46 protein-coding genes, 1 tRNA gene and 2 rRNA genes (2 of these 49 cut by a window edge) are annotated in these 57,671 nt (G+C 44.0%); 19 read left to right on the top strand and 30 right to left on the bottom strand.

The features are described 5' to 3' along the window. A protein-coding gene (locus tag ACSLBF_RS01510) for a site-2 protease family protein (RefSeq protein ID WP_440054863.1) crosses the window boundary here: on the bottom strand, positions 1 to 500 show its beginning. It extends 511 nt beyond the left edge of the window; 500 of the gene's 1,011 nt are visible here — the first part of the coding sequence; its start codon is at positions 498 to 500; its stop codon lies beyond the left edge, outside the window. A gap of 231 nt (positions 501 to 731) precedes the next feature. On the opposite strand from ACSLBF_RS01510, the gene ACSLBF_RS01505 reads away from it, so the two are divergent. Then, a complete protein-coding gene (locus ACSLBF_RS01505) occupies positions 732 to 1,940 on the top strand; it encodes an EAL domain-containing response regulator (protein WP_440054862.1) in 1,209 nt (402 codons plus the stop codon). On the opposite strand, the gene ACSLBF_RS01500 is transcribed toward ACSLBF_RS01505, so the two are convergent. Continuing rightward, the gene (locus tag ACSLBF_RS01500; RefSeq protein ID WP_440054861.1) at positions 1,924 to 3,024 is read right to left on the bottom strand and encodes a CNNM domain-containing protein; all 1,101 of its coding nucleotides are present in this window, start codon (positions 3,022 to 3,024) and stop codon (positions 1,924 to 1,926) included. The two genes, ACSLBF_RS01505 and ACSLBF_RS01500, sit on opposite strands and share 17 nt — an antisense overlap. Positions 3,025 to 3,145: 121 nt before the next feature. Here ACSLBF_RS01500 and ACSLBF_RS01495 point away from each other — a divergent pair, with 121 nt between their 5' ends. Both ACSLBF_RS01495 and ACSLBF_RS01490 read left to right on the top strand, forming a co-directional pair. Then, positions 3,146 to 5,599, top strand: coding sequence for an alpha/beta hydrolase family protein (locus ACSLBF_RS01495; RefSeq protein WP_440054860.1), 2,454 nt, complete (start codon positions 3,146 to 3,148; stop codon positions 5,597 to 5,599). Positions 5,600 to 5,815: 216 nt separating this feature from the next. Continuing rightward, positions 5,816 to 6,514, top strand: coding sequence for a response regulator transcription factor (locus ACSLBF_RS01490; protein WP_440054859.1), 699 nt, complete (start codon positions 5,816 to 5,818; stop codon positions 6,512 to 6,514). A gap of 4 nt (positions 6,515 to 6,518) precedes the next feature. Here the strand turns inward: ACSLBF_RS01490 and ACSLBF_RS01485 are convergent, their stop codons facing one another. The 17 genes from ACSLBF_RS01485 to deoC form a co-directional block, all read right to left on the bottom strand. Continuing rightward, on the bottom strand, positions 6,519 to 8,033 hold the full coding sequence (locus ACSLBF_RS01485; RefSeq protein ID WP_440054858.1) for a YifB family Mg chelatase-like AAA ATPase: 1,515 nt from the start codon (positions 8,031 to 8,033) through the stop codon (positions 6,519 to 6,521). Positions 8,034 to 8,058: 25 nt separating this feature from the next. Continuing rightward, positions 8,059 to 8,667 carry a trimeric intracellular cation channel family protein gene (locus ACSLBF_RS01480; RefSeq protein ID WP_440054857.1) on the bottom strand — a complete coding sequence of 203 codons (609 nt, stop codon included), beginning with the start codon at positions 8,665 to 8,667 and terminating at the stop codon, positions 8,059 to 8,061. A 525-nt stretch (positions 8,668 to 9,192) separates the two neighbouring features. Further along, positions 9,193 to 10,377: an elongation factor Tu gene (gene tuf / locus ACSLBF_RS01475; RefSeq protein ID WP_440054759.1), complete on the bottom strand. Its 1,185-nt coding sequence runs from the start codon at positions 10,375 to 10,377 to the stop codon at positions 9,193 to 9,195. A 57-nt stretch (positions 10,378 to 10,434) separates the two neighbouring features. Beyond that, entirely contained in the window at positions 10,435 to 12,549 is a 2,115-nt protein-coding gene (gene fusA / locus ACSLBF_RS01470; RefSeq protein WP_440054856.1) for an elongation factor G, read from the bottom strand. Positions 12,550 to 12,576: 27 nt separating this feature from the next. Further along, on the bottom strand, positions 12,577 to 13,047 hold the full coding sequence (gene rpsG, locus ACSLBF_RS01465) for a 30S ribosomal protein S7 (protein ID WP_099031881.1): 471 nt from the start codon (positions 13,045 to 13,047) through the stop codon (positions 12,577 to 12,579). A 100-nt stretch (positions 13,048 to 13,147) separates the two neighbouring features. Next, positions 13,148 to 13,522, bottom strand: a complete 375-nt coding sequence (gene rpsL / locus ACSLBF_RS01460) for a 30S ribosomal protein S12 (RefSeq protein ID WP_010387308.1) — start codon at positions 13,520 to 13,522, stop codon at positions 13,148 to 13,150. Positions 13,523 to 13,904: 382 nt separating this feature from the next. Next, positions 13,905 to 18,086 carry a DNA-directed RNA polymerase subunit beta' gene (gene rpoC, locus ACSLBF_RS01455; protein WP_440054855.1) on the bottom strand — a complete coding sequence of 1,394 codons (4,182 nt, stop codon included), beginning with the start codon at positions 18,084 to 18,086 and terminating at the stop codon, positions 13,905 to 13,907. 110 nt (positions 18,087 to 18,196) lie between these two features. Next, the gene (gene rpoB / locus ACSLBF_RS01450) at positions 18,197 to 22,222 is read right to left on the bottom strand and encodes a DNA-directed RNA polymerase subunit beta (protein ID WP_440054854.1); all 4,026 of its coding nucleotides are present in this window, start codon (positions 22,220 to 22,222) and stop codon (positions 18,197 to 18,199) included. A 274-nt stretch (positions 22,223 to 22,496) separates the two neighbouring features. Beyond that, positions 22,497 to 22,859, bottom strand: coding sequence for a 50S ribosomal protein L7/L12 (gene rplL / locus ACSLBF_RS01445; RefSeq protein ID WP_010376226.1), 363 nt, complete (start codon positions 22,857 to 22,859; stop codon positions 22,497 to 22,499). A gap of 71 nt (positions 22,860 to 22,930) precedes the next feature. Next, positions 22,931 to 23,425: a 50S ribosomal protein L10 gene (gene rplJ, locus ACSLBF_RS01440; RefSeq protein ID WP_440054853.1), complete on the bottom strand. Its 495-nt coding sequence runs from the start codon at positions 23,423 to 23,425 to the stop codon at positions 22,931 to 22,933. 334 nt (positions 23,426 to 23,759) lie between these two features. After that, positions 23,760 to 24,464: a 50S ribosomal protein L1 gene (gene rplA / locus ACSLBF_RS01435; protein ID WP_440054852.1), complete on the bottom strand. Its 705-nt coding sequence runs from the start codon at positions 24,462 to 24,464 to the stop codon at positions 23,760 to 23,762. Positions 24,465 to 24,470: 6 nt separating this feature from the next. Further along, a complete protein-coding gene (gene rplK, locus ACSLBF_RS01430) occupies positions 24,471 to 24,899 on the bottom strand; it encodes a 50S ribosomal protein L11 (protein ID WP_440054851.1) in 429 nt (142 codons plus the stop codon). Positions 24,900 to 25,066: 167 nt separating this feature from the next. After that, on the bottom strand, positions 25,067 to 25,624 hold the full coding sequence (gene nusG, locus ACSLBF_RS01425) for a transcription termination/antitermination protein NusG (protein ID WP_440054850.1): 558 nt from the start codon (positions 25,622 to 25,624) through the stop codon (positions 25,067 to 25,069). A 4-nt stretch (positions 25,625 to 25,628) separates the two neighbouring features. Then, positions 25,629 to 26,006 (bottom strand): preprotein translocase subunit SecE, encoded by a 378-nt coding sequence (gene secE, locus ACSLBF_RS01420; protein WP_440054849.1) that lies wholly within the window; start codon positions 26,004 to 26,006, stop codon positions 25,629 to 25,631. A gap of 127 nt (positions 26,007 to 26,133) precedes the next feature. Next, positions 26,134 to 26,210 (bottom strand) — tRNA-Trp (locus tag ACSLBF_RS01415). Positions 26,211 to 26,315: 105 nt separating this feature from the next. Continuing rightward, positions 26,316 to 26,825 (bottom strand): hypothetical protein, encoded by a 510-nt coding sequence (locus ACSLBF_RS01410; protein WP_440054848.1) that lies wholly within the window; start codon positions 26,823 to 26,825, stop codon positions 26,316 to 26,318. Then, positions 26,803 to 27,549 (bottom strand): deoxyribose-phosphate aldolase, encoded by a 747-nt coding sequence (gene deoC, locus ACSLBF_RS01405; protein ID WP_440054847.1) that lies wholly within the window; start codon positions 27,547 to 27,549, stop codon positions 26,803 to 26,805. The genes ACSLBF_RS01410 and deoC overlap by 23 nt, the downstream gene beginning before the upstream one ends. A gap of 344 nt (positions 27,550 to 27,893) precedes the next feature. On the opposite strand from deoC, the gene cysG reads away from it, so the two are divergent. Genes cysG through cysQ form a run of 6 tightly spaced genes read left to right on the top strand, consistent with a single transcriptional unit; the run spans position 27,894 to position 34,805 of the window. Further along, a complete protein-coding gene (cysG, locus tag ACSLBF_RS01400) occupies positions 27,894 to 29,315 on the top strand; it encodes a siroheme synthase CysG (RefSeq protein ID WP_440056180.1) in 1,422 nt (473 codons plus the stop codon). A gap of 34 nt (positions 29,316 to 29,349) precedes the next feature. Continuing rightward, positions 29,350 to 30,249, top strand: a complete 900-nt coding sequence (gene cysD, locus ACSLBF_RS01395) for a sulfate adenylyltransferase subunit CysD (RefSeq protein ID WP_440054846.1) — start codon at positions 29,350 to 29,352, stop codon at positions 30,247 to 30,249. After that, complete coding sequence (cysN, locus tag ACSLBF_RS01390) at positions 30,249 to 31,664, top strand: sulfate adenylyltransferase subunit CysN (protein WP_440054845.1); 1,416 nt, start codon at positions 30,249 to 30,251, stop codon at positions 31,662 to 31,664. Before cysD ends, cysN begins: the two co-directional genes overlap by 1 nt. A 33-nt stretch (positions 31,665 to 31,697) precedes the next feature. Continuing rightward, complete coding sequence (locus tag ACSLBF_RS01385; protein WP_440056179.1) at positions 31,698 to 33,422, top strand: SLC13 family permease; 1,725 nt, start codon at positions 31,698 to 31,700, stop codon at positions 33,420 to 33,422. A gap of 12 nt (positions 33,423 to 33,434) precedes the next feature. Next, the gene (cysC, locus tag ACSLBF_RS01380; RefSeq protein WP_440054844.1) at positions 33,435 to 34,031 is read left to right on the top strand and encodes an adenylyl-sulfate kinase; all 597 of its coding nucleotides are present in this window, start codon (positions 33,435 to 33,437) and stop codon (positions 34,029 to 34,031) included. 3 nt (positions 34,032 to 34,034) lie between these two features. After that, entirely contained in the window at positions 34,035 to 34,805 is a 771-nt protein-coding gene (gene cysQ / locus ACSLBF_RS01375; RefSeq protein ID WP_440054843.1) for a 3'(2'),5'-bisphosphate nucleotidase CysQ, read from the top strand. Here cysQ and ACSLBF_RS01370 read toward each other — a convergent pair. Together ACSLBF_RS01370 and ACSLBF_RS01365 are read right to left on the bottom strand one after the other, a co-directional pair. Further along, entirely contained in the window at positions 34,802 to 35,623 is an 822-nt protein-coding gene (locus ACSLBF_RS01370; protein ID WP_440054842.1) for an arylamine N-acetyltransferase family protein, read from the bottom strand. The genes cysQ and ACSLBF_RS01370 overlap by 4 nt on opposite strands. An 85-nt stretch (positions 35,624 to 35,708) precedes the next feature. Continuing rightward, positions 35,709 to 36,371, bottom strand: a complete 663-nt coding sequence (locus ACSLBF_RS01365) for a hypothetical protein (RefSeq protein ID WP_440054841.1) — start codon at positions 36,369 to 36,371, stop codon at positions 35,709 to 35,711. 174 nt (positions 36,372 to 36,545) lie between these two features. On the opposite strand from ACSLBF_RS01365, the gene ACSLBF_RS01360 reads away from it, so the two are divergent. The 4 genes from ACSLBF_RS01360 (at position 36,546) to ACSLBF_RS01345 (ending at position 41,589) form a co-directional block, all read left to right on the top strand. Next, on the top strand, positions 36,546 to 36,914 hold the full coding sequence (locus ACSLBF_RS01360) for an RNA-binding S4 domain-containing protein (protein ID WP_440054840.1): 369 nt from the start codon (positions 36,546 to 36,548) through the stop codon (positions 36,912 to 36,914). 185 nt (positions 36,915 to 37,099) lie between these two features. Continuing rightward, positions 37,100 to 39,835: an aconitate hydratase AcnA gene (gene acnA, locus ACSLBF_RS01355; RefSeq protein WP_440054839.1), complete on the top strand. Its 2,736-nt coding sequence runs from the start codon at positions 37,100 to 37,102 to the stop codon at positions 39,833 to 39,835. Between the two features lie 171 nt (positions 39,836 to 40,006). Further along, the gene (locus tag ACSLBF_RS01350) at positions 40,007 to 40,459 is read left to right on the top strand and encodes a PaaI family thioesterase (RefSeq protein WP_440054838.1); all 453 of its coding nucleotides are present in this window, start codon (positions 40,007 to 40,009) and stop codon (positions 40,457 to 40,459) included. Between the two features lie 29 nt (positions 40,460 to 40,488). Next, positions 40,489 to 41,589 carry an NAD(P)/FAD-dependent oxidoreductase gene (locus ACSLBF_RS01345; protein WP_440054837.1) on the top strand — a complete coding sequence of 367 codons (1,101 nt, stop codon included), beginning with the start codon at positions 40,489 to 40,491 and terminating at the stop codon, positions 41,587 to 41,589. Between the two features lie 4 nt (positions 41,590 to 41,593). On the opposite strand, the gene ACSLBF_RS01340 is transcribed toward ACSLBF_RS01345, so the two are convergent. From ACSLBF_RS01340 to ACSLBF_RS01320, 5 genes are all read right to left on the bottom strand, one after another. Then, positions 41,594 to 42,112 (bottom strand): DUF4124 domain-containing protein, encoded by a 519-nt coding sequence (locus ACSLBF_RS01340; RefSeq protein WP_440054836.1) that lies wholly within the window; start codon positions 42,110 to 42,112, stop codon positions 41,594 to 41,596. A 4-nt stretch (positions 42,113 to 42,116) separates the two neighbouring features. Next, positions 42,117 to 42,893, bottom strand: coding sequence for a substrate-binding periplasmic protein (locus ACSLBF_RS01335; protein WP_440054835.1), 777 nt, complete (start codon positions 42,891 to 42,893; stop codon positions 42,117 to 42,119). A gap of 66 nt (positions 42,894 to 42,959) precedes the next feature. After that, the gene (locus ACSLBF_RS01330; RefSeq protein ID WP_440054834.1) at positions 42,960 to 43,700 is read right to left on the bottom strand and encodes a phosphoadenylyl-sulfate reductase; all 741 of its coding nucleotides are present in this window, start codon (positions 43,698 to 43,700) and stop codon (positions 42,960 to 42,962) included. A gap of 38 nt (positions 43,701 to 43,738) precedes the next feature. Next, on the bottom strand, positions 43,739 to 45,460 hold the full coding sequence (gene cysI, locus ACSLBF_RS01325) for an assimilatory sulfite reductase (NADPH) hemoprotein subunit (RefSeq protein ID WP_440054833.1): 1,722 nt from the start codon (positions 45,458 to 45,460) through the stop codon (positions 43,739 to 43,741). 59 nt (positions 45,461 to 45,519) lie between these two features. Next, positions 45,520 to 47,337, bottom strand: a complete 1,818-nt coding sequence (locus ACSLBF_RS01320) for an assimilatory sulfite reductase (NADPH) flavoprotein subunit (protein ID WP_440056178.1) — start codon at positions 47,335 to 47,337, stop codon at positions 45,520 to 45,522. A gap of 297 nt (positions 47,338 to 47,634) precedes the next feature. On the opposite strand from ACSLBF_RS01320, the gene ACSLBF_RS01315 reads away from it, so the two are divergent. Then, entirely contained in the window at positions 47,635 to 49,248 is a 1,614-nt protein-coding gene (locus tag ACSLBF_RS01315) for an endonuclease (protein ID WP_440054832.1), read from the top strand. Positions 49,249 to 49,331: 83 nt separating this feature from the next. Here the strand turns inward: ACSLBF_RS01315 and ACSLBF_RS01310 are convergent, their stop codons facing one another. Further along, positions 49,332 to 49,718: a hypothetical protein gene (locus ACSLBF_RS01310; protein ID WP_440054831.1), complete on the bottom strand. Its 387-nt coding sequence runs from the start codon at positions 49,716 to 49,718 to the stop codon at positions 49,332 to 49,334. 123 nt (positions 49,719 to 49,841) lie between these two features. Here ACSLBF_RS01310 and ACSLBF_RS01305 point away from each other — a divergent pair, with 123 nt between their 5' ends. From ACSLBF_RS01305 to ACSLBF_RS01295, 3 genes are all read left to right on the top strand, one after another. Continuing rightward, positions 49,842 to 50,546: a hypothetical protein gene (locus ACSLBF_RS01305; protein WP_440054830.1), complete on the top strand. Its 705-nt coding sequence runs from the start codon at positions 49,842 to 49,844 to the stop codon at positions 50,544 to 50,546. Between the two features lie 97 nt (positions 50,547 to 50,643). Continuing rightward, the gene (locus tag ACSLBF_RS01300; protein WP_440054829.1) at positions 50,644 to 52,257 is read left to right on the top strand and encodes a S41 family peptidase; all 1,614 of its coding nucleotides are present in this window, start codon (positions 50,644 to 50,646) and stop codon (positions 52,255 to 52,257) included. Positions 52,258 to 52,277: 20 nt separating this feature from the next. Continuing rightward, the gene (locus ACSLBF_RS01295) at positions 52,278 to 52,658 is read left to right on the top strand and encodes a hypothetical protein (protein WP_440054828.1); all 381 of its coding nucleotides are present in this window, start codon (positions 52,278 to 52,280) and stop codon (positions 52,656 to 52,658) included. Here the strand turns inward: ACSLBF_RS01295 and ACSLBF_RS01290 are convergent. Then, positions 52,633 to 53,517 (bottom strand): LysR family transcriptional regulator, encoded by an 885-nt coding sequence (locus ACSLBF_RS01290; RefSeq protein ID WP_440054827.1) that lies wholly within the window; start codon positions 53,515 to 53,517, stop codon positions 52,633 to 52,635. The genes ACSLBF_RS01295 and ACSLBF_RS01290 overlap by 26 nt on opposite strands. A gap of 110 nt (positions 53,518 to 53,627) precedes the next feature. On the opposite strand from ACSLBF_RS01290, the gene ACSLBF_RS01285 reads away from it, so the two are divergent. Continuing rightward, positions 53,628 to 54,194, top strand: a complete 567-nt coding sequence (locus ACSLBF_RS01285) for an NADPH-dependent FMN reductase (RefSeq protein ID WP_440054826.1) — start codon at positions 53,628 to 53,630, stop codon at positions 54,192 to 54,194. 78 nt (positions 54,195 to 54,272) lie between these two features. After that, complete coding sequence (locus ACSLBF_RS01280; RefSeq protein ID WP_440054825.1) at positions 54,273 to 54,953, top strand: 4'-phosphopantetheinyl transferase family protein; 681 nt, start codon at positions 54,273 to 54,275, stop codon at positions 54,951 to 54,953. A 166-nt stretch (positions 54,954 to 55,119) separates the two neighbouring features. Here ACSLBF_RS01280 and rrf read toward each other — a convergent pair. Both rrf and ACSLBF_RS01270 read right to left on the bottom strand, forming a co-directional pair. Further along, positions 55,120 to 55,234: ribosomal RNA gene (gene rrf / locus ACSLBF_RS01275) — 5S ribosomal RNA — on the bottom strand. Between the two features lie 116 nt (positions 55,235 to 55,350). Continuing rightward, positions 55,351 to 57,671 (bottom strand): 23S ribosomal RNA (locus ACSLBF_RS01270); it runs 655 nt beyond the window's last position.

Raw genomic sequence — 57,671 nt, 5'->3', positions numbered from 1 at the left:
TCGTCACTCATAGCGAGTCCACCCACAAACGGAATAAGATAGATACCTTTAGTTTTGATCCGAAAATATTGCATGGCCCGAACATGCCCGTATTCATGGACCACCAGACAGGTGACTAACATCAAGGCAAACTGCCAGGAAAACAACCACGCATATCCAGCAACCGAAGCCCCAGCCAATACGGCCTTGATAACTTTGGTGCTTTTAAACAATTTAAACGCCAGTGCGGCAATACCTAATAGACTTTTTCTTTCTTGCGGCTCTGAAATAGGCGTATTCACCCATTGAGTTGGAGAATCATTGATCTGTATTCCAAGCTGCCCTTGAGGCAATTCTGAAACATAAAAGTTTAAACGATTCCCATCAATGTCAACCGAACTAGTACCACCTTCCTCAGTGACAGGAACAGATTGCTGTCCAATGTAGACTTGAATAATATGCTGCTGATTAAAAAGAACTGACACTAACTTATCAAACAGTTTAAGCTCTATTTTTTGCATAACCTTGACTCAGTGATTATTTTTCCTATCATCATAACATCGTTTTTGGGACCAAAGTTCACCCCAACTACAAATTCCCGAGTTTGTTGCTCGTCAAAAAATAAATAGCTATAAATTTGCTTTCGCAGCGAGCACATACATAATTTACTATCAGATTTTTCTCTCAAACATAAGCATTTTGGACGACATAGGCTAAGCTTATGTTATTGGCCGATAGTTCGGGGACAGTGTATGTCATTTACAAAACGTAGGGTCATGATTGTTGATGACTCCCAAGCCATCTTGGTTGTTATGCAAGCAATCATGAGTGAGCTGGATATCGAAAGCGTGACAACTTGTCGTAGCGCAGCCCAAGCCGTTGAGAAAATACGCCAAACCCCACACCAGTACGATATCGTTTTTACCGATCTAAACATGCCTGAGATGGACGGCATGGAGTTTATTCGTCAACTTGGATTATTAAAGTATTCAGGTGGCATCGTCATTATTTCTGAAATGGACGAAAAAGTTATCGATTTAGCCTCTAATCTTGCTAAGCAGTCTAGTGCTCATTTAATTGGCAACATATCTAAGCCTGTTCAACTTATCGATGTTGAACGCATGCTAAAGAAAACCGATACCTACACTTTACATAACAGAAATCGTGTGGAGTACATCACTGAGGATGAACTCTTGCATGCAATAAGTTATAACGAGATCACACCTTTTTACCAGCCTAAGGTTCATCGTGGTGATAAAAAGGTTAAAAGTATTGAAGTGTTAGCCAGGATCGTATCGAAAAAAGATGGCAAGATTATATTACCGGAACGTTTTATTCCCGTCGCAGAAGAATTAGATCTGATCAACCTAATCACATTCCAATTGTTTGAAAAAGCCACGGATGAATTTAGTGTCATAAAAAGCGAATTACACTACCCATTGAAACTTGCATTCAATTTGTCTCCTGTCCAACTTGGGGATTTAAGCTGCCCCGACAAACTTGCGCTGATTTTGGAAATCAACCGCTTGAAACCTAGCGATATTATTTTGGAGCTAACTGAAAACCAGCCAATTGATAAACCAGTACAGCTTGAGACACTTAACCGACTGAGGATCAGAGGATTTGATATTTCACTAGATGACTTCGGTACTGGATTTACCAATTTACGTCAGTTAAAAGCCTTACCGTTTACTGAAATAAAAATTGATAGGTCGTTAATCACGCACATAGAGTCCGATCGCTTTGCTCAGGTCATCATTGACGGGCTGATCGATATCGCACAGAACCAAAACATCGACATTGTCGCAGAAGGCATTGAGCGAATAGAAGAGTTGCAGTACTTAGAACGATACAAACACAGTCTGCTCATGCAAGGCTTTTTAATTAGCAAACCAAAAGCCTTAGCAGAATTAGTACGTTGGCTACATTCTTGGCAAAGAATGATTAACTCGAACTCTTAGTTTGTTCTGTTGGTTCTTGGACTGCCTCGTCCTCTTTGTGCTCGATTAAGTTATCATGATTATCGATACGCTCACGCCACTTTCTTTTCGCCGCGGCTTGCATATCGCTGGTTTGTTCTCGTTCGTCAACAATATCCATGCCCATCAACGATTCAAGTAAGTCTTCTAAGGTTACGATCCCTTGAATGTCGCCATACTCATCCACAACCAGTGCGATGTGAATGCGTTGTGCAAGCAGGGCCTTAAATAGTTCTGGAGCGGCGAGTGTTTCAGGTACCGTGTAAAGTGCTTTAGAGAGCTTACCAATTTTATAGTCTTCACCAAGCCGGTGATAGGCCAGCATGATGTCATTTTTATGCACAAACCCAATGATGTCATCGTTATTTTTATCAAAAACTAAGACTCTCGAAAAAGCAACTGAACCATGCTCAGAAAGATACTCATGCACGGTCATATCCTTATGTACTTTAAACAAAACCGTTCTTGGAGTCATGATATGCTCAAGCTTCGCGTGCCGAAAACGCAATAGGCTGCGGATCGTTTCCGACTCCTCTTGCCCTAATGCTCCGGCTTCCGAACCTATCTCTGCCATCGCTTCAATCTCTTGCCGGATGTAATGCGCTTCTTCTTCCTTTTTTCCGATTAGCCGCGTTAATCGGTCGGATAGCCACACAAAAGGTCTCAGCACACGCACCAACCAAACTAAGATATTACTAACGATAGGTGTTAAGGCGCGCCAATAAGTAGCCCCCAGCGTTTTAGGAATAATTTCAGACAACACCAATACCAACAATGTCATTACCGCAGACGCGATTCCCACTGCAGCATCAGAAAACACTACAGCTGCTTGAGCACCTACGCCTGCTGCACCTGCGGTATGTGCTACTGTGTTTAAAGTTAAAATCGCAGCTAAAGGTTGATCAATACTGTCTTTTAAAGACTGTACACGAGTTCCTAATTTTTCATTTTGCTGTTTTAAAATCCCGATGTAGCTCGGCGTAATACTCAATAGTACCGCCTCCATAACCGAGCAAATAAAAGACACGGTGATCGCTAAAAACATGTAGATAAGTAACAAAAGCAAAAAACTCTCCTCTTTCAGCTCAGAACCATTAGGCCGAGCTAAATCTATCGCATCAGTGCTGGTATTTAGTTTTGGTATGATATATTGAAACCCAATAAATACCTACAATAGGCGCAAACGAATGAAGCTAAAAACAGCTGCAACCATACTATTTTCGGCCATATCAGCACAAGCTATGGCCGGTTCACTCGATGAGTCTCAAATTCAATTTATTGGGCCATTTTCGGCAGAAACAACGGTAAAACCTAATGATACGGCGCACAGAGAAAAGATTATTAATAATCTTCTGCCAACGCTGTCAAAAAACACCAAACAAATCAAAGTATTTACCAATGAAATAAAGTGGCGTTCACTTGAATCTATAGATCAACTCACGATGCCTGGACTTCAAGCCCTGAAGTTCAACTTTAGCACCAACCGCTTCACTTCAGGAAAGCTAAAATTAAATGGTGTTGAAAAGGCAAGTATTTTCCTCAACGGAATAGCTATCGGAAATGATAATGAAGTCAAAATAGATGTGCCAATGGGTGATCATCAAATCATCATAGTTGCAGAGCAAGTCAACGACTGGGGCAAGGTCGATCTTGATTTCGAAGGTAATAGTAGCCATGACACTATTACGCTCACCGACAAAGATACCAAAGCGCTTTCAGCAAAGCAGCTTTTTGATGCTCCAACTATCAGCGCTATCTCACAAGCACCCAATGGTAAATACTATATCACCACCAAACGCCACTATAGCGATGCGCAGGGCAACTCAGCAATTACCGAAACAACTCTGCAAAATCAAGATGGAGAGATACTTTACCGATTCAGTGGATTAAGTGCTTCCTCTTTCGCTTGGCGAGATGACAGCAAACAACTGGCATTTTTTGAAAATGAACAACTGATTACATTAGATTTAAAAACCTTCTCTCGTAATGTGTCTGTGCATCACGTTGCCGGCGCGAGCAATGTAAAATATTTTGATGATCAAACTCTGATTTTCGAATGGAGCAATGACGGCAAGAAAGAAGGTGACTTAACTAAACATTATCAAGGTCTTGAAGATCGTTGGTCATACGCACGAACACAATCTCAAGTGTTCTTAGCTGATCTAGAAAGTGGCTTACTTCAAGCAGTTACCGTTGGAAACGTTAGCCATAGCTTAGTAGATTTCAATCGCGAGCAAAACAAAGTACTCGTTACAAAAGCGATTTCTGACTACTCCGCACCTCCGCATATGTTAACCGAGCTAGTCGAAATCGACCTAAAAACCAGAGAAGCAAGATCTATCGGCAAGTATAGAACCTTAAATTCAGTAAAGTATGCTAGCAAAGGATTTTATGTTACCGCTGGCCCTGATTTTGCAAATGGTATAGGTCGAAACCTTCCTGATGGCATGTTAGCTAATAACTATGATGGACAATTATTCTGGATGAATAGTGAAGGTAAAAGCGTCAAAGCACTGAGCAAAGAGTTTGCCCCATCAATTGGAACATTCACCGTACTTGATAACGATGATGTTGTGTTTATCGCTGGCGCTGAAGACAAACGTCATTTGTTCAGCTACGACCAAAGCAAAAATAAGATGGTAACGCTAAATTCTGGCTTAGACGTGATTGATCAGTTTGTCGTATCAAAAGAGAAAAATGCAGAAGTCTTGTTTACTGGCACAACCGCATCAACCCCACAGCAGCTAAAGCGTATGTCAATCTCAGATAAAAAAGCTGAAATACTTTGGGACTCAAAAGAAATTGCTTACCAAAATAGCGAAGTTGCAAAATTAGAAGAATTTAACTTCACCAATGATCAAGGTGTGGAGATTAAAGGTCGTGTTTACTTGCCGCATAATTTAGACAAAGCAAAGCAATATCCTGCATTGGTTTATTATTACGGTGGAACTTCACCTGTTTCTCGCGCCTTTACAGGCCGTTACCCATTCAACCTATGGGCAGCAAAAGGTTATGTTGTGTACGTATTACAACCGACCGGGGCAACAGGATTTGGTCAAAAGTTTTCTGCGGAGCACGTCAATGCTTGGGGTGAGCATACCGCCAATGACATTATCAAAGGTACCAAGGCATTTGTTGAAGCATACCCATTTGTTGATGAAAAGCGCCTTGGTAACCTAGGAGCTTCTTACGGTGGCTTTATGACCATGCTATTAACAACCAAAACAGATCTGTTTAGCGCTTCGATTTCTCATGCAGGTATTTCCAATATTACTTCATATTGGGGACAAGGTTGGTGGGGCTATCTATACTCAGGAGAAGCTTCAAAAGGTAGCTTCCCTTGGAATAACCCTAACCTTTACTCTCAGCACAGCCCTGTATTTAATGCAGATAAGGTGAAAACTCCCTTGCTACTTATCCATGGCGACGCTGACACCAACGTCCCACCAGGAGAAAGCCACAATATGTATACTGCATTGAAATTACTTGGTCAGGATGTTGAGCTGGTTGAATATAAAGGCGCTGATCACCAAATCTTTGCTAGGGACAAGCGATTTCATTGGTGGAACACAATGCTGGCATACTTTGATAAACACCTGAAAGATGAGCCACAGTGGTGGGAACATCTATACGGCAAATAATTATATCGATAGGCGGTGATTTCCACCGCTACCCGATTAGCGGTACAAGAAACCAAAAAATTCAGATTATTCAGCTTTTTCATGCAAACTAACTTGCCAATAAATGCTGCGCGGGTTAGTTTCATGAGGTAATTTGTAAGAAGTCTTGTCATCCGCTTCTCAGCTAGGATCTGACAATGCTAAAATGAACGAACCCACAAAGTTAATAGTGCCAGCATGAGTATAAAAGTTTTACTAGTTGAAGACGATGAACTCCTCGCCAAAAGGCTAATCAGTCACTTTGATGAGACTGAATTTGAAATCCTTGTTGATAATACCGGTGCAGAAGCACTTAATATGATCAACGAACACGCCCAACAACCATTTTCTCTCGCTATTATCGATGTAGTGTTACCTGCAATTGACGGCTTGCAGCTGGCAAAAGAAATAAATGCGTTTTCAGATCTTGGCGTTATCGTATTATCTAGTCGGGACTCTCAAGCTGATAGGATAGCCGGATTGGCTCAAGGCGCTGATGACTACGTGTGTAAGCCTGTAGACATGCTTGAGCTTGAATTGCGTATGAGAGCTTTATACAAACGCTTAGCTGGAAGTAAAGAAGATGACCAGTCTGAGGAGTTTATCGAATACGCTGACTTTAAGTTACATCCAGACAATCGAACCTTAATAAATCCACAAGGTGAGGAATCGAGACTTACTGAAGCAGAGCACAAGGTGCTAATTTGCCTAATATCTAATGCTGGTAAAGCGACTTCTCGAGAGCGAATTTCTGAAGATATAGGGCAGCCAGACTGGAGTCCGAGTGATAGAACAGTGGATGTACTAATTGGCCGTTTACGTAAAAAGCTGGGTGATGAGAAAGAACAAAAACGCATTGTGACTGTGCGCGGCAAAGGGTACATGCTATCAACCTAATTGGTTACTGTGAGAGCTGCGACAAAAGACGCTCTAAAGCTCTATAACCTAGCGCCTCTTTAAGGTGCTCTAATTCTATATTACCTTGTTCCTGTAAGTCCGCAATTGTACGTGAAACTTTAATAATCCTATGATAAGAACGCGGTGAAAGCTTCAGCTTATCCGCCGCTTTAGTCAGAAACTGCTGCTCACGTGTATGTAGCTTGCAATACTTTTCTAGTTCTTTCACACTCAGCTGGTCGTTTATTTTACCTTGGCGAACGACTGCTCTTTGGTAAGCTAATTCAACCCTAGCTCTAATTGTCTCACTGCTTTCACACTGGGCGGAGCTCTCAAGCTGTTCAGACTTCAACCTGGGCAACTCAATTTGTAAGTCTATGCGGTCTAAAAAGGGGCCTGATATTTTAGCAAGATAGCGTAACACTTGCTCTGGCGATGCTCTTTTATCAGTGTAACACCCTGTCGGACTTGGGTTCATAGCCGCTATTAACTGAAACCTCGCAGGGAAATCTACTTGTCTCGCTGCTCTGGAAATGGTCACCACCCCGGTCTCTAACGGTTCACGTAAAGAATCTAAAACTTTGCGTTCGAACTCCGTCAACTCGTCGAGAAAGAGTACCCCATTATGGGCCATAGAAATTTCTCCTGGTTTTGGATTAGAGGAACCACCTACTAAAGCCACCGCTGAACAGGTGTGATGAGGAGAGCGAAAAGGCCTCACTTTCCAATTAGACATATTGATCTGCTTTCCAACAAGAGAATAAATAGATGCGGTCTGTAATGCTTCATTCTCAGTCATCTTTGGCATAATCGTTGGCATCCGCTTAGCAAGCATCGACTTGCCTGTGCCAGGAGGACCCAGAAACAACACGTTGTGCCCTCCAGCTGCCGCAATCTCAAGTACCCGTTTCGCACTCTCTTGGCCTTTTACATCGGACATATCGATCTGCTCAATCAACTCTTTCTCGCTGCTTTTAGTGTGATAATTGATATTGAGCGGCAGAGGCACTTGCCCCTGTAAATCTAACCATAATTGCTTAAGATCTTTCACCGCTTTACGTTCACTACTGTTCGATAAACTTGCAACAAGATCATTTGCTTCAGGTACATAACTAAGTCTGCCGATATCCCCGGCTGCGATCACTGAGGGCAGGATTGCCGTTACTTCACGTAACTCACCGTTTAACGCCAGTTCGCCGAAAAATTCATGCTGATGAATTCGTGGACAATCAAGTTGACCAGATGCTACTAAAATACCAACAGCTATAGCGAGGTCGTATCTACCACCATCTTTGGGCAAATCTGCAGGTGCTAAATTTATTGTGATCCGTTGTTCGGGGAACAAGAAACTCGAATTAACCAGCGCACTTCGCACTCTTTCTTTTGCTTCTTTAACGGAGGTTTCCGGGAGGCCGACAATATTGAATGCTGGTAAGCCATTGCTCAAATGCACTTCGACAATCACTTCTGGTGCGCTAACGCCAACCTGCGCTCGGGTATAAACTTGTGCTAAAGACATCCATGTCTCCAAAATGAATTGAATGCTAATACTTAAATACGTGCAAAATAAGGCCAAACCTCATTGCCATTAACCTTAACAATAAAGTGGCAGCCATCGACAACCACATTACATATTCTGTCGGTAATCCTAAGTGACTTGCTTGAGTATAGACAATACCACCAAAGATACAGGTAATTGCATACAATTCACCTTTAAGTAACAGCGGAATTTCCCTTGCAAGCACATCTCGGATCAAGCCACCAAAACACCCTGTGAGCACGCCCATTATAACTGCGGTCGTATCTGGCATGCCTAAGCTTACAGCCTTTTGAACTCCCATAACCGCGAAAAAAGCCAAGCCAAATGCGTCTGCTACCTGAAGCAGCTGATTGGAAATATCTTTATGCGTATTAAGCCACCAAATGCTTAATGCCACGGCTATCAAAATGCAATAAATGTAACTTGTATCATGCAACCAAAAAACCGGCTGGTCTAACACGATATCGCGTAAAGTTCCCCCACCTATTCCGGTCGCGGTGGCTAACACAACCACTCCAAATCCATCCATTTGCTTACGATGAGCAAGTAAAGTTCCAGAAATAGCAAATACCATTACGCCCAATAAATCAAACCAATGATACAGTTCAGACATAACCAACCTAAATTAAATCAAAGAGACTGATCTTAGCTAAGAAATAAGCTAAACAAAAGGGTTAATAAACGTTCCCAGCTCGGCTTTTTAGGCTATTGAATGATTTACTGTTGCTGATCCGCGATCAGAGCCACAAGCCTCTACATAGCTTGTAAAGAGCATCACTTTCAGGTTTTTTCCTTTGCGGCAGGTATCAAAAAAGGCCACTCTCTTTAATCCGAGAACGACCTTTTCACTTTGTTACGTCGGATGGCGCTTCGCTTATCTGACCTGCCGCTTCTACATTACTGTAAAGAGCGCCACCTTCACCATACGCTAGACACAAAAAACCCGAGACTAAGCTCGGGTTTGAGTGCGAAGGGCTAACGACAATGAGCGAAGCGAAGGCGTTTCCTTTGCGCAAGGTGAAATCAGCCAATCTAACAACCGCTATGGGACTCACTGCTAAGGGGTCCGCCCAAAATCACGGGCATTAAAAAAGGCCACCGAAGTGACCTTTTTTACAGTGTTACTGCAATCTGTAGATTATTCTACGATAGTTGCTACAACACCAGCACCTACTGTACGGCCACCTTCACGGATAGCGAAACGTAGACCTTCGTCCATCGCGATTGGGCAGATTAGCTCTACTGTCATCTTGATGTTGTCACCAGGCATTACCATTTCTACGCCGTCTGGTAGCTGGATGTCACCAGTTACGTCTGTTGTACGGAAGTAGAACTGTGGACGGTAACCTTTGAAGAATGGCGTGTGACGACCACCTTCATCTTTCGAAAGTACGTATACTTCTGAAGTGAACTTCGTGTGAGGTGTGATTGAACCAGGCTTCGCTAGTACTTGACCACGCTCAACTTCGTCACGCTTAGTACCACGTAGAAGTGCACCGATGTTCTCACCCGCACGACCTTCGTCTAGAAGCTTACGGAACATCTCAACACCTGTACAAGTTGTCTTCGTAGTTTCTTTGATACCTACGATTTCAACTTCGTCGTTCACGTTGATGATACCAGCTTCAACACGGCCAGTTACAACTGTACCACGACCCTGGATTGAGAATACGTCTTCGATAGGCATGATGAATGGCTTATCGATGTCACGCTCTGGCTCTGGGATGTAAGTATCTAGTGCTTCTGCAAGCTCGATGATTTTCGCTTCCCACTGCTCTTCGCCTTCTAGTGCTTTAAGCGCAGAACCTTGGATTAGTGGTAGGTCATCACCTGGGAAATCGTACTCAGAAAGTAGTTCACGTACTTCCATCTCTACTAGCTCTAGAAGCTCTTCGTCGTCAACCATGTCACATTTGTTCATGAATACGATGATGTAAGGTACACCAACCTGACGAGAAAGTAGGATGTGCTCACGTGTTTGAGGCATAGGACCGTCAGTAGCAGCAACTACTAGGATCGCGCCGTCCATCTGTGCAGCACCTGTGATCATGTTTTTAACATAGTCAGCGTGTCCTGGACAGTCTACGTGTGCGTAGTGACGAGTTGGTGTGTCATACTCAACGTGTGAAGTTGAGATTGTGATACCACGCTCACGCTCTTCTGGAGCGTTGTCGATTGATGCGAAATCTTTAGCTTGACCACCGTATGCTTTTGCTAAAACATTAGTGATTGCTGCAGTTAGGGTAGTTTTACCGTGGTCAACGTGGCCGATTGTACCTACGTTTACGTGCGGTTTTACGCGTTCAAACTTTTCTTTTGCCATTTTAAAATTTCCTATAAAGAAATTAAAGTCCAGCCCTAAGACCGGACCGAACTAAAATTACTTAACAGCGCGAGCTGCAATTATTGCCTCTGCTACGTTTTTCGCCGCTTCAGCATACTTCAAGAATTCCATTGAGTATGATGCACGACCTTGTGTAGCAGAGCGTAAGTCTGTTGCATAGCCAAACATTTCAGAAAGCGGAACCTGAGCATTAATCTGCTTCAGCCCACCAAATGCTTCTTCCATGCCTTCGATTATGCCTCGACGACGGTTCAAGTCGCCTACTACATCACCCATGTTTGCTTCAGGAGTGATTACTTCTACTTTCATAACAGGCTCAAGAAGAACAGGGTTTGCTTCTAGCGCCCCTTTTCTAAAGCCCATTGAACCGGCGATCTTAAATGCCATTTCGTTTGAGTCGACATCGTGGAACGAGCCATCAAACAACGTAGCTTTAACACCCAATAGCGGATAACCAGCAAGTACGCCTTGCTTCATCTGCTCTTGAATACCTTTATCAACCGCAGGGATATATTCTTTAGGAACAACACCACCGACGATCGCGTTAACGAACTCGTAGATTGGTGCGTCGTCGTCAGACACATCCATAGGTTCAATTTTCAACCAAACGTGACCATATTGACCACGGCCACCAGATTGACGAACGAACTTACCTTCAGCTTCAACTGAGCCTCGGATAGTTTCGCGGTATGCTACCTGCGGTTTACCAACATTACATTCAACGTTGAACTCGCGCTTCATACGGTCAACAATGATATCTAGGTGAAGTTCACCCATACCAGAGATGATCGTCTGACCCGACTCTTCATCCGTTTCAACACGGAAAGAAGGATCTTCTGCAGCAAGTTTACCAAGGGCTATACCCATCTTCTCTTGGTCAGCTACTGTCTTAGGTTCTACTGCGACAGAGATTACAGGCTCAGGGAACTCCATACGCTCTAGCGTAATTGGAGCATCTTGAGCACAGAGTGTGTCACCAGTAGTCACATCTTTAAGGCCGATAGCCGCTGCGATGTCACCTGCGTGTACTTCTTTAATCTCTTCACGCGAGTTAGAGTGCATTTGAACAATACGTCCAAAACGCTCTTTTTTACCTTTGACAGGATTGAGTACCGAGTCACCTTGGCTAACTTTACCAGAGTAAACACGGAAGAAAGTAAGTGTACCGACGAAAGGATCTGTAGCGATCTTAAATGCAAGCGCCGCAAACGGTGCATTATCATCGGCAGCACGCGTATCCTCAGAGTCATCTTCTAGCACCCCTTGGATAGCTTTTACTTCAGTAGGCGAAGGCATGTATTCAATCACGGCATCAAGCACTGCTTGAACGCCTTTATTTTTAAATGCACTACCTGTCGTCATTGGCACAATTTCATTGGCCAATGTGCGTTGGCGAATCGCAGATTTAATTTCTGCTTCGCTCAACTCACCTTCTTCAAGATATTTGTCCATTAGCTCTTCAGAAGCTTCTGCGGCACTTTCAACTAAGTGAGAGCGCCATTCTTCAGCTAGCTCCTGAAGTTCTGCAGGGACCTCTTCATAGGTGAAAGTCATTCCCTGGTCTTCAGCATTCCAGTTAATGGCTTTCATCTTGATAAGGTCTATAACACCTTTAAATTCATCTTCAGCACCGATTGGTAACTGAATAGGCACAGGTGTAGCACCAAGACGTTTTTTAACTTGGTCAACAACTGACAAAAAGTCCGCACCAGTGCGATCCATTTTGTTTACGAAGATCAAACGAGGAACTTCGTATTTGTTAGCTTGACGCCAAACCGTCTCAGTTTGCGGTTGTACACCTGATGAAGCACATAACACAACAACAGCACCATCTAGTACACGTAAAGAACGTTCTACTTCAATGGTAAAATCTACGTGCCCTGGAGTATCGATGATGTTTATACGATGCTCATCAAACTGAGCATCCATCCCTTTCCAGAAACACGTTGTTGCAGCAGAAGTGATCGTGATACCACGCTCTTGCTCCTGCTCCATCCAGTCCATAGTTGCGGCACCGTCGTGAACTTCACCGATCTTATGAGAAAGACCTGTGTAAAATAGTACACGCTCAGTGGTTGTTGTTTTTCCCGCATCTACGTGAGCACAAATTCCGATGTTACGGTAGCGCTCAATAGGAGTTGTCCGTGCCATAATATCCTCTTAAAGGGTGTTAGCAGATTACCAACGGTAGTGAGCGAATGCTTTGTTCGCTTCAGCCATACGGTGAACGTCTTCACGTTTCTTAACCGCAGTGCCTTTGTTTTCAGCAGCGTCGATCATCTCTTGAGCAAGACGAAGGCCCATTGATTTCTCGCCACGCTTACGTGCAGCTTCAACCAACCAACGCATACCTAATGCGTTACGACGAACTGGACGTACTTCAACTGGTACTTGGTACGTTGAACCACCAACACGGCGAGATTTAACCTCTACCTGTGGGCGAACGTTATCAAGTGCAGCTTCAAAGATTTCAAGGTGCGACTTGCCTGATTTTTCAGCAGCCACGTCTAGCGCACCATATACGATTTTTTCAGCAGTAGATTTCTTGCCGTCAAGCATTACTACGTTAACGAATTTAGCAAGAAGCTCTGATCCGAACTTCGGATCTGGAAGAATTTTACGTTGACCTATTACGCGTCTTCTAGGCATTTTCTCTCTCCGGTATCTTCAGGTCCGCAAACAACGCGGATTCCCAAAACAAATATATAAAATTAAAACTTAAGTGCTTGGCCTTACTAACGGAGAACCATTAGCCCTTAGGACGTTTTGCACCGTACTTAGAACGACCTTGTTTACGATCGTTAACACCCGCACAGTCAAGCGCACCACGTACAGTGTGGAAACGCACACCTGGTAAGTCTTTAACACGACCACCACGGATAAGGATTACACTGTGCTCTTGAAGGTTGTGGCCTTCACCGCCAATGTAAGAAGTTACTTCGAAACCGTTTGTTAAACGAACACGCGCTACTTTACGTAGTGCAGAGTTTGGTTTCTTAGGTGTAGTTGTATATACACGAGTACATACTCCACGCTTTTGTGGACAAGCTTTAAGAGCAGCAGAGTTGCTCTTTGTAACCTTGCTACGACGTGGCTTACGCACTAGCTGGTTAATAGTTGCCATTAAATAGCTCCTGAATTAATAAATTACTACTGAAAAAATTAAAATCTTACCCTTTTTATAGGTTCAAAGATTTGAACGAATAAATGGGTGGCGGAATTTTAATGACCAAAGTTTAACCTGTCAACCAAAAGTCACCTAAATAGCGTTTTATTCGGTGTTTTCACGTCCAGTTGGCTCAAAACTCAGGACTGGCAAAAACCATTCTTGAAATTTCCCCAACTAGTATACAGTTGATTGTTAAGGTTTTATTGCAGTTAGAAAGTTGATATATGCTGATTTACGTTAGGGCGCTGTATATTATACAGGTAGAGCTAAATAAAAAACCGCCAAAACGTCATGCCTTGGCGGTTTTACATAGATTATTGCACTAGATAGCGAGATATTACTCTTCGCCACCTAGTAGGTCTGCGTTTAGTGCATCTGTTAGTGCTTGAGTTGCCTCTTCCGCACTTACTGTTTGCTCTTCAACAGGCAATTCACCTTGCTTACGACGGTTGATGCGATCTTGGTGATAAGCAAAACCAGTACCCGCAGGGATCAAACGACCCACGATTACGTTTTCTTTCAGACCACGAAGCTCATCACTCTTACCGTTTACAGCCGCTTCAGTTAGAACACGTGTTGTTTCTTGGAACGATGCTGCTGAGATAAATGACTCAGTCGCAAGAGACGCTTTAGTAATACCCATCAGCTGAATTTCAAACTTAGCTGGGATCTTACCTTGCATTTCTAGCTCACGGTTTGAGATGTTCACTCGTGCAACTTCCGCTTGCTCACCAGCTAGGAACTCACTGTCACCACCATCAAGAATGATACACTTACGTAGCATTTGACGAACGATAGTCTCAATGTGCTTATCGTTAATCTTTACACCCTGTAAGCGGTAAACTTCCTGAACTTCATTGGTAATGTAGTTAGAAACGTCTGTTACACCACGTAAACGAAGGATATCGTGTGGAGACTCTGGACCATCAGCGATAACTTCACCTTTAGCCACTTGCTCACCTTCGAACACGTTAAGCTGACGCCATTTCGGGATCATCTCTTCGTATGCATCACCTTGTTCAGGTGTGATAACCAAGCGTTTCTTACCTTTGGTTTCTTTACCAAAGCTAACTGTACCTGTGATCTCTGCAAGAATTGCTGGATCTTTTGGCTTACGCGCTTCGAATAGATCTGCTACGCGCGGTAGACCACCCGTGATATCACGAGTCTTCGAACCTTCTTGCGGAATACGCGCAAGTACAGAACCAGGTAGTACTTTTGCTCCATCAGTTACTTCAATTGTAGTAAATGAAGGTAGGCGAATTTCCTGCAGACCACGCTCTTCGTTTTCGATGATTAGCTTAGGCTCTTTCGCATTAACCTTAGCTAGGTCTTTAACAACCACACGTGTTAGACCAGTTAGGTCATCCGTCTGTGCTTCTGTATTCGAATCATCAATATCACTGAACGACACTTTAGATTCGTGTTCAATGATGATTGGGTGACTATGCGGATCCCACGTTGCAACAATGTCGTTACCTTTAACTTCTGCACCGTCTTGAACTGTTAATACGGCACCGTAAGGTACTTTATAACGTTCTTTTTCACGACCGTGCTCGTCGATCACTGTAATTTCAGTAGAACGAGAAGTGATTACGATTTTGCCTTCAGAGTTCAATACAAACTTGGCGTTGTGTAGCTTCATGCTACCGTTAGTTTTAACTTGAACGCTATTTTCTGCTGATGCTCTTGATGCCGCACCACCGATGTGGAACGTACGCATCGTAAGCTGTGTACCCGGCTCACCGATTGACTGTGCCGCGATAACACCAACTGCTTCACCAGGGTTGATGATATGGCCACGAGCAAGGTCACGACCATAACAGTGTGCACACACACCGAAATCGTTTTGACAGGTGATTACTGAACGTACTTTTACTTCGTCCACTGAGTGTTCTTCAAGAAGGTCACACAGTTTCTCATCAAGCATTACGTTACGCTCAACTAGCACTTCATTGGTATTTGGAATAACAACGTCTTCAGCAACAACACGACCTAATACACGCTCGCGTAATGGCTCAACAACATCACCACCTTCAATTAGTGGCTTCATGACTAGGCCTTCTTCAGTACCACAGTCAGATTCGTTGATCACTAAGTCTTGTGCAACGTCTACTAGACGACGAGTTAGGTAACCCGAGTTTGCTGTCTTAAGTGCCGTATCCGCTAGACCCTTACGAGCACCGTGCGTTGAGATAAAGTACTGTAGTACGTTTAGACCTTCACGGAAGTTCGCAGTGATCGGTGTTTCGATGATTGAGCCATCTGGACGTGCCATTAGACCACGCATACCAGCTAGCTGACGGATCTGAGCGGCACTACCACGAGCACCAGAGTCGGCCATCATAAACACTGAATTAAATGACGGTTGCTCTTCTTCGTTACCTTCAGCGTTGGTAACCGTTTCTTTCGAAAGGTTCGCCATCATCTCACGAGATAGGTTTTCGTTAACACGAGACCAGATATCGATAACTTTGTTGTACTTTTCACCCGCAGTTACAAGACCTGACTGGAACTGTTGGTTGATCTCAGCAACTTCCGCTTCCGCACGCTCGATGATTTCACCTTTAGTTGGTGGGATTTCCAGATCGTTAATACCGATAGAAACACCTGATTTCATCGCGTAATGGAAACCGGTATACATCACTTGGTCAGCAAACACGACGGTGTCTTTCAGACCTAGACGACGATAACACTCGTTAAGTAAGCCTGAAATTTGCTTTTTGCCCAATGGTCTGTTGATAAGCTCAAACGGTAAGCCTTCAGGTGTATTTAATGAAAGAATCGCACGACCAACCGTGGTATCAACTAGGTTAGTTACTGTTGAGCGCTCACGCGTCTCTTCGTCAATAACCACTTCTGTGATACGTACTTTAACGCGAGCATGAAGTTCTGCAGCACCTACACGGTAAGCTTTCTCAGCTTCTTTAGCATCTTTAAATACAGTACCCTCGCCTTTGCCGTTGATACGGTCACGAGTCATGTAGTAAAGACCAAGTACAACGTCCTGTGAAGGTACGATGATTGGTTCGCCGTTAGCTGGTGCAAGGATGTTGTTGGTTGACATCATCAGCGCACGCGCTTCAAGCTGTGCTTCCAATGTTAACGGTACGTGTACCGCCATTTGGTCACCATCGAAGTCGGCGTTGTATGCCGCACACACCAATGGGTGTAGGTGAATCGCTTTACCTTCGATAAGTACAGGTTCAAATGCTTGGATACCAAGACGGTGAAGTGTTGGTGCACGGTTCAGAAGAACTGGGTGCTCACGGATAACTTCGTCTAGTACGTCCCAAACCTCTGGCACTTCACGCTCAACCATCTTTTTCGCAGCTTTGATGGTTGTTGCCATACCACGGCGCTCAAGCTTACCGTAGATAAATGGCTTGAATAGCTCAAGTGCCATCTTCTTAGGAAGACCACACTGGTGCAGTTTAAGCGTAGGACCAACGGTAATTACAGAACGGCCTGAGTAGTCAACACGCTTACCTAGAAGGTTTTGACGGAAACGACCTTGCTTACCTTTGATCATGTCTGCAAGCGACTTAAGTGGACGCTTGTTAGAACCAGTGATTGCACGACCACGACGACCGTTATCAAGTAGCGCATCTACCGCTTCTTGTAACATACGCTTTTCGTTACGTACGATGATGTCTGGTGCAGCTAAGTCTAGTAGACGCTTCAAACGGTTATTACGGTTAATAACACGACGGTATAAGTCGTTCAGATCAGACGTCGCAAAACGGCCACCATCTAGTGGTACTAGAGGACGTAGATCAGGTGGAAGAACCGGAAGCACACTCATGATCATCCACTCAGGATTGTTACCTGATTGGTGGAAAGATTCCATTAGCTTAAGACGCTTAGTGATCTTTTTACGCTTAGTTTCAGAGTTGATCGTAGGTAGCTCTTCACGCATTTCTGCGATTAACTGAGCAAGATCTAGGTCACGAAGTAGTTCAAGTACAGCTTCTGCACCCATCTTCGCTTCAAACTCGTCACCGTGCTCTTCAAGTGCATCTAAGTAGTCTTCTTCAGAAAGCAGTTGACCACGCTCAAGCGTTGTCATACCAGGTTCTGTTACTACAAATGATTCAAAGTAAAGTACACGTTCAATATCACGTAACGTCATGTCTAGCATCAAGCCAATACGAGACGGTAGTGATTTTAAGAACCAAATATGTGCAACTGGGCTAGCCAGTTCGATGTGACCCATACGGTCACGACGTACTTTTGTCAGTGTAACTTCAACGCCACACTTCTCACAGATAACACCACGGTGCTTCAAGCGCTTGTATTTACCACACAAACACTCGTAATCTTTTACTGGGCCGAAAATACGGGCACAGAATAAGCCATCACGCTCAGGCTTGAAAGTACGATAGTTGATTGTCTCAGGTTTCTTTACCTCACCGTAAGACCATGAACGCACCATGTCTGGTGAAGCAAGACCAATGCGAATTGCATCGAATTCTTCGGTCTTATTTTGTTGCTTCAGAAACTTAAGTAAGTCTTTCACCTTAGCTCTCCTGTCGGAGGTTAATCTTGAGGGCAAGCTTTGCTCGCCCCTACATTCTTTTCAGTCCGGTTGCTGGGTAAGCAACGCCGCAGCAAACTGCGGCGGTCGGATTAACTTTCTTCCAACTCGATGTTGATACCTAGCGAGCGGATTTCTTTCAACAATACGTTGAACGACTCTGGCATACCCGGTTCCATCTTGTGGTTACCGTCAACGATGTTCTTATACATCTTGGTACGACCGTTTACGTCATCCGACTTCACTGTCAACATTTCTTGAAGTGTGTAGGCAGCACCGTATGCTTCTAGTGCCCATACCTCCATCTCACCGAAACGCTGACCACCGAACTGTGCCTTACCACCCAGCGGCTGCTGAGTAACTAGGCTATAAGAACCAGTTGAACGCGCGTGCATCTTGTCATCAACCAAGTGGTTAAGTTTCAACATGTACATGTAACCAACCGTTACTTTACGTTCAAATGCATCACCAGTACGACCATCATAAAGCGTGATCTGACCGCTTGATGGATAACCACCTAGCTCTAGAAGCTCTTTGATTTCGCTTTCTTTCGCGCCGTCAAACGCAGGTGTTGCAATGGGTAGACCCCCTTTCAGGTTTTCAGCTAGGCGACGAATTTCGTCGTCAGAGAAGCTTGCAATGTCTACTTTCTGGCGGCAGTCTCCTACCTCGTAAGCTTTCTTGATGAAATCACGCATTTCGTGAAGTTCACGCTGCTCTTTCATCATTTCTTCAATACGCTCACCAATACCACGTGCAGCAAGACCCATGTGAGTTTCTAGGATCTGACCGATGTTCATACGCGAAGGTACACCCAACGGGTTCAATACGATGTCAACAGTACGACCTTTGTCATCGTAAGGCATATCTTCAACAGGCACGATAGTAGAGATTACACCCTTGTTACCGTGACGACCCGCCATCTTATCACCAGGCTGGATACGACGTTTAACCGCTAGGTATACTTTTACAATCTTAAGTACGCCAGGTGCTAGGTCGTCACCTTGAGTGATCTTACGACGTTTGTTTTCAAACTTTTTGTCGTATTCAGCTTTAAGCTCATCGTATTGTGCAGCAAGTTGCTCAAGCTCAGCTTGGTGCTCTTCATCAGCAAGGCTTTGTGTAAGTAGCTTTTCAGCGTTAAGGCCGGCTAGCTTGTCTTCACTTACGCCCGCTTTAATAAGCAAGTTACGAGCGTGAGCTACGATACCGCCTTCAAGGATTCTAAACTCTTCATTGAAGTCTTTCTTCGCTTCACGAAGCTGCATATCTTCAACTTCAAGTGCACGCTTGTCTTTTTCAACACCATCACGCGTAAATACTTGAACATCGATAACGGTACCAGAAACTGAATTTGGAACACGTAACGAGCTGTCTTTAACATCTGATGCTTTTTCACCGAAAATAGCGCGCAATAGCTTTTCTTCAGGCGTTAGCTGAGTTTCACCTTTAGGTGTTACTTTACCTACAAGGATGTCACCGCCTTTAACTTCAGCACCGATGTATACAACGCCTGATTCATCCAGTTTACCTAGAGCAGATTCACCAACGTTTGGAATATCCGCAGTAATTTCTTCTGGACCAAGCTTAGTATCACGAGCGATACACTGAAGCTCTTGGATGTGGATAGTCGTTAGACGATCTTCTTGTACAACTCGTTCTGAAAGTAGGATTGAATCCTCAAAGTTGTAACCATTCCAAGGCATAAACGCAACGCGTAAGTTCTGACCAAGAGCGAGATCACCCAAGTCCGTTGATGGACCATCAGCAAGTACGTCACCACGGACTACTGGTTCACCAACCATACAAGTTGGTTTTTGGTTGATACAAGTATTTTGGTTTGAACGTGTGTACTTCGTTAAGTTATAGATGTCGATACCCGCTTCACCAGGGATACGTTCTTCTTCATTAACGTTAACAACGATTCGGCTCGCATCAGCATACTTAACTACACCGCCACGCTTAGCTACGATTGTTACACCCGAGTCTTTTGCAAGTGTACGCTCGATACCTGTACCAACTAGCGGCTTATCTGCGCGTAGTGTAGGTACTGCTTGACGTTGCATGTTCGATCCCATTAGTGCACGGTTAGCATCGTCGTGCTCTAGGAATGGAATTAGCGCTGCTGCCACAGAGATAACCTGCTGTGGTGATACATCCATATATTGAATGCTGTCGCTTAGCATAAAGGTTGATTCGCCTTTATAACGACATGGAATTAGTTCTTCAGCAAATTGGTTGTCATCAGTTAACGTAGTGTTCGCCTGTGCGATAACGAACTGACCTTCTTCAATAGCTGAAAGGTAATCAACATCGTCTGTTACCACACCATCAACAACTTTACGATATGGTGTTTCTAAGAAACCATAGTCGTTAGTACGTGCATAGGTAGACAATGAGTTAATAAGACCGATGTTTGGACCTTCAGGTGTTTCGATTGGACAAACTCGACCATAGTGTGTTACGTGTACGTCACGTACTTCGAAGCCCGCACGCTCACGCGTTAGACCACCCGGACCTAATGCAGAAATACGACGCTTATGCGTTACTTCTGACAGCGGGTTGTTCTGGTCCATAAACTGAGACAGCTGTGAAGAACCAAAGAATTCTTTAACTGCAGCAGAAATAGGCTTAGCGTTGATCAAATCCTGTGGCATTACGTTGTCTAGATCACCAAGACTTAGACGCTCACGTACAGCACGTTCAACACGTACTAAACCGACACGGAATTGGTTTTCAGCCATTTCACCTACTGAACGAATACGACGGTTACCTAGGTGATCGATATCATCAACATCACCTTTACCGTTACGGATATCGATCAATACTTTCATTACTGAAACGATATCTTCTTTACTTAGCGTACCCGGACCTTCGTCTGAATCATAGCCAACACGGCTATTGAACTTCATACGACCAACAGTTGACAGGTCATAGCGTTCTTCAGAGAAGAATAGGTTATCAAATAATGCTTCTGCCGCTTCTTTTGTTGGTGGCTCACCAGGACGCATCATGCGGTAGATTTCTACCAATGCTTCTAAGCGGTTACTTGTAGAGTCAATACGTACAGTTTCTGACATGTACGCACCACTATCAACTTCGTTGATATACAAGGTATCGATCTTAGTGTGACCCGCTTTAACAAGCTCAGCCATCAATTCTAGTGAAAGCTCAGTGTTTGCTTCAGCAATGATTTCGCCTGTAGATGCATCTATGTAATCTTTAGCCACAACACGACCGATGATGTACTCATGTGGTACCTCAAGCGTATCGATGCCTTGCTTTTCGATGCTCTTAATATGACGAGCAGTAATACGGCGACCTTGCTCAACTAATACCTCACCACTTGCATCTTTAATATCAAATGCAGCAGTTTCACCACGTAAACGTGACGGTACTAATTGCATCAACACTTTGCCATCTTTCACTTCAAATGAAGTAGTTTCGAAGAATAGTGCAAGAATCTCTTCAGTTGAGAACTCTAACGCACGCAAAATGATTGACGCAGGTAATTTACGACGACGGTCAATACGTACGTAAAGGTTATCTTTAACGTCGAATTCAAAGTCTAGCCATGAACCACGGTAAGGGATCACTCGGGCGTTATACAATACTTTACCTGATGAGTGAGATTTACCACGGTCGTTATCAAAGAATACACCAGGTGAACGGTGTAGCTGAGAAACGATAACACGCTCAGTACCATTGATTACAAAAGTACCGGTGTCTGTCATGAGCGGAATTTCGCCCATGTAAACTTCTTGCTCTTTTATGTCTTTTACTGTGCCTGGCGCATCTTTGTCCATAAGCACAAGACGTAGTTTTACGCGAAGTGGAGCAGAATAAGTCACACCGCGAATTTGACATTCTTTTACGTCAAACACTGGTTCGCCAATACGATAACTTACGTATTGAAGCTCAGAATTACCCGAGTAACTCTTGATAGGGAATACAGAGCGGAAAGCAGCTTCCAACCCGGTATCGCCATCAGCGTCAGGCATAATGAACTTATCGAACGATTCCAACTGCATTTGCAGTAGGAAAGGTATATCCAAAACCTGTGGACGTTTACCAAAATCCTTACGGATACGTTTCTTTTCAGAATAAGAGTAAGCCATGGGGTTCCTCAGCTTGCTGATCTTTGACCCAACCTGTTCATCAATAGGAACAGACTTCACTGGCATCTAAGCCATGATAACAACATTTAGATTGTTACTCTAAATGCCATTTCTATTTTCAACAAAATCAAATTAACCTATTGAAAATAAAAGTGAAATTTAGAGATTTTAAGCGCAATAGGAATGCATCGCTCTATAGCGCAAAAGGGCCGGTGATTAAATAATCACCAGCCCTTGCCTGATTTCTCAGGCAGCGAACCTAGCGGGTGCTAGATTACTTGATCTCAACTTGAGCACCAGCTTCTTCAAGATCTTTCTTAAGTGCTTCAGCTTCTTCCTTAGATACACCTTCTTTGATAGGTGCAGGAGCAGACTCTACTAGAGCCTTAGCTTCTTTAAGGCCTAGACCTGTTGCGCCACGTACCGCTTTGATTGCAGCAACTTTGTTACCGCCAGCAGCAGCTAGGATTACGTCGAACTCAGTCTTCTCTTCAGCAGCTTCAGCTGGACCAGCAGCAACAACAGCAGCTGCTGCAGTTACGCCGAACTTCTCTTCCATTGCTTCAACTAGTTCAACAACTTCCATTACTGACATTTCAGCAATAGCGTCAAGGATTTGGTCTTTAGTTACAGACATTGCAAATTTCCTAATTATTTACGAACCCATGAGGTTCAAAAAAGTGATTCGAGAAAGTGAATAGCGTGCTATTAAGCAGCTTCTTCAGCCTTCTTAACGCGGATAGCTTCAATTGTTTTACACAATTTACCAGCAGCCGCTTCTTTCATAGCGCTCATTAAGCGTGCAACAGCTTCGTCGTAAGTAGGTAGCTTAGCAAGCATATCTACATCAACAACTTTACCTTCGAATGCAGCAGTTTTAAGCTCAAATGCTTCGTTCTTTTTCGCGAAATCTGCAAAGATACGCGCAGCAGCACCTGGGTGCTCTGAAGAGAAAGCGATAAGGCTTGGACCAACTAGTGATTCGTTTAGACATTCATAATCAGTGCCTTCTACAGCGCGTTTAGCTAGGGTGTTACGAACTACTTTCATCCATACACCAGCTTCACGAGCTTCTTTACGAAGAGCAGTGATAGCGTCTACTGTTACACCACGAGAATCTGCAACAACTGCAGATAGAGCACCTTTGGCAGCTTCGTTGACTTCAGCAACAATTGCTTTTTTGTCTTGAAGGTTTAAAGCCATGGGTGTTACTCCTGGTTTGTTGGGAAGTACTTCCCAGTTCTACTCTACTCCACTCACGTGGAGCTGCTTTTTACGGCGAGAACCAGAAGATTAGGAAAAATCTAGCTGGGATTCACACCGTCTACGTAGGAAAAATTAAGCAAAAGCAAGCTCTTGCACCTACGGTCTTGGACGGAAACGCAATTTATCGATTCATTGTAGACCAATAAGATAAACAATTTTCGAAATTATGCGCTTCAACCCGAATTCTTTCTTTGTAAAGAAGAACACTTCTCTACAAAATGGCGCAAAATTATAGTCTAATTTTTACGCCATGTAAATGCTATTCTCTAAATTATACTACTTGAGTATTTAGAGTAGCTTGATCAACAGCAACACCAGCACCCATTGTGGTAGAGATGCTTACTTTCTTCACGAAAGTACCTTTCGCTGTAGAAGGTTTAGCTTTCTTAAGCGCAACGATTAACGCTTCAAGGTTCTCTTGAAGTTGGTTAGCGTCGAAGCTTACTTTACCAATAGTTGTGTGGATGATGCCGTTCTTGTCGTTACGGTAACGAACCTGACCAGCTTTAGCATTTTTAACAGCTTCTGCAACGTTAGGCGTTACAGTACCTGTTTTTGGGTTAGGCATAAGACCACGTGGACCTAGGATTTGACCTAGTTGACCAACAACGCGCATTGCATCCGGAGAAGCAACAACAACGTCAAAGTTCATTTCGCCTTTTTTAACTTGCTCTGCAAGGTCTTCCATACCTACTAAATCAGCACCAGCTTCTTTAGCAGCTTCTGCGTTAGCACCTTGAGTGAAAACAGCAACGCGAACATCACGACCAGTACCGTGAGGTAGTACAGTTGCACCACGTACGTTTTGGTCTGATTTACGAGCGTCGATGCCTAGGTTTACAGCAACGTCAACACTTTCAACGAACTTAGCAGTAGCTAGTTCTTTTAGAAGAGCAACAGCTTCATTGATTTCGTACTCTTTTGTCGCATCCACTTTTTCGCGGATAGTACGCATACGCTTTGTTAATTTAGCCATTCTCAATTACTCCTCTACGTTCAAGCCCATTGCACGTGCAGAACCTGCGATCGTGCGTACAGCTGCATCCATATCAGCAGCAGTTAGATCTGGACGTTTTGTCTCAACGATCTCTTCAAGCTGAGCACGTGTAACTGTACCAACTTTCTCAGTGTTAGGACGACCAGAACCAGACTTGATACCAGCAGCTTTCTTAAGTAGGAAAGAAGCGGGTGGAGTTTTCATTTCAAAAGTGAATGAACGGTCACTGTAAACAGAAATGATTACAGGAACCGGTGCACCTTTCTCGATAGACTCTGTACGTGCGTTGAACGCTTTACAGAATTCCATGATGTTTACACCGTGTTGACCTAGTGCAGGACCTACTGGAGGACTAGGGTTAGCCATACCAGCAGCAACTTGTAGCTTGATTAGAGCTTCAACTTTCTTAGCCATGATAATACCTCATTTGTGGGTCTTAGCCTTGTGCGCGCGAGGACGCGTACTCAAGCGGCTTCCCAATTAATAATTCAATCTTTTTGTAGCTGAGTTTCAGCATATACAAAAAGGCCGCTGATTATAGATTAATCAGCGGCCTTTGACAACTCTAAACTATAAAGAGTTTACTTATCTTGCTCAACCTGACCAAATTCAAGGTCAACTGGCGTAGAACGACCGAAGATAAGTACCGATACCTTCAAGCGACTTTTTTCATAATCAACTTCTTCAACCACACCGCTGAAATCAGCAAATGGACCATCAGTCACTCGGACTACTTCACCAGGTTCGAACAACGTTGCTGGCTTAGGTGCTTCTGCATTTTCTTGCAGACGGTTAAGAATGCGGTCAGCTTCTTTCTTGCTAATTGGTGCAGGTCTGTCAGATGTACCACCAACGAAACCCATCACACGAGGCGTACTATTCACCAAGTGCCAAGAGGCATCGTTCATTACCATTTCAACAAGCACATACCCTGGGAAGAATTTACGTTCAGATTTACGTTTCTGACCGGCACGCATTTCTACCACTTCTTCCGTCGGTACTAGTATTTCACCGAAGTACTCTTCTAAACCTTCAATTTTGATATGTTCAATGATGGTTTGAGCTACGCGCTTTTCAAAACCTGAAAATGCTTGAATTACGTACCAGCGTAATTTCTTTTCTTTATTCTCATCCGACATGGGATCAGATCTCCAATCCAGTTAAAAAGCCAACAACGCGGAATAATATGCCATCTAATCCCCATAGGATCAGAGCCATGATCACAGTTGCAATCATCACGATAAAGGTTGTGTGAGTAGTTTCTTGACGCGTAGGCCAAACTACTTTACGTACTTCGATACGAGATTCTTTAGCAAACGCAATAAACGTACGGCCTTTTTCAGTCGTGGCTAGGATACCGAACGACACAGCCACTGCGGCAACTACACCAACAGCACGTATTAAAACAGATAAATCGGCGTATAGATAATTACCAACAACCGCTCCTGTAAGCAGAGTGATAGCGACCAGCCACTTTACCGTGTCCATCGAGCTTGACGAGTTTTCAACATTAGTGCTCATAACAATTTTACCTTAAATACAGACACAACAACCCCGCATATAACAGGGTAAATCCATTCAATCCAAATTTACAAATAAGCGACTTTTACCGGGTCACGTTATTTTAAATGCAGACTGGCTAGTGAATTGGCAGGGGCGGCAGGACTCGAACCCGCAACCATCGGTTTTGGAGACCGCTGTTCTACCAATTGGAACTACGCCCCTGCAAAGTGGATGCCCATTATACTGACGAAGAAAACGAAAACAAGAGTAAAAGATATGCAAATGCATATTTCAGGCTTACAAATTCGCTAACCCAGCTCACACTGTTTAAAATAAGCGCAAAAGCCCACCTTCATGGAAGTCGCACAGCAGCCAAATTTGTTCAAAAGGATGTTCATCTGGTTCGCTCCAGACCGACTTTAGTTTGGTAAAATCATATAAGTGATAAAGCGGACTAGCATTACGGATCAGTAACCAAACGCGCTCAGATTGATAACGCTTTTTTGCCTTTTGATTTAGCAGTCTTTGCAAACCGACTTTTAATTGGTCTTTGTCTGGCGCCCACGCCATTTCAGCCAATTCATGCTGCAAGTGCAATCCGAGCTCTCTTCCGAGTACAGCCATGGCTTCTGTTTCGCTGGCATAAAAATGTGCGACTTCTATATCTAGTTGTTCATTACCTTGGTAACAGCTTACATCAGGGCGGTTCGGTTCATTATGCCAAATATGTCGCATTGGCGTGCCAAACTCTTGCTCATACTGACGCAAGAATAGCTTAACCGCGTCATGTTCCAAGGCAATTTTTTCTATTTCACTAGTTCTCAGTTCTTTGCTCATAAATATCTTTCAATAACCCTGAAGCACCAAATCTAAAATGTGATGCATTAATCCATTCACTACCCATGATATGTTCCGTAAGTTGTAAATACTGTAGTGCCTGTGTAACAGTTTTGACACCTCCCGCAGCTTTAAAGCCACAGTTTGAGTTTAACTGCTTTATTGTATTAAGCATCACTTCGGTTGCTGCTAATGTAGCATTGACGGGAACTTTTCCGGTACTCGTTTTAACAAAATCGGCCCCGGCCAAAATCGCGACTTCGGTTGCTTTAGCAATAAGTTCTTGCTCTGCTAACACACCACTCTCAATAATCACTTTCAGCTTCGCTTTACCAGCACATTCTCGTTTAGATGAAAACACATATTGCCAAGGAGTATCTGGATCACCAGCTTGGATGTGCTGGTAAGGCATCACGAGATCTATTTCATCGGCGCCATCACTAATTGCTTGCTCAGTTTGCTTGAGTACTTCGGTTAATGGCATAGAACCGGAAGGAAAATTTGTTACCGTTGCCACACTTACGGCCTGCAATCCTTTTTCTAACAAGTACTGTTTTGCTAATTTCACAAACTGTGGATAAACGCAGATAGCTGCTGGCAACCCCAATGAAGGGACGATGCTATCAATGAGATCATAGATGGACTTATGCGTATCCGAATCATTCAGCGAGGTTAGATCCACCAAAGCTAAAATCTTTGCTGCGGGGGCTGTTAATGCCGTCATCTTAATTGCCTTTATTTCCTTTTATCTTTGTACTTAGCCAGTTAACGCGAATACGAAAAAGCCTCACAGGACATAAGTCCGGTCTAACTACCCCACATGTTCATCACTTATTATAATTCATAACCAAACACTATAAATACTGCAACTCTCTTAGCTCCGCTAAGCAACTGATTGTTTATGCAGAACTAACTAGAGTTTAGCGCCCTCTTATAACCTTTGGTTATATAATTTCGGTTTTAATTATTTTTTCTACTGAACACACCTCTATATGCTGCCAGCATCGAATGAATGACTTTATTATTGACGGTAAAGTCATCGTAGTAATAGCGAACCAAGAGGTGCACGTGCAGTACTTACCTATATTCACCAAACTAGATAACAAACCCGTTTTAGTCGTGGGTGGAGGTGATGTTGCCCTGCGTAAATGCGCAGCACTTCTTAAAGCTCGAGCTAAAGTCACTTTAGTCGCACCCGAATTTTGTCAACAACTCATTGAGCTAGCTGAACAACAGCAAGTGAACTTAATCGAAAGTACTTTTAATGAGGCCCATTTAGTCAATCAAATGCTGGTGATTGCTGCTACAGATATTGATGCGGTTAACGCACAAGTCGCGGAATTAGCTGAAGCAAACAATATTTTTGTTAATGTGGTAGACGATCAGCCTAAATGTAGTTTTATTTTTCCCTCTATTGTTGATAGAAACCCTATCACGATCGCTATCTCTAGCGCTGGCACGGCACCTGTATTGGCAAGAAGACTGCGAGAAAAATTAGAAACGTTAATACCTCAGCATATTGGCCCGCTTGCAGAACTAGTTGGTAAATTTCGCAGTAATGTAAAAGCACGCTTTCAGCATTTTGCCGACCGACGTCAGTTTTGGGAGAAAGTGTTTGACTCCAATGTGGTCAGTGAAGTGCAAAAAGGCCGTCTCGCAGACGCCGAACAACAACTACACGAAATGTTATCCGATACCGCTACTCCTCGCGGCGAAGTTTACGTAGTCGGTGCAGGCCCTGGTGACCCAGAGCTATTGACCTTGAAAGCCTTGCAATTAATGCAGCAGGCCGATGTTGTTGTCTATGATTACCTAGTTTCAGAAGAAATCATGGAGTTAGTCCGTCGAGATGCCGATCTTATCTGTGTTGGTAAAAAGGCAGGCCATCATAGTGTACAACAGGAAGAAACCAACCGTATGCTAGTTGAACTTGCCAACCAGGGTAAAAAAGTATGCCGTATCAAGGGGGGAGACCCGTTTATTTATGGCCGTGGCGGAGAAGAAGTGCAAGTGCTTGCAGAGCACGGTATCGCATATCAAATCGTGCCAGGAATTACCGCAGCAGCAGGCTGTAGCGCCTATGCTGGTATTCCATTGACACACCGAGATCATGCTCAAGCAATCCAATTTGTTACAGGCCACTGTAAAAAAGAAGGTCAAGAACTAGATTGGGCGTCTTTGGCAAAGCCAAATCAAACGCTTGCTGTATATATGGGTGTCATTAAATCTCCACATATACAGTCACAGTTATTAACACATGGTAGAGCGCCAGAAACACCCGTGGCTATCGTAGAGAATGGTACTAGACAAAATCAACGAGTGGTAACAACAACCTTGCAAAGGCTTGCAGATACCATCGCTGAACACGATATTCGTTCTCCAGCACTATTAATTATTGGCGAAGTCGCCGCTTTACATCAGCAATTAGCGTGGTTTGGTACATCTGAGCAAGTTAGTAGTTATGCTCAGCCAATCACAGCAGTCGCTTGAATAAAGAATGACAATCTTAAAGTAGGAACTAACCATGGCTTTAACACACCTCCAGCAGTTAGAAGCTGAGAGTATCAAGATAATGAGAGAGGTTGCCGCTGAATTTGACAACCCCGTCATGCTTTACTCAATTGGTAAAGATTCATCGGTACTGTTACACCTTGCACGCAAGGCATTTTTCCCAGCGAAAATTCCATTTCCACTACTTCATGTCGACACCGACTGGAAATTCAGAGAAATGATAGAGTTTCGCGACCGCCTAGCCAAAGAATATAACTTTGACCTGATTGTGCACAAAAACCCAGAAGGTATTGCCATGGGAATTGGGCCATTTACCCACGGCTCAGCAAAACATACTGATGTAATGAAGACCCAGGGGTTAAAGCAAGCATTAGATAAGTACGGCTTTGACGCTGCTTTTGGCGGGGCTAGACGTGACGAAGAAAAATCACGTGCAAAAGAGCGTGTCTATTCGTTCCGTGACAAGCATCATCGCTGGGACCCAAAAAATCAGCGTCCAGAGCTTTGGAATACCTATAACGGCCAAGTAAATCCAGGCGAAAGCATCCGTGTATTCCCGCTTTCTAACTGGACTGAGTTAGATATTTGGCAGTATATCTATCAGGAAAACATTGAAATCGTGCCTTTATATCTTTCCAAACCTCGCCCGGTTGTTGAACGCAATGGTACCTTGATCATGGTTGATGATGACAGAATGCCGTTAGAGGATGGAGAAGTACCACAAATGAAGTCTGTACGCTTTAGAACATTGGGCTGTTATCCACTGACAGGCGCGGTAGAGTCAGAAGCAGATACCTTAACTGGGATCATTGAGGAAATGTTGTTATCGACTTCCTCAGAACGAGAAGGCCGAGTGATCGACCATGATTCAGCCGGATCAATGGAAAAGAAAAAGCGTGAGGGGTATTTCTAATGTCAACTGCGAATGAAGTAAGAGAACTAGGCATTGACGCTTACTTGAGCCGTCAACAAGGTAAAAGCTTATTACGCTTAATGACTTGCGGTAGTGTGGACGATGGTAAATCAACTCTGATCGGTCGCCTGCTGCATGACAGTCATCAAATTTATGAAGACCAACTCGCTGCGCTACACAAAGACAATGAAAAAGTAGGTAATGCTGGTGAAGAGCTCGATCTCGCACTACTAGTAGATGGTCTGCAAGCAGAACGTGAGCAAGGCATTACTATCGACGTTGCCTATCGTTACTTTTCGACTGCAAAACGCAAATTTATTATCGCCGATACACCAGGACACGAACAGTACACTCGTAACATGGTGACTGGCGCTTCAACCAGTGATCTTGCCATCATTTTGGTCGATGCACGTTACGGTGTGCAGGTGCAAACAAAACGCCACAGCTTTATCTGTGACTCGTTAGGCATTCAACAATTTGTCGTTGCTATCAACAAAATGGATATTGTCGATTTTGATGAAGCGGTGTATGAAAAGATCAAAGCAGATTATTTGAAATTTGCAGAGCAATTAAACGTTAAAGATATTCGTTTTGTACCGATGTCTGCATTGAAAGGTGATAATGTAGTAAATCGTTCAGAACATACACCTTATTACACCGATAAACCATTATTAGAGCTGCTAGAAGATTCACCAGCAGCGGAAGCAAATCACCGTTTTGAAGCGCGTTTACCTGTGCAATACGTGGTGCGTCCGAATCTTGACTTCAGAGGCTTTCAAGGCACATTGAGCTCGGGAAGCTTAGCTGTCGGCGATGCTGTAAAAGTGCTGCCTTCTGGCAAGCAGTCAAGCATCAAGGAAATCGTGACATTTGACGGTAATCTCGCTCAAGCAGAGACTGGCCAAGCAATTACCCTCACCTTGAATGATGAAGTTGATGTGAGCCGAGGTGATGTCATTGTATCAGCAGATTCAACGGCTCAGGTTACTAACCAAATCACCGCAAAGCTAGTATGGATGCATGAAGAGCCGCTACAGCTCGGAAAAAGCTATAACTTTAAACTTGGTAGCAAAAACACCGCTGCGATTGTCACGCGCATTGATCACACAATTGATGTGAACACCTTGCAACATGGTTCAGCTGACTCGCTACAGTTAAATGAAATTGCTATTGTGACCATCGAACTGACTGAAAGCATCGTTGCTGATGTATATCGCGATAACCGTGAGACGGGTGCGTTTATTCTTATCGATAGAATAAGCAATCTGACCATTGGTGCAGGTATGATAGAAACTGTACAGCCGGCCAGTTACAATAAGCCTAGTCAATTCAGTGACTTCGAAGTAGAGTTTAATGCCTTGGTACGCAAACACTTCCCTCATTGGCAAGCTGTTGATATTACCAAGCTTAAATAGTAATCACATGCCTGTTAATGGGAGCATGACATGATACTGGAACAAGTCATTTTAACAGGCATAATGCTGGCGTTAGTGCTGTGTCTTTTTGGCACTCGCATTAACCCTGCTTGGCTCTTTAGTGGTGCAATTGCGAGCAGCTACCTGACTGGACTCATTGATCTGGAAAGTATGCTGGTGAACTTTGCTAATCCATCGCTGATCACTCTGGTATTACTGATTTTATCGTCCATTGCCATAGAAAAAACCACGCTAGTACAAAAGCTAGCGCAATCTATGGCGAATGGCAGTCTTGCTAAAGCGGTGCTCAAACTTGGTCTGTCGACTGCGTTTCTCTCATCGTTTACCAATAATACTGCGGTGGTGGCATCGCTAATCAGTACAGTAAAAGAAAGCAAAACACATGCTCCTTCGAAATTGTTATTGCCACTGTCCTACACTGCAATTTTGGGTGGAACACTCACACTGATTGGGACCTCAACTAACCTGATCGTGAATGGTTTTGCCATCGACGCAGGTATGACCCCGTTAGGCTTTTTCGATTTCACACTTGTGGGAATTGCAGTACTTACTGTCGGTTTGCTAACCATTATTTTGATGTTGCGTTACTTACCAGACAACGGCCGAAATGATGACGAAGTCGTCCCGTTCTATTTAGAAGGTCGAGTAGAAGCGGCTTCTCGTTTGGTTGGCAGAACGGTTGAAGAAAACGGCCTACGTGAATTAAAGGACCTATTTCTTGCCGAGATTATTCGTGGTGAAAGACGTATTTGTGCAGTGACCCCACAACAAGAAATTCAAGCCGGTGATCTGCTATTGTTTGTTGGCAACATCAACTCGGTACCATTACTGCAGCGTTTCGATGGTCTCAAGATTGTTCATGATAAACACGAAAAAGACGTCGAGCATCTGGTTGAAGTAGTGGTTAGTCAATCATCGCGCTTCCTTGGGAAAACCATTAAAGAAATTCGTTTTAGAGAACAGTTTCACGCTGCCATTATTGCGGTTAGGCGTGGCCACGACCGTCTACAAGGTGGTATAGGTCAGGTCCGTTTACAGGCAGGTGATTCACTAATTTTGGCACCAAGTAGCGATTTTTATGAGCTTCCTAACTTGAAGCGAGAGTTTGTTTATATTTCGGGTGTTGATCTACAAACACATCTGAGCAAGCCTCGCTCTAACGCGGTGCTTGCTAGCTTTGCTACAGTCATTGCTCTGAGTCTGTTTGATATCGTCCCTTTAGTAAAAGGCTTAATGGTATTGCTGCTTGCGTTCGTCCTAATGGGGACGGTGAAAGTCAACGAGATGAAACGCCGTTTCCCGATTGAGTTAGTCGCTATTGTCGGAAGTGCAATTGGACTAGCAAAATTGATGATTAACACCGGCCTTGCCAGCCAAATTTCAGAAAGCCTATTGTGGGCGCTTGGCGACTTTGGACCGTATGGCGCCTTCATCGCTATTTTTATTATGACGGTAATATTTACAGAGTTGATCACCAATAACGCTGCTGCTGCATTATCATTTCCGGTTGCCTATGCCCTAGCTGCAGGTTTTGGTGTCAACCCTCTGCCCTTCGTTATGGCCGTTGCGTTTGGCGCATCCGCAAGCTTTATTTCGCCCTTTGGCTATCAAACTAACTTGATGGTATACAGTGCTGGCAACTATAGAATTAAAGATTATGTGACTATGGGGTTGCCTTTGTCACTCATTTATTCGTGTACCGTATTGATCACCATTCCATTTGTTTTTCCGTTTTAGTGAGACGTTTTCATGGACCAAAATATTGTCTGGCATAATTATGCCGTAGAAAAATCAAATCGTACCGAGCAAAAAGGCCATAAGCCTTGTGTACTCTGGTTTACGGGCTTTTCTGGTTCAGGAAAAAGTACCGTCGCGAACGCACTTGAAAGAGCGCTATTTTCTCAAGGCGTGCATACCTATTTATTGGATGGTGATAACGTCAGACATGGTCTTTGTAAAGATCTTGGCTTTAGTGATGAAGACCGAGTAGAAAACATCCGTCGGGTGGGTGAACTAAGCAAGCTGATGGTGGATGCTGGACTAATCGTATTAACTGCGTTTATTTCACCATTTCAGGCTGAGCGCGATATGGTTCGCAACTTAGTCGAAGACGGGGAATTTATAGAAGTGTTCTTAAATACACCACTAGATATATGTGAACAACGCGATCCAAAAGGTTTGTACAAAAAAGCCAGAGCGGGGGAAATAAAGCACTTCACTGGAATTGATTCAGCATACGAGCCCCCCATTAACCCAGAAATATGTTTAAATACTTCAGAGCAGTCGCTGGATGATTCTGTTCAACAGCTTCTACAATATCTCAAGTCTAAAAACATAATAGGGTAAGTTATGAACCATACCGATCTGCTAGAAGAAGTACTGAATTTAAGTATCCAAGCTGGTGATGCAATTATGGAAATCTATGCCAAAGATTTCAGCGTCGAATATAAAGAAGACGAAAGCCCAGTAACAGAAGCAGATCTGGCCGCGCACAAGATAATCGTCGCAGGACTTAAGCAGCTCACTCCAGACCTACCAATCTTAAGCGAAGAAAGTGCGTCAATTGACTGGCGTGAACGACAGCTATGGCAACAGTATTGGCTGGTTGATCCTATCGATGGCACCAAAGAGTTCATTAAGAAAAATGGCGAATTTACAGTAAACATCGCGCTTATCGACAGAGGCGAACCGATACTAGGTGTAGTACATGCTCCAGCAATCAACGAAAGCTACTTAGCTGAAAAAAGCATCGGTGCGTTTAAACAATGTGGAGAAGCCCGCATTGAACTTAAGGTCACTAAAAAAGCCAATACGGGCTTAATCAAAGTGGTGGGCTCTCGATCACACCCTTCACCAGATCTTGCCCAATTCCTTGAGCAGTTTGATGAGACTGAAATGGTGCCAAAAGGCAGCTCGTTGAAACTTTGTTTGGTTGCAGAAGGCAAAGCAGATATCTACCCGCGCCTTGGACCAACTTCGGAGTGGGATACTGGCGCAGGTCATGCAGTCGCCAGTATTGCAGGAGCCACGGTTAGTCAACTTGATGGTTCTCCGCTGCTTTATAATACAAAAGCCGAATATCTCAACCCCTACTTTATTGTATCAAGATTAGAGAGCTAGCTTGGCTTGTTTAAAGCACGTGTGATGACTTTATCATAGGTGCTTTTTAGTTTTTCTTCGTTAATATCCAACCAAAATATATCACGCACCAAAGTTTGCAGATGCGCAAAGTCTGTAATTGCTTGTTCTGTACATGTCCCCTTTGATTCATCCCACACAAAGTACTTTTGGTTGCGGAGCAAAAAACGCTGCTGAGCGTCAATTCGAGAAACTACTAAGTTATTTACAAACGAAGCTTCCGGATGTTGATGGGAATAAAAATGCGCGACTTCGCAATCGCCTTCAAATATTTCACTCAGCTCAACTTGGTACAATTGTACTGGTGTTTCATTTGCTTCTTGCAAGATGATCTTCACGATATCCTGTTCACGTTCAATACGATAGCTGTTGCTACCTTCAGACGCACAACTCAGATCAATATCCAAGGGGATCCTCGGCGACTTTACACCAAACCCGACATCAACTAGATACTGACGATCCTCTAAAGTAAGTAAAGTCATACGGTGGGTTCTGGGATTGGTCATAGTGCCGTTAAGGGTGACTCTTGCCAATACTGGACGGACGTTAAACCCGAGCTGCTGCAAGGCTAAATAGGCTATCTTATTATGTTCAAAACAATAGCCCCCTTGCTTATCTACAATGACCCGTTTAAATAGCGCATCTTGTTCTAACGACAATTGCTCAGCTTGCATCGCATTGATGCTAGAAAATGCGTATTTGGCTAAATGATTGCGTTGCAACGCACTAACTAAGTCCAGGCCTTGCTTAGCAGGTAATTCTAAACTTTTTATGTAGTTTTCAATGGTTGTTGTTTCCATGGTGAGGTCCTTTTATCTGTAATCTCGGTAAGGTAAAACCTCAACTGCACTTTAGATCAAGGAATAAATCCTACTGATTATAAATTCATTCGGCCAAAATAACCTGTAAATCGCAATTCATAATACTAACAGGCTTTTTAAAGGAATCGATCCTCGTGTATCGCTTTGCTGGCTTTGGGCCAAAAAACGTATTCACCATTTCATCTGACTGCTCATAAGCTTGCCGATATGGATATTTATTTCCTTCTTCATACCAAAAAAGCGTCAAATAGCCCATTTCAAATTGCCAAGTGCCATGCTGATTTGAGTCGATAAGTTGCCACTTTCCCGAAGGCTTAAATGTTATTTTCAACTCATCGCTGTCACAGTTATCTGCAAATAACACTTCAGGTAGTTGCTGAGCTTGACGATTTTGTACCAAGTACAAGCCTATATTTCCCGGTGTGTACCGGTGGTTTTCTTTATTGAAAGGCTCGATTTCGACGTATTTAAAGCCAAGTGAAGCAACTATTTCTTTCAAGTCATAAACTTGTTTACTTTCTAGTTCAAGAGGATGGACATTGAGATGTGCACCGTCGTAGCGCTCTGGGACTGGCAAATCTGTAAAGTGATAATTGATGCCACGAGCTTCCAGCTCATTAATGAGTTGTTGCTTTGAATCTGGCTTTAGCCCTACTTCATAAATATGGATTGTATTTTTGCTACACCCAGACAAAATCAACGCCATTATAATTAATAACGCTCTCATTTAACTCCCTCTCTTTTAAGCAATTATTAAAGCGTATGTACACTAGCATGAGGTCAAATAGACAACAATAACTACCTATTCATTAATAATACCATTCGCTTGCTATTAAAAATGTTGCGTCATTTTTCCTTAGATTTTTATATACTGTGCTCATTACCGTTGAGGAGTCCACAAATGCAAGATGAGTATATTGAAATTGAACTGGAAGAAGAGCCGATTGAGTTATGCAATTTACTTAAGATACTCAATCTTGCTGAAACTGGCGGACATGCCAAACTGCTCATCAATGAAGGCTACGTTGGGCTAAACAACGAAATCTGTACGCAAAAACGTAAAAAAATATACGCTGGTGACACCATCTACTTTGATGGCGATACATTTTTGCTAACGCTTGCTGAAGGTGTTACACCGACGCCAAGAAAAGCAGCAACGCCAAAACCTGCGCAAGTGAATGCCAAAGCCTCAGCTAAGAAAAATAAAAAAGACAAGCACGCTTCACAAGTCGATAAAAACACAGGTAGAAAGCCCATTTCTTTTGGCTAAGCTTAGCAAGCAGGTGAGTGCGATTTGTGGTTTATCTAGCGCATTCTCCTGCCATTCTTCCTTTACCCTTGAAAAAGCTACCTCGCGTCATCAGGTCTACACTTAGTTCTACTACTAATTAGAATTTCATTGGCTATAGCGGATCTGTATAGCTCAGGTTTCACGATGATAAGGAAGGCAACTCTATGAAAAACTCATTCAACACCCTAACGTCACTACAAGCTGGAGAACAATGCTTTTCAATTTATTCTTTACAGTCGTTAGGAGACAAAGCACAAAGATTACCTTTCGTGCTGAAAGTACTGCTGGAAAATCTTCTTCGACACGAAGATGGGGAAAACGTCAAAAAAGCAGATATTGAAGCATTACTGAATTGGCAAGCAAGCGAAGCCCCCAGTAAAGAGATAGCTTTCACACCTGCTCGAGTGGTGATGCAAGACTTTACTGGTGTCCCCGCAATTGTGGATCTGGCTGCAATGCGCGATGCCATGGCTCAACTAGGCGGAGATCCAAGTAAAATCAACCCCCTGTCGCCTGCGGAGATGGTGATAGATCATTCGGTGCAAGTAGACGAATACGGACACGCCGGTGCATTTGATCTAAATGCAAAAATAGAATATCAACGCAATCAAGAGCGCTACGAATTTTTACGCTGGGGTCAAACTGCTTTTGATAACCTGAAAATTGTACCGCCTGCAACAGGCATAGTGCATCAGGTTAATTTAGAATACCTTGCTAGAGTGGTATTTGAGCAATCCGCAGATAAAGGTACTTTCGCCTATCCAGATACGCTAGTCGGAACCGACTCTCATACTACGATGATCAACGCGCTTGGTATACTCGGCTGGGGGGTCGGAGGTATCGAAGCTGAAGCCGCTATGCTAGGCCAACCTATCTCTTTACTTATTCCACAAGTGGTCGGCGTAAAACTCGAAGGACAATTATCTGAAGGCGCAACAGCAACAGATTTAGTGCTCACTATTACAGAAATGCTGCGAAAACATGGTGTAGTCGGTAAGTTTGTTGAGTTTTTCGGCGATGGCTTAGCTGAGTTAACTTTGGCAGACCGAGCAACTATCGCCAATATGGCTCCTGAATACGGTGCTACCTGCGGAATTTTCCCAATCGACGAAGAAACGCTAGCTTACTTACGACTGACCAACCGAGATGAAAAAAAGCTTAACCTCATAGAGCAATATGCTAAGCATCAAGGCATGTGGCGCTATCCGGGTGATGCACCAAATTATAGTGAAGTACTCTCACTCGACCTCAATACTGTGGTACCCAGTCTTGCAGGCCCTAAACGGCCACAAGATCGAATACCATTAACCGCAGCAAAAGCAACTATTGAATCCTATCTAAAAGCGCTGCAACAAGAGCGCAGTCAAGCGAATACTCGATCCGATTTAGAAGAAGCCAGAAATGTGGATGAAGGTGGCACATCTCGTGTAAACCAACAAGAGCCCGTAACCTTAGGAACCGGAAAGTTCGACCACAATGGTGAACAAATCGAGTTGTCAGACGGTGCTTGCGTAATTGCAGCAATTACCAGTTGTACCAATACATCAAACCCAAACGTAATACTAGCTGCGGGATTAATGGCCAAAAAAGCCATTGCGCTGGGACTGAAATCTAAACCTTGGGTAAAAACCTCATTGGCACCAGGCTCTAAAGCGGTGACAGACTATTTATCTCAAGCTGACTTATTAACCCCTCTTGCTGAACTTGGCTTTAACCTTGTTGGCTATGGTTGTACAACCTGTATCGGTAATTCGGGCCCATTGCCAAAAGAGATTAGCGATGCTGTTGTCAATCATCAGCTGATCGTCAGCTCTGTGCTATCGGGAAACCGCAATTTTGAGGGGCGGATCCACCAAGACGTTAAAATGAACTTCCTCGCCTCACCTCCGCTGGTTGTCGCGTATGCACTGGCGGGTCGAACCAATATTGACTTTTATCAAGACCCCATTAGCGTTAACGCACAGGGACAGCCCGTATATCTCAAAGATATTTGGCCTTCTTCTGAGGAAATAAACGCCCTCGTCTCACGCGTCGTGACCAAAAGCATGTTTTCCAAAAACTACGCTGATGTATACCTAGGTGATCAAAATTGGCAACAAATACAAGTAGACAAAGATAAACTGTATCACTGGAAAAATGACTCAACTTACATACGTAAGGCTCCATTTTTTGATGATATAAGTCTTGAACCACCCGGTATTCCCACTATCACAGCGGCACGATGTTTAGCCAAACTAGCTGATTCGGTAACCACCGATCACATATCTCCGGCTGGAAATATCAAAGCTTCTGCACCTGCAGGTGAATATCTGCAAGCACAGGGTGTACAAGTTAATGACTTCAACTCCTATGGCTCTCGAAGGGGAAATCACGAAGTAATGGTGCGAGGCACATTCGCCAATATTCGACTAAAAAACTTGCTCGCCCCCGGTACCGAAGGTGGTGTAACACGATACTTACCTGATGGTGAGCTGATGAGTATTTTCGAGGCGGCCATGCGATATCAACAAGAAGGGACTCCGCTAATCGTGCTTGCAGGCGAAGAATACGGCACCGGTTCCTCAAGAGACTGGGCGGCAAAGGGCTCTCTTCTGCTTGGGGTCAAAGCCGTTATTGCGCAAAGCTTTGAGCGTATTCATCGTTCTAACTTAATTGGGATGGGTATATTGCCACTGCAATTTCAAAAAAATCAAAGCTATCAATCACTTCATTTAACCGCAGAGGAGCAATATGATATTGCTTCTATTAGCGAAGGGGCTGCTCAAACGGAAGTAACTGCTACCGACGAGCAAGGGAAACAAACAAAATTTACCGTGGATATTCGTATAGATACCCCAAAAGAGTGGCAATATTATCAACATGGTGGAATCCTACCGTATGTCCTAAGGGGCATGTTATAAAATAGGGACTCTCACTACAGAGAAGTGAACGAATTATAAAGTGATCCCTAATTTGTAATGAGCAAGATGACTCACAGTCGTCTTGCTCTTTCCTTAATCAATATTTTCCCTATTCATTGAATTAGACGTAATATCGTCTTTAAATCAAAAATGCACAGAGGTTAGTACGGTATGTCAATTTGGTTCACGCCAGTCACACTAGAGCAATGTCAAAGTTTGGATGATGGACTTGCCAAAAAAGGGACATTGATGAAAACGTTGGGCATTGAAATAACGGAAATAGGTGAGGATTACCTCGTTGCAACTATGCCCGCAACGCCAAATCATCATAACCCCTTAGGCATTGTACATGGAGGCGCCAACGTCGCATTAGCAGAGACGGTCGCCAGTTATGCAGCCAACTTTGTGGTAGACAATGATAAGTTTTATTGTGTTGGCCAGGAGATTAATGCTAATCACTTGAAAGCCTCTAGAAATGGCCTACTCACTGCCATAGCGAAACCTGTTCACCTTGGCAAACGAAGTTCTGTCTGGGAGGTTCGAATAATGAATAGTCGCAATGAACTATGCTGCATCTCTCGTATGACTGCTGCCGTTGTAGAGAAGCAGAACAGCCACGTGTAACAAGCCTAAATGTTTTACATAAATAGATTATGGATAAAGTAGCCACAATCATAGTCGGTGGCGGTGTGATCGGTCTGGCCATTGCTGCACGACTGAGTCATTCTCGAACCGTGGTCGTAATTGAAAAAGAGCCTCACTTTGGCATGCATACTAGCAGTCGCAATAGCGAAGTGATCCATGCCGGGCTCTACTATCCACCTGGTAGTTTAAAACAGCAGCTATGTGTGGAAGGTAAAGCGATGCTCTATCAACGCTGTAAGACATGGCACATTCCATATAAACAACTTGGCAAAGTCCTGCTCGCTACGAACTTGAACGAACAACAAAAACTCGCCGAGATAGCCCAAAATGCCAGATTGAGCGGCGTCAATGATTTGGCCTGGCTGAGTCGTGCAGAACGCAATGATAAGCTCTATATGCTGAACTGTGTTTCTGCTCTACACTCTCCCTCTACTGGTATAATTAATAGCCACCAGCTAATGCTGTCACTGCTTGGTGAATTAGAGCAAAATGGCGGGGTGTTGGTCACTAATACACACTGTGACCATATTGAACGCGGCACTCATGAATTCAAGGTAGCCACAAATTCTCATGGTGAGCGCTTCACATTGGCATGTGAGCAGCTAATTAATGCCGCAGGGCTTGAAGCGCCTTGTGTCTATCAAAATTCCTTCTCAGAGTTACGCCCGCCGAAATACCATGCATATTATTGTCGAGGTCGTTACTACCGTTATCAAGGCAAGCACCCTTTCAGTAAATTGCTTTATCCGGTACCCAGTGAGTATGGCTTAGGTGTCCACGCCACATTAGATCTGGATGGGCAGCTCAAATTTGGACCAGATACCGCGTTTATTGATCGTATTGATTACACCTTTGATGAGTCAACGAAAGCCGAGTTTGTTTCTGCAATAGAACGTTATTGGCCCAGTGTCAGTGCTGACAGGTTAACCCCTGATTACACTGGCATCAGACCTAAACTAAGTTTGGATAAAAATCATGATTTCGTGATTGAAAGCCACCAGCAGCATGGCATTTCGGGGCTAATTAATTTATTTGGAATCGAATCACCGGGACTCACCGCTAGCCTTGCTATTGCTCGATACGTTGAACAATTGTTAGCTTGGGAATAGTCACCTACTGGTGTTGTTCAATGGCTTTATCTAACTGCCTTTGTCTCTCTTCCATAAGTTTCTGCACCTTTTTTGCTTCTACCATCACCTTTTGAGGATCTGCTGTAGTCAACCCGCTTATCCCTTGAAATACAGGCTGCTTGGTACTTTTCGCGGGCGTTATCATCGTACTTTGCTGTATTGCCATGGTATTAATACGACTTTCATCCAAAAGGTATGCCTCAGATGCTCCATTTGGGTTTGGTTTATCTGAATAATGCCATTGCCCCGCTTCATCTCGCCAGCGATACATCACCTGTTCATTATTTGAGAAAACTTTGTCAGAAGGTGCTGGTATCACGTTGTCACTAACTAAGGAGCGCATTTCTTTGCTTTGCTGGGTCAGGTTGTCAAATTGTTGCTCAACCGCTTGTGCTACTTTTTCAGCACTCAACCAAGGTTTACCATCTGGTCGTTTCACGATAAAAAGCGACGCCAGTCCTACCAGCATAACCATAATTAGCAAATAACTGACAAATCGCACTATTTTACTCCTGCACCGAAAGTCCATATCTTAACAAGATTTTTTTATATTGCTCTGTTTTCTTGAAGCTACTGAAAAAAGCATTAAACGCGTCACAAAGTTCACTGGCAGATAAAGAAAACTGTAACTGTAGTGGTGCACTATCAGAGACCTCATGCACCACAATACTTTGAGTAAAAGCTGGGTGTAACTTTTGTAGCCATAAAAGCGTTGGCTCACCAATTACAGAAAAGGCTTTTTCTTTATTTGCCGCACCAGAAAGCGCCTGCAAAATATCATATTCCGAATAAAAGTCTTGTCGCTGCAGTCTCTGAGCTATCACTAAAGGATCAAGAGCAGGGTAGGCATAGCCAAAGCGTCCCAAAAACAGCCATGTTTCTAAAGAGTCGATAGTGAATGTCGGTTCTGACCTATGTGTTATATAAACATCATCGATGGTATAAAGAGCCTCACTCCAACACATTTTCTGCGTTCCGGAATACCAACTTTCAGACTCCATACGAACATCCACATTGCCCTTTTCTATCTCTGCCGACGAACGCTTTTCCGGAGAATATAAATAAGTAACCGACAGCCCTGAGTGTTGAGAAAACGCATTGAATATATCGATCAGCACACCAGGATGAGTTTGGTCTTCAATGATAAAAGGCGGGTAGTATTGCAGTGCAAACCGTATGTCTGACTCAGACTCAGCTTGTTCGTTCGCGTAAACACTAAAGTGCAGTGACAATAGCAGTACTGCACTTAAGATAAGTTGCCAATTGTAGCAAGGGCGCTCCATGTGGTATCACCGCCTAGTTAATAACCTTCCTACAATTATGGCCTAGCTTTGGCTTTTGCCAAGCGGCTAAATACCATCACCATCTATATGTAAACCACATTCTCGGTTTAATCCAAAGAAACGGGTTTCTTCTTCAGTCATACCGGGCTCAAGTTTACGCGTAGTATGTACATCTCCCATCGAAACATAGCCCTGCTCCCAAAGCGGATGATAAGGCAGATCATATTTCGTTAGATATTGATGCACATCACGATTGTGCCAATCGATGATTGGATACACTTTGACCGTGCCACGACTGATTTCCAAAATAGGCTTGTCTGCTCGCGTTGATGATTGCTGACGACGTAAACCGCTAAACCAAGTGCCTGCATTTAAGTCTTTCAACGCACGCGCCATAGGTTCCACTTTATTGAGGGTATTATAGCGTTTGATCCCTTCTTCACCCTGTTCCCACAATTTACCGTACAATGCTTCTTGCCAAGCGGGGCTCAGCTCTGAACGGTAAACTTGCAAATTCAAAGACAGCCGCTCAGTAAGTGACTCAATAAACTGATAAGTTTCTGGAAATAAATAGCCTGTATCAGTCAATACCACGGGGATATCTGGCTTTTGCTGAGTCAGTAAATGCAACATCACCGCCGCTTGGATACCAAAGCTGGACGATAAAAAAGGACTGGCTGGTAAGTTTTCCAGCGCCCACGCCACACGCTGCTCAGCGGTTTTATCTACCAGTAGAGCATTAGCGTCAGCCAATAGCATTTTCTGCGTCGCTTCGTCTAATGATAAAATGTTCTTATATTCACTCATGATTTTTTCCTAGGGGCAGCACGCTGCCCGTTACGAAACTAGGCGTGAAAGTCAGTTTTTGACACTTTGACTTCCGCAACAATGGCTTTTCGGATAACAAAGTCACCGAAACATTCATTGTCTTGCCTTTCGGCTTTCCATTGACCGATTAGTTCGTCTAAAGCTGGTAAGAAAACTTCTTCGCCGACGTTTTCCAAATACAGCTTAGGAATGCGTGTTCCTGCTAGATTTCCACCTAAGTAAACATTGTATTTACCCGGCCCTTTACCAACTAAGCCTACTTCCGCCAACATGGCACGACCACAACCATTAGGACAACCAACCACACGTAAGATGATGTTGTCTTCACTGATCTGGTGTTTTTCAAGCAGCCCTTCCACTTTGGTCACGAGTTCAGGCAGGTAACGCTCAGCTTCCGCCATGGCCAGCGGACAAGTTGGCAATGCCACACAAGCCATAGAGTTTTTGCGCTGTTCAGAATGACTGTCATCAATCAAACCATGCTCACGGGCAATGTGCTCTATTTCTGCTTTATGTTCTGGTGCGACACCGGCAATGATCAAGTTTTGGTTTGCTGTCATGCGGAAATCACCTTGGTGAATTTCCGCGATTTTGCGACAACCCGTTTTCAGTGCCTTATCAGGGAAATCAAGGATACGGCCATTTTGGATAAATACCGTTAAATGGTACTTACCATCTATTCCTTCAACCCAACCAAAACGATCACCACGGTGAGTAAATTCATAAGGTCGACTTGGCTCAAATCTCACACCGGCGCGTTTTTCAACTTCTGCTTTAAACGCATCGCTCCCAAATGTATCTAGCGTATATTTGGTTTTCGCATTTTTACGATTGACACGGTTACCCCAATCACGTTGTACCGATACGACATGCTCAGCGATAGCTAGTGTGTGCTCAAGAGGAATGAAGCCAAAGTCATCGGCCTTTCTTGGATAAGTGTTCACATCACCGTGCGTCATTGCAAGGCCGCCACCAACTAACACGTTAAAACCAACTAATTTGCCATTGTCAGCAATCGCCACAAAGTTCAAATCATTGGCGTGTACATCCACTTCGTTGTTTGGTGGAATAGTAACGGTGGTTTTGAACTTACGCGGCAGATATGTACTACCAAGGATCGGCTCTTCGGTTGTTTCTGACTTTTCGCCATTTAACCAAATTTCAGCATACGCCTTAGTTTTGGGCAGCAGGTGCTCAGAAATCTTGGCAGCCCATTCATACGCTTCTTGGTGCAGCTCAGACTCCACAGGGTTTGTGGTACACAATACATTACGGTTAACATCACCGGCTGTCGCAATAGAGTCAATCCCTACGCTATCCAACATCTGGTGCATGTTTTTAATATTGGGCTTCAATACACCATGGAATTGAAACGTTTGACGCGTGGTCAAACGGATGCTGCCATACATCGTATGTTCTTCTGCAAACTTATCAATTGCTAGCCATTGGTGTGGCTTGATAATACCACCTGGCATACGAGCCCTAAGCATTACATTGTGTAGCGGCTCTAGTTTTTGTTTCGCACGCTCTGGACGAATGTCACGGTCATCCTGTTGATACATACCGTGAAAACGGATCAACTGAAAGTTATCTGCAGTAAAGCCACCCGTTAAAGGATCAACTAAGTCAGCTTCAATGGTTCCACGCAGGTAGTTACTTTGCGTTTTAAGACGCTCGTTATCAGCAAACTTTGCATTTGGATCAAGCTTACTATTTGGTTTAAATTCTGAGTTGCTCATGATCTATCCTAAATTCAACACTATTTCGACGGTAAAATACGACGGTGTTCCTAATGGAATTAATACACGTCTTTCTGATAACGGTTTTCGCTACGCAATGTTTTTAAGTATTGCTCAGCTTGTTCATCGTCTTTGCCACCATGGGCTTTTACAATATCAAGTAAGGCTTGATGTACATCTTTGGCCATTCTATTCGCATCGCCACACACATAGAAGTGTGCTCCTTTCTCAAGCCATGCATAAACCTCTGCGCCTTTTTCGCGTAGGCGGTCTTGCACGTATATTTTTTCCGCTTGGTCGCGACTAAATGCGAGATCGACACGATTCAAAAGGCCATCTTTTACGTACTTTTGGATCTCTACCTGATATAAGAAGTCTTCCGTGAAATTCGGGTTACCAAAGAACAACCAATTTTCACCTTGCGCTTCTCTGGCCTCTCGTTCTTGTAAAAAAGCTCTGAATGGCGCAATACCTGTCCCTGGACCTACCATGATCACTGGTTTATTGTCGTCAGCAGGTAAACGGAAATTATCGTTGTGCTCACTGAATACTTTCACTTTGACGCCTTCTTCAGCGCGATGTGCCAAGTAACCAGAACATCCTCCGAAGTGTTGTTCACCAAAGGCATCAAACTCCACCACACTGACCGTTAAGTGAACTTCTTCTTCCACTTCAGCTTGGCTAGATGCAATTGAATACAAGCGTGCTTGTAATTTGCGACAACACTCAACCAGCGCTTGTGCATCAAGCTTGCCTGGGAACTGTTTGATCACATCAAATATTTGTCTAGCTTCGATAAATGCGCGCAGAGCAGCCTTGTCTTCAACAATAGCGGCTAGTTCCTCATTCCCAGTCGCGGCTGCATACTTTTCTACAAATCCAGGGTAAGACTGTGTCAACTCTAAATTTTCAGTCAATGCAGTACGCAGTGATAAAGCTTGTTCACCTAGCTTCACTTCGGCGTTTCCGTCTAGCCCAAGTACCGTTAGTACTTCATCTACACGTTGCTCATCATTTAAAAAGTACACACCGAGCGCGTCGCCGGGTTGATAAGTAATGTCAGAACCTTCTAATGAAATCTCAACATGACGTACATCTTTGCTAGAATTGCGACCCGTGATTTTCTGTACCACAGTTAACTCTGCAGCGAATGGATTCTGTTTGTTGTACTGACTTTGAGCTGGCTGCGCTACGCCAAATGGCATGGCAACCACGTTGCTCGCACCAGCTTGCTGTTGTGCTTTCAGTTCTGGCTCAAAGGCATTGAGCGCTTGTTCAATCCAAGCATCCGCTTGTTCTTCGTAATCCACGTCTAAATCAATACGAGGCACTAGGACTTCCGCACCTAAGGCAGATAAGCGAGATTCAAAGTCTTTTGCAGTTTGGCAGAAAAACTCATAACTAGAATCACCCAGACCAATAACCGCTTGTTTTACACCGTCAAGCTTGGGCGCTTTCTTACTCGCCAAAAACTCATGGAGTGTCTCTGCGTCTTCGGGTGGCTCACCTTCACCGTATGTCGATACAGCAACAACAATAAACTTTTCTTTCTTTAAGTTAGCAGGCTTGTAATCCGACATGTTCACTAGCTTAGTCGCTAATCCCTTCGCTTCAGCTTGTTGTTGGATTTTTACTGCAACTCCTTTGGCGTTACCAGTTTGCGAACCATACAAAATCGTTAATGGTGCAGATTCAACTGCCGTAGCAGCACTTTGACCGAAACTACCTGTCAGCGTTGCTGCGTTAGCGGTTGCTGCTAAATAGCCACTTACCCAAGCTTGCTGAATAGGATTTAACTCCCCTGCTAAGCCTTGTAGTTTTTGCAGTTGTTCTTGTGTCAGCGGACTTGCTGCAGCGTTAAGTTGACCTAACAACATCATTGACCCCATACCCCGAAGGTTTACTTATACAGTGCTCTTAACTCAGCACTTGGCTGAGCTTAATTTATGAGCCTGCAGGATACGTCGCGAAGGTCCAGATCAAAAAGAATAGAATCTGCTTTTATATTCCAGTTAGTTATTAAAAACAAAAAAGTCCAAAGAAAACAGATTAAAAGAACAGTAATAAACTATTCATTCCTATATTAACATCGCTGTAACAGTAATGTATCAAAATCATACTGTTAACTATCAAGTTACAACAATCATAATTACAACTCTCAAGAGAAAGCAAAAATGAAACACGGGAAAATTAAATTAATTACATCACTGCTTGCAGTGTCACTTAGCAGTTTCGCAACGGCTGCTGTCGAAAATGGCAACTTCGAGCAATGGAGCGGCAATACCCCTGCGGGCTGGCAGACCATTGATTCCGGTATTGCCATTTCCTCAACATCAACTTACTCAAAAAGTGGTCAATATGCTGCGGCGGTATCAGTAAACACCTCAACGCAAGGCAATACTGACCTACAACAATCTGTCGCTGTAACCAGTGGTCAAAGCTATGAGTTCAGTACATGGGTTTATCACACTGAAGGCGGTGTGCGTGCACGCTTAGTGGTTGATGGATATCAGAACTATTCAGACCCAACGCTAACCAATCAGTGGCAAAAGATTTCTTATTCTTACACTGCGTCTGAGTCGACGAACATTGCTGTTGGTTTACGCTTTTACGATGTCAGTGGTTTTGATGGTAGCGAGCTAGTATATGTTGACGACTTTCAACCAGCTAGCGGTACTACTACCCCACCACCTCCTAGCGGCTGCACTAGCAACTCGCTTTCACTATCGATTACTACCGATCAATACGGTAGTGAAACCAGCTGGCAAGTCACTAACGCAAACGGCAGTGTTGTTGACAGTGGCAACGGCTATGGGGCCAACCAATCAGTAAACGAATCTCTATGCTTAACCGATGGTGACTATACGTTAAGCGTGTTTGATAGCTATGGCGATGGCATGTGCTGCTCATACGGCAATGGTCAATACGCACTAACATTTAATGGCAATACACTTGCGTCAGGTGGACAGTTTAGTTCACGCGCCGATCATAGCTTCACTTTAGGATCTACTACCACACCACCACCAGTTGATGGCTATTATGCAACTGCCAATGGCTTGACAGGCTACGCACTAAAAACAGAGTTGCATAACATCATCCGTAATCACAACTCACAGGGCTATAGCGCTATTTGGGGATTCATCGATCAATACGAGCGTGATCGTCACTTTGATAAAGATGGCAGCATCTTAGATCGCTATTCAGAAAAGCCAACAACAAGAGACTCTGTAAACTATACGTCCACCACTTCACAATGTGGTAGCTACAGCGGAGAAGGAGACTGTTATAACCGTGAACATTCGTTCCCTAAATCTTGGTTTGGTGGCAAAAGAGAACCGATGAACTCGGATATTCATCACATTTTTGCCAGTGATGGTTATGTCAATACACGTCGTAACAGCTTCCCGTTTGGTGAAGTAGGTAGCGCAACCTATACATCTTCAAACGGCAGTAAGTTAGGGAGTGCTTCAGGTATTGGTTATTCAGGCACCGTATTTGAGCCAATTGACGAATTTAAAGGGGATTTTGCACGCGCGTATTTTTATATGGCCACACGCTATCAAGACGTTATTGCTGGATGGGAAAACTACACTAGCAATGGCGATGCGGTACTTAATGGCACCAGTAACCAAGTATTTGAGCCTTGGGTAATTGCACTTTTAAAACGTTGGCATCAGCAAGACCCTGTTGATGCAACTGAAAAAGCTAGAAACCAAGGTGCTTATGAATATCAAGGAAATCGTAACCCTTATATTGATCACCCTGAGTTTGTAGAAGCCATTTGGTAATCACATAAAACCATAAAAGGCCGTGTATTCGGCCTTTTATTCTCATGAGGTTGCAATTTGCCGTTAATGTTTAACAGCCAACACTACTGGTCATTTTCGACTGGATACATGGTGATTTCAATACCAGCACCAATTGCAGAAATCCTCAGCAAGGTGTCTACATGTAAAGCCTGAGAGTAGCATTTTGGACTCGTACCAGAGCTAAACCCGATATCAAATGTTCGCTTTGAACAAGAAAGCCATTGTTTTAATGCAGGCTTGGAACAGGATTCGACTAGCTCACACAGGTGGTTAATCGCCTTATCTGGCGTCATCTCTTCCGCAGAAGCCTCTATCCTCGCCAGCTGGCGATATTCATCTTTATCGTAGTGCAACACTACCGCATTACGTTTTAAATCTGATACTAGTGCACTAATATCCTGTTTAGACTCTAATTCTAAATCAACATTTAAAAACTGAATTTCCGACATGATCTAGATGCAACCTCAAATTATCAAAAAAATCGAACTTGTGACCAAAAGCTTTTATATTTACGCTACCGAATATAATCGGTAAGGTAAAACCACCAACAATTGCAAGAATAACATATTGTGATGATTAAAGAACTTTTAAAACCTGCCAGAAAGATACATAAATACCTCGGATATTTGTTATTTCTACAATTACTTGCTTGGTTACTTGGAGGCTTAGTGATGAGTGCGATACCTTTAGAAATGGTACATGGCAAACACTTAGCTAGTCGCACTTTAGCATCACCTTTTACAACAGCTGACTATTCAGCAGATCTCCAACTCATGCTAAAAGATAATCAAGCTGTCAAACGCATCGAGTTTACTCACTTTGCCAACCAACCTGTATTAAAAGTATTATCCGCCCAAAACACGTCGTACTATGATGGCAAAACAGGTTTGCCACTGTCGGCTCCCTCTGAACAGGCTATTATTGAACAAGCAAAAGCACACTATACGGGCAGTGGTGATGTCGCAAATAGTTACTTACACAAAACGGCTCCCCGTGAAGCAGGATTCAAAAATAATGTTTGGCAAATTACTTTTGATGATTTTGTTTCCACGACACTCTATTTATCAGCGGAAAGTGGCGAGTTGATCACAATAAGAAGTAGCATTTGGCGCATATTCGACTTTTTCTGGATGTTGCACATCATGGATTATGACGAGCGTGAAGACTTTAACAATCCGTTGCTTATCTCTTTTGCTTTAACAAGCGTACTATTTTGTTTGTCTGGTATCTTACTGCTGTTGCAATCACCGCCATGGCGTAAGCTAAGACCGCGTTAAGCTCACTTTTATTGGTAGCTCAGGCCATACTAAGCGGTTGCGCACTCATCATCACGGTGTTAATTTTAAGTAATTAATGATTTTCAAGGTCATACATATGCGCAACTTACGCCTCCATTTTTCAGCTTGTTTACTCTTCACCGCATTACTTACTTTAAATGGATGTGGCGGAGGAGGTAGCGCTTCGAGTGGAACTAATCAACAACCACAAACTGGCACCACAACGCCACCAGTATGGACTTTTGGCGAATTTGCACCGGCAAGCCAATATGCGCATTTTTGCCAAGCACCAAGAACAGGCGTTGATCCCTACGCGAATAATCAACCCTACCCGGACGTCCAAGGCACAGCAATGCATGAAAAAATGTGGTTGCGCTCATTTAGCAATGAAACTTACCTCTGGTATGACGAAGTGGCAGACAATAACCCTGCTGACTTTAACTCCGTTATTGACTACTTTAACCAATTGAAGACCTTTGCCTTAACACCTGCTGGTCGTGAAAAAGATGAGTTTCATTTTTATGAATCTTATGAAAGCTTTCAAAAAGAAGCGCAATCTGGCGTCACAAGCGGTTATGGCATTAGGTGGGCTGCAATATCGCCAAGACCGCCCCGCAACTTTACCGTTGCGTCTGTAGAACCGAATTCTCCAGCTGCAACTGCAGGTGTGGTACGTGGTGACCAAATTCAATCCATTGATGGCATTAATTTTATCTCATCAGACAATGTTAGCGCATTGCAAGCTGCGTTATCTCCAAAACTCGGTGACTCGCATAACTTTGTGTTTAGAGCCTTAGATGGTTCCCAAAAATCGGTCACGCTGACGTCATCAGACATAGAAACTACGCCGGTGGACAATGCTAAAGTGCTTTCGGTTGCGGGTAAAAAAGTTGGCTATGTACAATTTAATCAGTTTATTCCAACCGCACAAACAGGTTTAATTAACGCGTTTTCTCAATTTCAAACGGAAAATATCGACGAACTAGTCTTAGATATGCGCTACAACGGTGGTGGTCGATTGATTATGGCAGCGCAACTTGGTTACATGATTGCAGGAAGTAAAAGCCGCGATAGAGCTTTTTCGGTCACTACTTTAAATGACAAACGCAGTGCAGAAAACAGCATCACAGAGTTTGAAACCCGAGAAATCGATTGGCTAAACAATCAGTTCAAAAACAACCAGCTGCCCACTGTTAATTTAAATAAAGTCTATATACTCACCACTTTTGGCACGGCTTCAGCAAGTGAAAATGTGATCAATGGACTAAGAGGAATTGATGTTGACGTAATACTCATTGGTTCAGCCACTCGCGGTAAACCTTATGGCTTTGTACCTGAGCAAAATTGCGGCACAGTCTATTACACTGTGCAGTTTAAATCTGAAAATGAAAAGGGTTTTGGTGACTATGCCGACGGTTTTATTCCTGTCGAATCTGCTAATACTGGAGAGATAGGATTAAACGCGACGGTACCTGGTTGTACGATTGCAGATGACTTTAATCATCAACTAGGCGAGCTACAAGAAGGGCAGCTAGCCGCTGCCTTAACGCATATTGAAACCGGTAATTGTCCAGAAATAACCATCTCTAATAGTTCATTACCGCCCAAGTATTTATCTAAATACAGAGGTACTGAGCATGCGTTAAGCGTACCTTCTCACCCAATGCATAACGGCACGATTATGATGCCAAGACCAAGAGAGGCACAGTAAACATGAAGCTGGGATTCTTTATGCTACTTGTTACATCCTCTGTGATGGCTGTCGGCTGTAACAATACTGCCGACGACTACTCGACACCAGCACTACTCACAGAGACTTCAAAAGTGACAAGAGCTGAGATACAGCAAGCCATTGTGTCACTTAAGGGCGGCGTTGAACCAATACTTAGTGTGAATGTTTTTACCCAACAGTCGGTGTTAATACTTGAACATGGTAAGGCGAAACAATTTGACCAAAGCCCTGTGCTTGGTGCCCATGATCTGCCTTATGAAAGCTTTGAACTGCGGATAAAGGACGAAAGTTGTGCCCTGTTCTATCCAAAGCTACAACGTTTCAAGATACTTAAACACGCCAAATGTAAAGCGGCTAAAATCGACGAAAGTAGTCTTTAAGTACATCGCACAACGCTTGTACTTTTGCAGTTCGGTGAACCAACACATGAGTGACCAACCAAACCTGAGTTTGCCAACATAGCTCAGATTCTAAAATTGGCACCATATTGTCGTACTGCTTGGCAACATGGTGCTGCATTCCGCCAATTCCTATTCCATTGACTACTGCTCGTGTAGCATCTGAAGTCTCTGATACCCTCATGATTACCTGTTGTTCAGCAATGTGCTCATCGACCCACGAATAATAGGGTACTCTAGCGTTAAACCCGGCAACGCCAGAGACAAAAAAGTGATTAGATAAATCAGCCATCGACTTTGGTAAGCCAACTCGTTTTAGGTAATCCTTCGACGCATATAAACCGGCTTGCAGCGTAGCTAATGCTTGCACTATGTAATCGGGTTCCTCCGGCTTTGCTCCCGCTCGAACTGCTACATGTGCTTGACCATGGTCTAGACGGAGTCGCTTTTGATCGAGAATAATTTCAAGTTGAACCTGAGGGTGAAGCTGTTGGAAGTTAAGACAAGGCTCCGATAACACATCCATAAATCCACTCACAGTCGTAAGTAGTAGTTTACCTCTGAGCTGGCTATCGGACGCCGCGATCGAAGTACTTAACTCCATCAGTTGTTCATCTATGTTTGACGCCACTTGCAACAATTGTTCTCCAGCTTGTGTCACTTGGTAACCTCGAGCATGACGATGGAACAGCCGGGTGCCCAGCGTTTCTTCAAGTCGATTCACCCTGCGCAACACGGTACTGTGGTGTATCTCTAACAGTTCTGATGCTGCCGATAATGTACCTAGACGTGCGACCGTATAGGCAACCTTGAGATCTTGCCAGTCTTCAAACTTATCCATCAAATCAACCTTCTGTGCGAATACGCACATAAGCATTGCGTTTATTTCGGTTTAATGCAAGCTAGTTTCTGCTACATTAGCCATATCAACTTACTTTGAGGAACCAAAAGATGAATTCACCAAAGGTCATTGCCCTTTCAGGAAGCCTGAGAGAAAAAAGCTATAACCAAACACTTATTCAAGCCGCAGCAGCATTCGCATTAGAAAGTGGGGCTGAAGTCGAGGTCATCAAGCTACAAGATCTTAATATACCGCTTTTTAGTGAAGATCTTGAAGCGATAGAAACCCCTGAAGGAGTGAAATTATTGAAAGAAAAACTCAGAGAGGCAGATGGCATTTTGCTCGCAAGCCCAGAGTATAATGGTTCATTTACCGCTGCGTTAAAGAATGCGATCGATTGGGCTTCAAGAACAGAGCAAGGAGCAGTTCCTGCATTTCGCAATAAGGTTGTAGCCTTGCTCGCTACCTCACCCGGTGGCTTAGGTGGTTTACGAGGACTTAACCACGTCAGGGATGTGCTTTCAGGAATTGGTAGTCTGGTGCTAGCTGATCAACTCGCAGTACCCGCAGCATATGATGCTTTTGATGAACAGGGTAAAATAAAAAGTCCAGAGCTTGCTGATAAAGTCTCAAGTCTCGCCTTACAACTCGTGACTGTTGCAAGTAAATTAAAGTAGTATCAATGGACTATTGCTAAGGGTGCTTGGTTACTTCAAACTAAGCATCTTCAATACGGAGATGAAACGGAGCCCATTTTGCAAATCGTTATTAGCGAAGCTTTTACCCCACAACTCTCGCACCAATTCCATTGTGTTACCTTTGATCCAGACAGCTTTCGCAGCAATTCATTTATTCAACACAGCATTGTGGAACCAATCTCTCTTAACAAAGCAGTCGCAAAGCGCAAAGCAGAGTTTCTTGCTGGTCGAATCTGTGCACGTGAATGTTTAGGACTATCCAATGCAACTTTGTTCAAACTATTGAATGCAGAAGATAGATCTCCCATTTGGCCCCCGGGAGTAATAGCTAGTATTACCCATACAAGAGGCATAGCAGCAGCTGCTGTTAGCAGAGACTCTGTAGCAAAAGGAATTGGTATTGATATAGAAAGAGATATGTCTGAAAAACAAGAGCTAGAACTACAAAAACAAATTTTGCACAGCGCCGAGTATGACGCATTTCAATTACTAAGTAAGCAAATTCACTGTCCACTAACCATTGTTTTTTCAGCAAAAGAAAGCATTTATAAGGCATTGTATCCAACCGTAAAGCGTTTCTTCGGATTCGATGCAGTTAAACTTATCACCTTCACCAAAAATACACTCACCTTCGAGTTGATGGAAACACTGCACCAAGACCTACAAAAAAGTAAAGAAATCACAGTTTATTTTCAAACCGATAAAGGGTTGGTACTAACGGAATGCCAATATAGCTAATCTTCCTTTTATATCTGATGGCGCTGCGCTTATGCCGACCTACCAAGTGTGGTGTTGACAGTATTTTGGTAGGTTGGAAAAGCAAAGCGCCTTCCAACATGGTCAGGTTTGGTAAAGACAAAAAGCAAAAAACCCGACTCTTTCGAATCGGGTTTCTCTTATAAGGCCCTGGCGATGTTCTACTTTCACATGGCAGCTGCCACACTATCATCGACGCTGTTTTGTTTCACTTCTGAGTTCGGCATGGGGTCAGGTGGTTCCAAAACGCTATGTTCACCAGGAAATTCTGTTCATCAACAAGCATCCGCTCATCGATATAAAATCTGGAAAGCTCAATTAAATTCTTCGTCTACTTCAGTTTCATTAACTTCTGTCGCTTAAACCACTTTGGCGTTGTATGGTTAAGCCTCACGGGTAATTAGTACGAGTTAGCTTAATGGCTCACACCACTTCCACATCTCGCCTATCAACGTTGTAGTCTTCAACGGCCCTTTAGTGGAGTCGAACTCCAAGTGAGAACTCATCTCGAGGCTCGCTTCCCGCTTAGATGCTTTCAGCGGTTATCGATTCCGAACGTAGCTACCGGGCAATGCAATTGGCATCACAACCCGAACACCAGCGGTTCGTCCACTCCGGTCCTCTCGTACTAGGAGCAGCCCCTCTCAATTCTCAAACGCCCACGGCAGATAGGGACCGAACTGTCTCACGACGTTCTAAACCCAGCTCGCGTACCACTTTAAATGGCGAACAGCCATACCCTTGGGACCGACTTCAGCCCCAGGATGTGATGAGCCGACATCGAGGTGCCAAACACCGCCGTCGATATGAACTCTTGGGCGGTATCAGCCTGTTATCCCCGGAGTACCTTTTATCCGTTGAGCGATGGCCCTTCCATTCAGAACCACCGGATCACTATGACCTACTTTCGTACCTGCTCGACGTGTCTGTCTCGCAGTTAAGCTTGCTTCTACCATTACACTAACCGTACGATGTCCGACCGTACTTAGCAAACCTTCGTGCTCCTCCGTTACTCTTTGGGAGGAGACCGCCCCAGTCAAACTACCCACCAGGCACTGTCCTCAACCCCGATTAGGGGCCTAAGTTAGAACATCAACACTACAAGGGTGGTATTTCAAGGTCGGCTCCACAGAAACTAGCGTCTCTGCTTCAAAGCCTCCCACCTATCCTACACATGTAGGGTCAATGTTCAGTGCCAAGCTGTAGTAAAGGTTCACGGGGTCTTTCCGTCTAGCCGCGGGTACACAGCATCTTCACTGCGATTTCAATTTCACTGAGTCTCGGGTGGAGACAGCGTGGCCATGGTTACACCATTCGTGCAGGTCGGAACTTACCCGACAAGGAATTTCGCTACCTTAGGACCGTTATAGTTACGGCCGCCGTTTACCGGGGCTTCGATCAAGAGCTTCGCATACGCTAACCCCATCAATTAACCTTCCGGCACCGGGCAGGTGTCACACCGTATACGTCATCTTACGATTTTGCACAGTGCTGTGTTTTTAATAAACAGTCCCAGCCACCTGGTCACTGCGGCTCTCGTCTGCTTACGGAGCAAGTCCTTCACAAACAAGAGCGTACCTTCTCCCGAAGTTACGGTACAATTTTGCCTAGTTCCTTCACCCGAGTTCTCTCAAGCGCCTTAGTATTCTCTACCTGACCACCTGTGTCGGTTTAGGGTACGATTCAGTATGAACTGAAGCTTAGAGGCTTTTCCTGGAAGTAGGGCATCAACAACTTCGCCACCTTAGTGACTCGTCTCGACTCTCAGCCTTAGCGACCCGGATTTTCCTAAGTCACCAGCCTACAGCCTTTCACATGGACAACCAACGCCATGCTTGCCTAGCCTGCTCCGTCCCCCCATCGCATTCATACCGAGTACGGGAATATTAACCCGTTTCCCATCGACTACGCTCTTCAGCCTCGCCTTAGGGGTCGACTCACCCTACCCTGATTAACATGGGATAGGAACCCTTGGTCTTCCGGCGGAGGAGTTTTTCACTCCTCTTGTCGTTACTCATGTCAGCATTCGCACTTCTGATATGTCCAGCATGCCTCCCGGCACACCTTCAGCCACTTACAGAACGCTCCCCTACCCCGCGAATATACCCCGAAACTATCTCTTACAACTCAACGTGTTGGTCGCTTGACCGTTGGGCACTTCGTGCGTCAACGTTAATCTTAAAATAGTTTGGGTGGTATATTCGCAGCCGTAGCTTCGGTGGTATGTTTAGCCCCGTTACATCTTCCGCGCAGGCCGACTCGACTAGTGAGCTATTACGCTTTCTTTAAAGGGTGGCTGCTTCTAAGCCAACCTCCTAGCTGTTTTAGCCTTCCCACATCGTTTCCCACTTAACATACACTTTGGGACCTTAGCTGACGGTCTGGGTTGTTTCCCTCTCCACGACGGACGTTAGCACCCGCCGTGTGTCTCCCGGATAGTACTTTACGGTATTCGGAGTTTGCAAAGGGTTGGTAAGTCGGGATGACCCCCTAGCCTTAACAGTGCTCTACCCCCGTAAGTATTCGTCCGAGGCTCTACCTAAATAGATTTCGGGGAGAACCAGCTATCTCCCGGTTTGATTAGCCTTTCACTCCTAGCCACAGGTCATCCCCTAACTTTTCAACGTTAGTGGGTTCGGTCCTCCAGTTGATGTTACTCAACCTTCAACCTGCCCATGGCTAGATCACCGGGTTTCGGGT

Origin of the sequence: Pseudoalteromonas sp. T1lg65 (genome assembly GCF_051930985.1) — a bacterium.
Taxonomy (GTDB): domain Bacteria; phylum Pseudomonadota; class Gammaproteobacteria; order Enterobacterales; family Alteromonadaceae; genus Pseudoalteromonas.
The sequence above is the reverse complement of the archived record's forward strand: the minus strand, read 5'-3'. Positions and strand labels throughout refer to the sequence as shown.

Coding starts and splice junctions, on each gene's coding strand:
- ACSLBF_RS01320 (WP_440056178.1), bottom strand. CDS start 47,337: ATGTTGTTAGGTCAACTTAACGCTGCAGCAAGTCCGCTGACACAAGAA.
- ACSLBF_RS01315 (WP_440054832.1), top strand. CDS start 47,635: ATGAAACACGGGAAAATTAAATTAATTACATCACTGCTTGCAGTGTCA.
- ACSLBF_RS01350 (WP_440054838.1), top strand. CDS start 40,007: ATGTCAATTTGGTTCACGCCAGTCACACTAGAGCAATGTCAAAGTTTG.
- cysD (WP_440054846.1), top strand. CDS start 29,350: ATGGCTTTAACACACCTCCAGCAGTTAGAAGCTGAGAGTATCAAGATA.
- cysN (WP_440054845.1), top strand. CDS start 30,249: ATGTCAACTGCGAATGAAGTAAGAGAACTAGGCATTGACGCTTACTTG.
- ACSLBF_RS01310 (WP_440054831.1), bottom strand. CDS start 49,718: ATGTCGGAAATTCAGTTTTTAAATGTTGATTTAGAATTAGAGTCTAAA.
- ACSLBF_RS01335 (WP_440054835.1), bottom strand. CDS start 42,893: ATGGAGCGCCCTTGCTACAATTGGCAACTTATCTTAAGTGCAGTACTG.
- secE (WP_440054849.1), bottom strand. CDS start 26,006: ATGAGCACTAATGTTGAAAACTCGTCAAGCTCGATGGACACGGTAAAG.
- tuf (WP_440054759.1), bottom strand. CDS start 10,377: ATGGCAAAAGAAAAGTTTGAACGCGTAAAACCGCACGTAAACGTAGGT.
- ACSLBF_RS01365 (WP_440054841.1), bottom strand. CDS start 36,371: ATGAGAGCGTTATTAATTATAATGGCGTTGATTTTGTCTGGGTGTAGC.
- ACSLBF_RS01290 (WP_440054827.1), bottom strand. CDS start 53,517: ATGGATAAGTTTGAAGACTGGCAAGATCTCAAGGTTGCCTATACGGTC.
- rpsL (WP_010387308.1), bottom strand. CDS start 13,522: ATGGCAACTATTAACCAGCTAGTGCGTAAGCCACGTCGTAGCAAGGTT.
- nusG (WP_440054850.1), bottom strand. CDS start 25,624: ATGTCGGATGAGAATAAAGAAAAGAAATTACGCTGGTACGTAATTCAA.
- fusA (WP_440054856.1), bottom strand. CDS start 12,549: ATGGCACGGACAACTCCTATTGAGCGCTACCGTAACATCGGAATTTGT.
- rplA (WP_440054852.1), bottom strand. CDS start 24,464: ATGGCTAAATTAACAAAGCGTATGCGTACTATCCGCGAAAAAGTGGAT.
- ACSLBF_RS01480 (WP_440054857.1), bottom strand. CDS start 8,667: ATGTCTGAACTGTATCATTGGTTTGATTTATTGGGCGTAATGGTATTT.
- ACSLBF_RS01495 (WP_440054860.1), top strand. CDS start 3,146: ATGAAGCTAAAAACAGCTGCAACCATACTATTTTCGGCCATATCAGCA.
- ACSLBF_RS01505 (WP_440054862.1), top strand. CDS start 732: ATGTCATTTACAAAACGTAGGGTCATGATTGTTGATGACTCCCAAGCC.
- cysI (WP_440054833.1), bottom strand. CDS start 45,460: ATGAGCAACTCAGAATTTAAACCAAATAGTAAGCTTGATCCAAATGCA.
- ACSLBF_RS01305 (WP_440054830.1), top strand. CDS start 49,842: ATGATTAAAGAACTTTTAAAACCTGCCAGAAAGATACATAAATACCTC.
- cysC (WP_440054844.1), top strand. CDS start 33,435: ATGGACCAAAATATTGTCTGGCATAATTATGCCGTAGAAAAATCAAAT.
- deoC (WP_440054847.1), bottom strand. CDS start 27,549: ATGACGGCATTAACAGCCCCCGCAGCAAAGATTTTAGCTTTGGTGGAT.
- rpoB (WP_440054854.1), bottom strand. CDS start 22,222: ATGGCTTACTCTTATTCTGAAAAGAAACGTATCCGTAAGGATTTTGGT.
- rplJ (WP_440054853.1), bottom strand. CDS start 23,425: ATGGCTTTAAACCTTCAAGACAAAAAAGCAATTGTTGCTGAAGTCAAC.
- ACSLBF_RS01485 (WP_440054858.1), bottom strand. CDS start 8,033: ATGTCTTTAGCACAAGTTTATACCCGAGCGCAGGTTGGCGTTAGCGCA.
- ACSLBF_RS01490 (WP_440054859.1), top strand. CDS start 5,816: ATGAGTATAAAAGTTTTACTAGTTGAAGACGATGAACTCCTCGCCAAA.
- ACSLBF_RS01345 (WP_440054837.1), top strand. CDS start 40,489: ATGGATAAAGTAGCCACAATCATAGTCGGTGGCGGTGTGATCGGTCTG.
- ACSLBF_RS01285 (WP_440054826.1), top strand. CDS start 53,628: ATGAATTCACCAAAGGTCATTGCCCTTTCAGGAAGCCTGAGAGAAAAA.
- ACSLBF_RS01300 (WP_440054829.1), top strand. CDS start 50,644: ATGCGCAACTTACGCCTCCATTTTTCAGCTTGTTTACTCTTCACCGCA.
- ACSLBF_RS01360 (WP_440054840.1), top strand. CDS start 36,546: ATGCAAGATGAGTATATTGAAATTGAACTGGAAGAAGAGCCGATTGAG.
- cysQ (WP_440054843.1), top strand. CDS start 34,035: ATGAACCATACCGATCTGCTAGAAGAAGTACTGAATTTAAGTATCCAA.
- ACSLBF_RS01410 (WP_440054848.1), bottom strand. CDS start 26,825: ATGAGCAAAGAACTGAGAACTAGTGAAATAGAAAAAATTGCCTTGGAA.
- ACSLBF_RS01370 (WP_440054842.1), bottom strand. CDS start 35,623: ATGGAAACAACAACCATTGAAAACTACATAAAAAGTTTAGAATTACCT.
- acnA (WP_440054839.1), top strand. CDS start 37,100: ATGAAAAACTCATTCAACACCCTAACGTCACTACAAGCTGGAGAACAA.
- ACSLBF_RS01295 (WP_440054828.1), top strand. CDS start 52,278: ATGCTACTTGTTACATCCTCTGTGATGGCTGTCGGCTGTAACAATACT.
- rplK (WP_440054851.1), bottom strand. CDS start 24,899: ATGGCTAAGAAAGTTGAAGCTCTAATCAAGCTACAAGTTGCTGCTGGT.
- rpsG (WP_099031881.1), bottom strand. CDS start 13,047: ATGCCTAGAAGACGCGTAATAGGTCAACGTAAAATTCTTCCAGATCCG.
- rplL (WP_010376226.1), bottom strand. CDS start 22,859: ATGTCTGTAACTAAAGACCAAATCCTTGACGCTATTGCTGAAATGTCA.
- ACSLBF_RS01330 (WP_440054834.1), bottom strand. CDS start 43,700: ATGAGTGAATATAAGAACATTTTATCATTAGACGAAGCGACGCAGAAA.